This window comes from Lysinibacillus sp. CD3-6 (assembly GCF_006351725.2).
GTDB lineage: Bacteria > Bacillota > Bacilli > Bacillales_A > Planococcaceae > Lysinibacillus.
The window spans coordinates 576,713-634,383 of sequence record NZ_CP085880.1 but is presented as its reverse complement, the minus strand read 5'-3'; the positions used below and the strand labels follow the sequence as shown (position 1 = coordinate 634,383).

Annotated in this window: 53 protein-coding genes and 1 pseudogene (2 of these 54 running past the window's edge); 8 read left to right on the top strand and 46 right to left on the bottom strand. The window is 37.9% G+C overall.

What is annotated here, in order from left to right:
* Positions 1–599, bottom strand: a pseudogene (locus tag FH508_RS02910) (bifunctional UDP-sugar hydrolase/5'-nucleotidase) (its annotated part extends 1,231 nt beyond the left edge of the window); the annotation flags it as partial.
* Between the two features lie 588 nt (positions 600–1,187).
* On the opposite strand from FH508_RS02910, the gene FH508_RS02905 reads away from it, so the two are divergent.
* The 3 genes from FH508_RS02905 (at position 1,188) to FH508_RS02895 (ending at position 6,562) form a co-directional block, all read left to right on the top strand.
* Entirely contained in the window at positions 1,188–4,544 is a 3,357-nt protein-coding gene (locus FH508_RS02905; RefSeq protein WP_228134363.1) for an S-layer homology domain-containing protein, read from the top strand.
* A gap of 272 nt (positions 4,545–4,816) precedes the next feature.
* Positions 4,817–5,656: a helix-turn-helix domain-containing protein gene (locus tag FH508_RS02900; RefSeq protein WP_228134362.1), complete on the top strand. Its 840-nt coding sequence runs from the start codon at positions 4,817–4,819 to the stop codon at positions 5,654–5,656.
* A gap of 15 nt (positions 5,657–5,671) precedes the next feature.
* Positions 5,672–6,562, top strand: a complete 891-nt coding sequence (locus tag FH508_RS02895) for a tyrosine-type recombinase/integrase (protein ID WP_228134361.1) — start codon at positions 5,672–5,674, stop codon at positions 6,560–6,562.
* 178 nt (positions 6,563–6,740) lie between these two features.
* On the opposite strand, the gene tnpA is transcribed toward FH508_RS02895, so the two are convergent.
* The 6 genes from tnpA to FH508_RS02865 form a co-directional block, all read right to left on the bottom strand.
* On the bottom strand, positions 6,741–7,193 hold the full coding sequence (gene tnpA, locus FH508_RS02890) for an IS200/IS605 family transposase (RefSeq protein ID WP_228134360.1): 453 nt from the start codon (positions 7,191–7,193) through the stop codon (positions 6,741–6,743).
* 830 nt (positions 7,194–8,023) lie between these two features.
* Positions 8,024–11,431 carry an S-layer homology domain-containing protein gene (locus FH508_RS02885; protein ID WP_228134359.1) on the bottom strand — a complete coding sequence of 1,136 codons (3,408 nt, stop codon included), beginning with the start codon at positions 11,429–11,431 and terminating at the stop codon, positions 8,024–8,026.
* A gap of 461 nt (positions 11,432–11,892) precedes the next feature.
* Positions 11,893–12,609: a WecB/TagA/CpsF family glycosyltransferase gene (locus FH508_RS02880; protein ID WP_173478584.1), complete on the bottom strand. Its 717-nt coding sequence runs from the start codon at positions 12,607–12,609 to the stop codon at positions 11,893–11,895.
* A complete protein-coding gene (locus tag FH508_RS02875; RefSeq protein WP_173478585.1) occupies positions 12,606–13,877 on the bottom strand; it encodes a nucleotide sugar dehydrogenase in 1,272 nt (423 codons plus the stop codon). Before FH508_RS02875 ends, FH508_RS02880 begins: the two co-directional genes overlap by 4 nt.
* Positions 13,878–14,126: 249 nt before the next feature.
* Entirely contained in the window at positions 14,127–14,975 is an 849-nt protein-coding gene (locus FH508_RS02870; protein WP_173478586.1) for a flagellin N-terminal helical domain-containing protein, read from the bottom strand.
* A 192-nt stretch (positions 14,976–15,167) separates the two neighbouring features.
* Positions 15,168–15,632: a transcriptional regulator gene (locus FH508_RS02865; RefSeq protein ID WP_173478587.1), complete on the bottom strand. Its 465-nt coding sequence runs from the start codon at positions 15,630–15,632 to the stop codon at positions 15,168–15,170.
* 227 nt (positions 15,633–15,859) lie between these two features.
* Between FH508_RS02865 and FH508_RS02860 the strand changes: the two genes are divergently transcribed.
* Both FH508_RS02860 and FH508_RS02855 read left to right on the top strand, forming a co-directional pair.
* Complete coding sequence (locus FH508_RS02860; RefSeq protein ID WP_173478588.1) at positions 15,860–17,434, top strand: hypothetical protein; 1,575 nt, start codon at positions 15,860–15,862, stop codon at positions 17,432–17,434.
* Entirely contained in the window at positions 17,431–20,202 is a 2,772-nt protein-coding gene (locus FH508_RS02855) for a DEAD/DEAH box helicase (protein WP_173478589.1), read from the top strand. Before FH508_RS02860 ends, FH508_RS02855 begins: the two co-directional genes overlap by 4 nt.
* Before the next feature lie 267 nt (positions 20,203–20,469).
* Here FH508_RS02855 and FH508_RS02850 read toward each other — a convergent pair whose 3' ends face one another.
* Positions 20,470–20,892, bottom strand: a complete 423-nt coding sequence (locus FH508_RS02850; RefSeq protein ID WP_139860761.1) for a single-stranded DNA-binding protein — start codon at positions 20,890–20,892, stop codon at positions 20,470–20,472.
* 300 nt (positions 20,893–21,192) lie between these two features.
* Here FH508_RS02850 and FH508_RS02845 point away from each other — a divergent pair, with 300 nt between their 5' ends.
* Positions 21,193–21,618 carry a YwpF family protein gene (locus tag FH508_RS02845; RefSeq protein ID WP_173478590.1) on the top strand — a complete coding sequence of 142 codons (426 nt, stop codon included), beginning with the start codon at positions 21,193–21,195 and terminating at the stop codon, positions 21,616–21,618.
* A gap of 93 nt (positions 21,619–21,711) precedes the next feature.
* Complete coding sequence (locus FH508_RS02840) at positions 21,712–22,683, top strand: nuclease-related domain-containing protein (RefSeq protein ID WP_173478591.1); 972 nt, start codon at positions 21,712–21,714, stop codon at positions 22,681–22,683.
* 1,187 nt (positions 22,684–23,870) lie between these two features.
* Here FH508_RS02840 and FH508_RS02835 read toward each other — a convergent pair.
* The 31 genes from FH508_RS02835 to FH508_RS02685 all read right to left on the bottom strand — a co-directional run bounded on the left by FH508_RS02835 (position 23,871) and on the right by FH508_RS02685 (position 50,921).
* Complete coding sequence (locus FH508_RS02835) at positions 23,871–24,260, bottom strand: hypothetical protein (RefSeq protein ID WP_173478592.1); 390 nt, start codon at positions 24,258–24,260, stop codon at positions 23,871–23,873.
* A gap of 109 nt (positions 24,261–24,369) precedes the next feature.
* The gene (locus FH508_RS02830) at positions 24,370–24,753 is read right to left on the bottom strand and encodes a hypothetical protein (protein ID WP_173478593.1); all 384 of its coding nucleotides are present in this window, start codon (positions 24,751–24,753) and stop codon (positions 24,370–24,372) included.
* Positions 24,754–24,912: 159 nt separating this feature from the next.
* Positions 24,913–25,356, bottom strand: coding sequence for a 3-hydroxyacyl-ACP dehydratase FabZ (gene fabZ, locus FH508_RS02825; RefSeq protein ID WP_173478594.1), 444 nt, complete (start codon positions 25,354–25,356; stop codon positions 24,913–24,915).
* A 225-nt stretch (positions 25,357–25,581) separates the two neighbouring features.
* Complete coding sequence (locus tag FH508_RS02820; RefSeq protein ID WP_173478595.1) at positions 25,582–25,866, bottom strand: DNA-directed RNA polymerase subunit beta; 285 nt, start codon at positions 25,864–25,866, stop codon at positions 25,582–25,584.
* A 38-nt stretch (positions 25,867–25,904) separates the two neighbouring features.
* Complete coding sequence (locus FH508_RS02815; protein WP_173478596.1) at positions 25,905–26,744, bottom strand: flagellar hook-basal body protein; 840 nt, start codon at positions 26,742–26,744, stop codon at positions 25,905–25,907.
* 25 nt (positions 26,745–26,769) lie between these two features.
* Positions 26,770–27,603, bottom strand: coding sequence for a flagellar hook-basal body protein (locus FH508_RS02810; protein ID WP_173478597.1), 834 nt, complete (start codon positions 27,601–27,603; stop codon positions 26,770–26,772).
* A 21-nt stretch (positions 27,604–27,624) separates the two neighbouring features.
* Entirely contained in the window at positions 27,625–28,620 is a 996-nt protein-coding gene (locus FH508_RS02805) for a rod shape-determining protein (RefSeq protein WP_173478598.1), read from the bottom strand.
* Between the two features lie 167 nt (positions 28,621–28,787).
* The gene (locus FH508_RS02800) at positions 28,788–29,048 is read right to left on the bottom strand and encodes a sporulation transcriptional regulator SpoIIID (protein ID WP_004269485.1); all 261 of its coding nucleotides are present in this window, start codon (positions 29,046–29,048) and stop codon (positions 28,788–28,790) included.
* Between the two features lie 134 nt (positions 29,049–29,182).
* Positions 29,183–29,839 (bottom strand): M23 family metallopeptidase, encoded by a 657-nt coding sequence (locus FH508_RS02795; protein ID WP_173478599.1) that lies wholly within the window; start codon positions 29,837–29,839, stop codon positions 29,183–29,185.
* A 37-nt stretch (positions 29,840–29,876) separates the two neighbouring features.
* Positions 29,877–30,818 carry a stage II sporulation protein D gene (gene spoIID, locus FH508_RS02790; protein ID WP_173478600.1) on the bottom strand — a complete coding sequence of 314 codons (942 nt, stop codon included), beginning with the start codon at positions 30,816–30,818 and terminating at the stop codon, positions 29,877–29,879.
* Between the two features lie 141 nt (positions 30,819–30,959).
* The gene (gene murA / locus FH508_RS02785) at positions 30,960–32,273 is read right to left on the bottom strand and encodes a UDP-N-acetylglucosamine 1-carboxyvinyltransferase (protein ID WP_173478601.1); all 1,314 of its coding nucleotides are present in this window, start codon (positions 32,271–32,273) and stop codon (positions 30,960–30,962) included.
* 397 nt (positions 32,274–32,670) lie between these two features.
* Positions 32,671–32,910 carry a DUF1146 family protein gene (locus tag FH508_RS02780; RefSeq protein ID WP_173478602.1) on the bottom strand — a complete coding sequence of 80 codons (240 nt, stop codon included), beginning with the start codon at positions 32,908–32,910 and terminating at the stop codon, positions 32,671–32,673.
* Positions 32,911–32,968: 58 nt separating this feature from the next.
* Positions 32,969–33,376: a F0F1 ATP synthase subunit epsilon gene (locus tag FH508_RS02775; protein WP_173478603.1), complete on the bottom strand. Its 408-nt coding sequence runs from the start codon at positions 33,374–33,376 to the stop codon at positions 32,969–32,971.
* Positions 33,377–33,400: 24 nt separating this feature from the next.
* Complete coding sequence (gene atpD, locus FH508_RS02770; protein WP_173478604.1) at positions 33,401–34,816, bottom strand: F0F1 ATP synthase subunit beta; 1,416 nt, start codon at positions 34,814–34,816, stop codon at positions 33,401–33,403.
* A 49-nt stretch (positions 34,817–34,865) separates the two neighbouring features.
* Complete coding sequence (gene atpG / locus FH508_RS02765) at positions 34,866–35,723, bottom strand: ATP synthase F1 subunit gamma (protein WP_173478605.1); 858 nt, start codon at positions 35,721–35,723, stop codon at positions 34,866–34,868.
* A gap of 49 nt (positions 35,724–35,772) precedes the next feature.
* Positions 35,773–37,281, bottom strand: coding sequence for a F0F1 ATP synthase subunit alpha (gene atpA, locus FH508_RS02760; protein ID WP_173478606.1), 1,509 nt, complete (start codon positions 37,279–37,281; stop codon positions 35,773–35,775).
* A gap of 28 nt (positions 37,282–37,309) precedes the next feature.
* Entirely contained in the window at positions 37,310–37,846 is a 537-nt protein-coding gene (locus FH508_RS02755) for a F0F1 ATP synthase subunit delta (protein WP_173478607.1), read from the bottom strand.
* A complete protein-coding gene (gene atpF / locus FH508_RS02750) occupies positions 37,843–38,361 on the bottom strand; it encodes a F0F1 ATP synthase subunit B (RefSeq protein ID WP_024362902.1) in 519 nt (172 codons plus the stop codon). The genes FH508_RS02755 and atpF overlap by 4 nt, the downstream gene beginning before the upstream one ends.
* Positions 38,362–38,538: 177 nt before the next feature.
* Positions 38,539–38,763 (bottom strand): F0F1 ATP synthase subunit C, encoded by a 225-nt coding sequence (gene atpE / locus FH508_RS02745; RefSeq protein ID WP_004269474.1) that lies wholly within the window; start codon positions 38,761–38,763, stop codon positions 38,539–38,541.
* A gap of 63 nt (positions 38,764–38,826) precedes the next feature.
* The gene (gene atpB, locus FH508_RS02740; RefSeq protein ID WP_139860291.1) at positions 38,827–39,537 is read right to left on the bottom strand and encodes a F0F1 ATP synthase subunit A; all 711 of its coding nucleotides are present in this window, start codon (positions 39,535–39,537) and stop codon (positions 38,827–38,829) included.
* A gap of 35 nt (positions 39,538–39,572) precedes the next feature.
* Positions 39,573–39,944 (bottom strand): ATP synthase subunit I, encoded by a 372-nt coding sequence (locus FH508_RS02735; RefSeq protein ID WP_139860289.1) that lies wholly within the window; start codon positions 39,942–39,944, stop codon positions 39,573–39,575.
* 541 nt (positions 39,945–40,485) lie between these two features.
* A complete protein-coding gene (gene wecB, locus FH508_RS02730) occupies positions 40,486–41,607 on the bottom strand; it encodes a non-hydrolyzing UDP-N-acetylglucosamine 2-epimerase (protein ID WP_173478608.1) in 1,122 nt (373 codons plus the stop codon).
* A gap of 180 nt (positions 41,608–41,787) precedes the next feature.
* Positions 41,788–42,417, bottom strand: a complete 630-nt coding sequence (gene upp / locus FH508_RS02725; protein WP_173478609.1) for a uracil phosphoribosyltransferase — start codon at positions 42,415–42,417, stop codon at positions 41,788–41,790.
* 127 nt (positions 42,418–42,544) lie between these two features.
* Positions 42,545–44,698, bottom strand: a complete 2,154-nt coding sequence (locus FH508_RS02720; protein ID WP_173478610.1) for an EAL domain-containing protein — start codon at positions 44,696–44,698, stop codon at positions 42,545–42,547.
* 304 nt (positions 44,699–45,002) lie between these two features.
* The gene (gene glyA / locus FH508_RS02715) at positions 45,003–46,244 is read right to left on the bottom strand and encodes a serine hydroxymethyltransferase (RefSeq protein ID WP_173478611.1); all 1,242 of its coding nucleotides are present in this window, start codon (positions 46,242–46,244) and stop codon (positions 45,003–45,005) included.
* 62 nt (positions 46,245–46,306) lie between these two features.
* Positions 46,307–46,849, bottom strand: coding sequence for a TIGR01440 family protein (locus tag FH508_RS02710; RefSeq protein WP_173478612.1), 543 nt, complete (start codon positions 46,847–46,849; stop codon positions 46,307–46,309).
* Between the two features lie 123 nt (positions 46,850–46,972).
* Positions 46,973–47,410, bottom strand: a complete 438-nt coding sequence (gene rpiB / locus FH508_RS02705; protein WP_173478613.1) for a ribose 5-phosphate isomerase B — start codon at positions 47,408–47,410, stop codon at positions 46,973–46,975.
* A gap of 411 nt (positions 47,411–47,821) precedes the next feature.
* Complete coding sequence (locus tag FH508_RS02700; protein WP_173478614.1) at positions 47,822–49,105, bottom strand: methyl-accepting chemotaxis protein; 1,284 nt, start codon at positions 49,103–49,105, stop codon at positions 47,822–47,824.
* 8 nt (positions 49,106–49,113) lie between these two features.
* On the bottom strand, positions 49,114–49,554 hold the full coding sequence (locus FH508_RS02695; RefSeq protein ID WP_173478615.1) for a low molecular weight protein arginine phosphatase: 441 nt from the start codon (positions 49,552–49,554) through the stop codon (positions 49,114–49,116).
* 17 nt (positions 49,555–49,571) lie between these two features.
* A complete protein-coding gene (locus FH508_RS02690) occupies positions 49,572–50,069 on the bottom strand; it encodes a manganese efflux pump MntP (RefSeq protein WP_173478616.1) in 498 nt (165 codons plus the stop codon).
* 594 nt (positions 50,070–50,663) lie between these two features.
* Positions 50,664–50,921: a hypothetical protein gene (locus FH508_RS02685; protein ID WP_173478617.1), complete on the bottom strand. Its 258-nt coding sequence runs from the start codon at positions 50,919–50,921 to the stop codon at positions 50,664–50,666.
* A gap of 120 nt (positions 50,922–51,041) precedes the next feature.
* Between FH508_RS02685 and FH508_RS02680 the strand changes: the two genes are divergently transcribed.
* Positions 51,042–51,239 (top strand): hypothetical protein, encoded by a 198-nt coding sequence (locus FH508_RS02680; RefSeq protein ID WP_173478618.1) that lies wholly within the window; start codon positions 51,042–51,044, stop codon positions 51,237–51,239.
* A 466-nt stretch (positions 51,240–51,705) separates the two neighbouring features.
* Here FH508_RS02680 and FH508_RS02675 read toward each other — a convergent pair whose 3' ends face one another.
* From FH508_RS02675 to FH508_RS02645, 7 genes are all read right to left on the bottom strand, one after another.
* Entirely contained in the window at positions 51,706–52,740 is a 1,035-nt protein-coding gene (locus tag FH508_RS02675) for an L-threonylcarbamoyladenylate synthase (protein WP_173478619.1), read from the bottom strand.
* Between the two features lie 100 nt (positions 52,741–52,840).
* Positions 52,841–53,422: a stage II sporulation protein R gene (locus FH508_RS02670; protein ID WP_173478620.1), complete on the bottom strand. Its 582-nt coding sequence runs from the start codon at positions 53,420–53,422 to the stop codon at positions 52,841–52,843.
* Positions 53,423–53,466: 44 nt separating this feature from the next.
* Positions 53,467–54,327, bottom strand: a complete 861-nt coding sequence (gene prmC, locus FH508_RS02665; protein WP_173478621.1) for a peptide chain release factor N(5)-glutamine methyltransferase — start codon at positions 54,325–54,327, stop codon at positions 53,467–53,469.
* Positions 54,314–55,390 carry a peptide chain release factor 1 gene (prfA, locus tag FH508_RS02660; RefSeq protein ID WP_173478622.1) on the bottom strand — a complete coding sequence of 359 codons (1,077 nt, stop codon included), beginning with the start codon at positions 55,388–55,390 and terminating at the stop codon, positions 54,314–54,316. Before prfA ends, prmC begins: the two co-directional genes overlap by 14 nt.
* A 251-nt stretch (positions 55,391–55,641) precedes the next feature.
* Positions 55,642–56,214, bottom strand: coding sequence for a thymidine kinase (locus tag FH508_RS02655; protein ID WP_139860591.1), 573 nt, complete (start codon positions 56,212–56,214; stop codon positions 55,642–55,644).
* Positions 56,215–56,502: 288 nt separating this feature from the next.
* Entirely contained in the window at positions 56,503–56,706 is a 204-nt protein-coding gene (gene rpmE / locus FH508_RS02650; RefSeq protein ID WP_004269457.1) for a 50S ribosomal protein L31, read from the bottom strand.
* Positions 56,707–56,877: 171 nt separating this feature from the next.
* Positions 56,878–57,671, bottom strand: partial view of an NAD(P)/FAD-dependent oxidoreductase gene (locus FH508_RS02645; RefSeq protein WP_173478623.1) — the 3' portion only. 256 nt of this gene lie beyond the right edge of the window; 794 of the gene's 1,050 nt are visible here — the last part of the coding sequence; its start codon lies off the right edge, out of view; it ends in the stop codon at positions 56,878–56,880.

The following is a 57,671-nucleotide window of genomic DNA, read 5'->3' as shown; positions in this document are numbered from 1 at the left end:
GCAGGATTATCGTCGTACCCGATATGCGTTAGGGCAATAATTTTATTAACGCCTTTATCCTCAAAAGCTTTAACTGCTTTTTCAGCTTCTTCAATATAGTTTTCAAATGCGATACTACCAGGAGAAGAAATATCTTTTGTCTCAGCAGTAGTTAAACCAAAAATACCCACTTTTTCTCCGTTAATTTCTTTAATAATCCCATTGTAAATTTTACCGTTTTTCGGATCACTTGAAATTAAATCTGAGAATAGCCCAGTAAATTTATTATCTTTAGAAAAATCAACGTTAGCTGAAACAAATGGGAATTGAGCGCCTTTAATAAAATCTACTAACGCTTGATGCCCTTCAGAACTGGAGCCTAAATCAAACTCATGGTTACCAAATGTCATCACGTCATAACCCATTAAGTTCATAAACGCCAAATCAGCTTGTCCTTTAAATTCATTGAAGTATAAAGATCCAGAGAATACATCTCCCGCATCCACTAGTAATGCATTTGGTTTTTTCGCTCTAACCTCCTTGACTGCTGTCACCTTTCTAGCAATATTAGTTAAATTCGCATGCGTGTCGTTAGAATGCATTAACGACAAATTAAAATTACCTTTGCTATTCCCACCTTATACCATCTCTCTATCTCTCTATCTCGGTTTTCGGTTTGGGCCTACACCGCACAGGCGACTTTCATCGCATACGGCGTGCCATCAATAGTAGTAAAACTTATTTCCCCAGTACATATATATGAAACCATATTAGTGTTAATGCACTATTTAAGAAATATTTATAAGTTGTAAATTTTTACTATTTTTAATAACGCATGAACATGTAAAAATAGTGCAATTGTTAACTGTATCTTCACTTTTCCTAAATAATATGTAGGTAACTTCTTTGCTTTTTCGCTATCTCCAACTAGCACTTATATAATGTTGTCAAACATCCTACATTGAATCATTGCTCCTTAATTTTGTCTTGGAAACAATCGGAAAATTTATTCCTTTTGTTAAATTGAAAATACCTTATTAGATTTCCATCAGAAATCCGCCGCTAGACTTCTCCTATATTCCATACATAAATTAGCTATAGAAAGAATAGTACGATCTTTTAAAGAATCATTTATATGTAGTTGTTTATTTACTACATAACTATGTAGTAGAGACATAATTTTTGAACTTAGAGGAGGAAATTTTTCTATGGCTAACCAACCAAAGAAATACAAAAAATTCGTAGCGACGGCAGCAACGGCTACATTAGTAGCATCTGCTATCGTACCAGTGGCTTCTGCAGCAGGATTTTCAGATGTAGCAGGTAACGACCACGAGGTAGCAATCAATGCACTATCTGACGCAGGTATCATCAATGGATACGCTGACGGCTCATTCAAACCAAACCAAACAATTAACCGCGGTCAAGTGGTTAAATTATTAGGTCGTTATTTAGAAGCACAAGGCCAAGAAATTCCAGCTGACTGGAATACAAAACAACGCTTCAACGATCTACCAACATCAGCTGAAGCTGAATTAGTAAAATATGCTGCACTTGCTAAAGATGCAGGCGTATTCGCTGGTTCAAATGGTAACTTAAACCATACACAAACTATGCAACGTCAACAAATGGCAGTAGTTTTAGTACGTGCTATTAAAGAAATCGCTGGCGTAGACTTAGTTGCTGACTACAAAAAAGCTGGTTTCGTAACTGAAATCTCTGACCTAGAAAAAGCTTACTCTGCTGAACAACGCAATGCGATCGTTGCTTTAGAATACGCTGGTATCACTAACGTATCTAACTTCAACCCAGGTAACAGCGTAACTCGCGGACAATTCGCTTCATTCTTATACCGCACAATCGAAAACGTTATTAACACTCCTGAAGCTGGTGTTGCTGCAGTTAAAGCTATCAACAACACAACTGTTGAAGTGACATTCGACGAAGAAGTGGACAACGTACAAGCTCTTAACTTCTTAATCTCTGATCTTGAAGTTAAAAACGCTGCTGTTAAACAAACAAACAAAAAAGTTGTTGTTTTAACAACTGCTGCTCAAACAGCTGACAAAGAGTACACTGTATCTCTTGGCGAAGACAAAATCGGTACATTCAAAGGTATCGCTGCTGTAATCCCAACTAAAGTTGATTTAGTTGAAAAATCAGTACAAGGTAAACTTGGCCAACAAGTAACTGTTAAAGCACAAGTAACTGTTGCTGAAGGTCAATCTAAAGCTGGTATTCCTGTGACTTTCTTCATCCCTGGTTCTACGAACGGTGTGAAAACTCCAGTAACAGCTGAGGCTGTTACTGATGAAAACGGAGTTGCTTCTTACACTTATACTCGTTACGCAGCAACAAACGACACTGTAACTGTTTATACAAGCGGTGATCGTTCTAAATTCTCAACTGGTTATGTATTCTGGGGTGTTGATACGATTCTAACAATTGAAGAAGTAACGATTGGTTCTTCTATCAACAACGGCGCGAATAAAACTTACAAAGTAACTTACAAACACCCTGAAACTGGTAAACCAGTATCAGGTAAAGTATTAAACGTATCAGTGAAAGAAAATATTGACGTTACGGTTGATAAATTACAAAACGTTACAGTTAATGGTGTAGCTGTAGTTCAAACTAGTGATAACAACACGAGAGCTGCACAAGTTACAACTGATTCTAAAGGTGAAGCTACATTCACTATTTCAGGTTCTAACGCTGAAGTAACGCCAGTCGTATTTGAAGCGACTCCAGTAACAGTGACTAACCCAAATGGTACAGTTACAACAACTGGTTACGCTCAAAAATACACTGCAGATACATTACAAGCATCTGCTGCTAAATTAACATTCGGTGCTATTCAAGCTGCTTACACACTTGAAGTAACTCGTGATGGTGGCGAAGTGGCAGCTACTGGTGTAATGAACGGTCGTAAATATAACATAGTAGTGAAAGATAAAGATGGTAAAGTGGCAGCTAACGAAATTGTTAACGTTGCATTTAACGAAGATATTGACGGGGTAATCTCTACCGTTACTTCTGCACAATTCGTAAAAATCGAAAACGGCAAACAAGTTTACGATGGGAAAAAAATCACTGTTAGAACAAACGCAAAAGGTGAAGCAAGCTTTGTCATCGCAAGTGATACTGTAAACTCTTATGCTACGCCAATCGTTTGGATTGACATTAATAACCAAAGTGGTAAAGATGCAAACTTAGATAAAGGTGAACCTTCAGCAGTTGCACCAATTTCATACTTCCAAGCACCATTTTTAGATGGTTCAAAGTTAGTTTCTTACAAAGGTGCTACTCAAACTGACAAATTTGTTAGTGGGGAAACTGCAACATTTAAAGTACAACTTACAAACCAAAGTGGTAAAGTAGTACCGAATTCTGGTTACACAACGAAAGATGTTACGTACACTGTTTACAACACTGGTGCAAATAACGTAAAAGTTGGCGATGTTGAAATCGCTCCAAATCGCGTGCATACATTAGTTGCTCCAAGCGGTGAAATCAACGTTACTACTGTAGATGGTAAATCTTCTTCTGTAAAAGTTCTTGCTACTGGTGTAGCTAAAGAAACGAACGGTAACAAAGAATTTGCATTCACTTCAAAAGAAGCAACTGCAACATTCACATCTTCAAAAGAAGTAACGAACCTATTTACTGGTGATATTCATTCATTCGATACAGAAAAAGAAACTGTCGTATTTACAGATGGTTCCGTTCTAAAAGATGCTGTGAAATACGCTGGTGAAACGGATAAAAAATATGAATACAGAAATATAAATCGTGCACCACTTTCTAAAGATGAGTTTGTAAACATTCTTAAAGGGGCAATTACAGGGGTAAAAGTAACTTATGAAGTGAAAGATAATACGGTAATATTCAATGTTATTTCTGTAAATGCTGGTGGGTCTAAGCCTATAGATACTGCTGGAGGAAAAGCAAATGACACTACTTCTGTTACAACGGCAAAAGGAAAAATTTCTGTAGCTCCTGCTTTAGCCACAGTTGGTGCTACTGATGCTGCTGAAACAAAACTTGAAGCTGTAAAAGCACATGTAACAAAAGAAGTGAATGATACTTCAGTAAATGTAACTGTAGTAGAATCTTCTACAACAGGAACTTATACGGTTACGTTATCTAAAGGAGCAAGTACAGATACAGTAACTGTGACACCACAATTTGGTCAAAAATTAACTGCTGCTCATATCACTTCATCAATTGCAGTGAACAGCAACGGTAAAGATTTAGATTTTACGATAATGTCTACACTTGCTGGTTTCACAATTGCTAATATAAATCCAGATGCTCAAGATGCTCTTGATATTACTACAGGTTATAACAATAATGTAATTACTATTTCTAAAACTTCTGGTGGTACTACTAAAGGTTCAGAGAGCACAGCTTCTACTGAAGAACCTGCTAATATGAAGAGTAGAATTTTAAAGATTCACTTTGAAGCTCAAGCTACTGATTATATTAAAGAGAAATTCACAGCAACTATTACAATTGATGATAAGGGTAACCGTACTACAAAAGTTGAGGTAGCTACACCTTGATAAAATAAAAAAGAATAGTCACTTCATTGGCTGACTAGTTCAATGTAACAAGTGAGAATGAAAACCCATGTCTTGTGTTTAGCAATACATTGGGTTTTCTTTCTAAATACAAATCCTAAATAAAGTAAAATTTTCAATATAGTAAAATTCTAATATCATATCATTTTATCTTCTGTTCCCTCTCAATATGTTGCATAGCTCCAACATTCATTTTTTATAGAAGTTGTAACAAAGGGAAGATAATTTTAATTCGAAGGGAATGAAGTGAAATAATGGAGACAAAACATGGACAAGCCATTGCGCTAGGAAATCACTTAAAAAGGCTCCGCCAAAAGCATCATTTAACGATCGCAGGATTAGCTGATTTATTAGGAATTTCGCATAGTTATGTAGGTTTTATCGAAAATGGTTCAAGAAATGCCTCTGAAAAAATATTGAAAAAGTATGCGGATTTTTTTCAAGTGTCATATGCAGAATTAGCTGAATTACAATTACAACTAGAATACCCTACCCAAATAGAAAATCCTCTTACATTAACAGATGAAATGATGGAATTAAATAGTTTATTAATGAAATTAAATGAGGATTTCCGGTCTTCCATTATTGAGGACTTTAAGGAGCAAATACAACAGACACTTTATAATCTTCTAACGCCATACAATATTGCAGATATAAAAAAATACATTACGAAAATAAAAAATGCTTGGTTTTCTGAATGTGAGGAACCGCTGATAGAAATAAAAAACTACAAGGGCTATATTGCCTTATCGAGTGAGCAATTATATTTTGAATTATATGTAGAGCACAGTGTATTACATGTTCAGCTACTATATTGCGATAGAAAACAACGAACACTTTTTGAAAATTGGTTAGGTGATTGTTCCATCTCCTATCAGACTGAGGAAAATTTACAGCACATTAGCGAACCTCAGAAAATATTAAATATACTATGGTTAAGTCCCAATATGTCCTATCGACAACAATATCAATATTTAGTAACAAAAGAGCTACTTTCTTTGGAGTTAAACTATTGTGATGCAAAACTAAATTGGTTTGTTCATAATTACGATAAGCATAATGCAATGCAAGACATACAAGAAAACATTAGCTAAGGAGCTGAAATCTCTTTGATTTTCCATTCAGACTTTGATTTACCTAAATACTTAAAAAAGTTTCTTCAACATCTAAAAAGAAAGTACTATTCAGAAGAAACCATTATTGGCTATGAAAATGATATAAAAAAATTCTCATCATTTATTTACCAATTATATGATGGTCAAATCTTAACAGATGAAATATCGAAAGATGACATCTTAGAATATCTAGATTTTTTAGGTAACCAAGATTATAAACCTAACTCTATTAATCGGTATTTTTACGGTTTAAAGGCATTTTTCAAGTATCTTGTTATCGAGTTGGACTTTAAAGTCGACCCAACAATCGGTATCTCTACTCGAAATGTTTACGTCCCTTTACCCGAAATATTAGATATAGATGAAATGGCATTAGTATTGTCTACAGCCAAAGAATACTCTGAGTTTTACCATGTATTAATCAGCTTGCTATATTATACAGGTTCAAGAATAACAGCTGCTCGAACGTTGTTAAAAGAAAATGTAGATATAAAAAATAATAAAATATACTTCCCACGCATTAAAGGAGGAAGAGATCTTCATTTACCATTACATCCTAAATTGCATCAAATATTGATAAATTATTTACACAATACTAAAGACAATGGATCAGACTATTTATTTCCATCTCCCGTAAGTCGGAATATGCCAATAAGCGGCGTAGAAATTCGTATCAAATTGAAAAAAATCGGATCACAATGCAATATTACAAAACGTTTAACTCCACATGTTATCCGTCACTGTACAGCAACACATTTAACACTACTTGGTGTTGACCAACATTATATCGCTACTTTATTAGGTCATACCGATTCCCGTTCAACTGCACGTTATCAACATTTGAAAGTAGATGATTTGAGATCAGCTATGAAAAAGTTGAAATGACAATAAAACCACGAATATTTATTCAAATCTAACAATAAATATAACTGATACCACAGCTTAAAACCCACCAGTAAAACTGGTGGGTTTGACAACGCGTGAAACGCTAACTTACTACATCATGTCTCACGACATTCTGAAAGGTCCGCCAACCGAATGCTTTTTTCTGCTTCCAGTTAATTTATTCACAATTAAAAGGGTCAACGATATCATTCATTGACATTTGATCATAGTGTATATCTTCTTGTAATTGTCTTTTGATATACCGATGAATCATATTTCGATTTCGAGCGACTGTATCCACTAAGTATCCTCGACACCAAAATTGACGATTGCCAAATTGGTATTTTATATTAACATGTCGGTCGAAAATCATGACACTACTTTTCCCTTTTAAATAACCCATGAAAGCGGAAACGCTTAGTTTCGGAGGAATTTTCACAAGCATGTAGATATGATCCGAACATGCTACTGCTTCTACAATTTCTACACCTTTTCTTTCACATAACTGCCGTAGTATCCTTCCTATTTCCGCTTTAATTTGACGATAAATTTCTTGTCTTCTATATTTCGGTACGAAGACAATATGATACTTACAATTCCATGTTGTATGTGCTAAACTTTTACTATTCATTTAAACTCCTTTCGTACAAAGTCGGTTGACTAGACCTGATTTTATTGTACGATTGGGGTTTTTTTGTTGTCTATAGCTAAATGGTTTTCGGAACCACCTGCAAGCAAGTGGTTTTAAAAACATAAAAAAAGGAGTAACCACATATATGTGATTACTCCTATGAAATTACTAATTGTAAGAAACAAATTTTTTGGGGAAATAAGTTTCTTATTGAACTACTACTGACTAGGTTCCTTCGCTCCTGCTAGTTTTACCCTTCTCGTATGTTACCATACAAGTCCAAACGGCTAGCAATCAAAACTACTATGAACCTGCTGCCATCTTATTAGTTTCACTGGTGCTGACACACCTCTCCTAATAAGACTTCAAACGTTCCACAACTGCCATCCCTCTTTTTGATTTCCTTAGGTTTCCACTATCCAGGTGTAAGAACGACTGGTTTAACAGTCAATTTATCAATCGCCACTATAGCATTGCATCTATAGGGATGTACAGTGAACTCCTAGCTTAATTTCGCACCGTACACTAGCTTACCCTGCCTACATGGATTCGTCTGCCTAACCATAGAAATCTTTTAAAGAACCCCGCCTCTGTTCACCGAGTACGACTTCACCTGACTTCATCCCTTTTGTGTATCAGCACAGCATTGGATGCAGGAGGATTAGGTACTTGTATATTGACTGTTTACAAGGAAAGGATTTTCACCTTTCAATTAGTAGTTGTAGTTAGAAAGAAAACCCAGTGAATTGCTATTAACAAGACCTGGGTTTTCATTTCCACTCATTTCACTGAACTAGTCAGCTTATAGAGTAACGTTTCGTTTAGTTTTATTAAGGAGTTTGTAAATCAGTATCAGCTAATACTGCTGATGCGTTGCCAGCAAGATCTGTAACTGTAAAGCTTGCTCCTGGCGTTAAAGCTCCTACCGTAGCACCTAAAGTACCTGTTCCAGCTACTTTTAATGTTAATGTAACATTTAAAGTTTTGTTAAATGTAACATTTAAAGTTTTGTTATCAGCAGCAAATGCAACTGCAACATTTGTATCTGCGTTAGGTGTAACTGCAGCTTTTACTAAATTTTCTACTGCTGTACGGCTAGCTGCGTTTAATGCTTCACTAAATACAATAGAAGTATTTCCAGCAAGTGGTCCAGCTACAGCTAACTTAGCTGTTACCGTTGGAGCTGTTAAATCAAATGCTTTATTCGCATCAGCATTTTTAGCAGCTTTTAAGTTAGTAGTAAATGTTTTTGTGCCAACAGCATCTGTAACTGCTAAGCCTGTAACATTAATTGCAGTAGCAGCAACATCAGTACCTGCTGTTAAAGTTGCCGTAAATACCGCTTTATTTGTGTTTGTAGCACCAGTTGTTGCAAGTGTTTGAGTACCATATGCAACTGTTTGACCATTAGCAATATTAACATTTCCAGAGAATGTTAATGTTACTGAAACAGTATCACCAATTTTGAAAGTATCAGTTGAAGTACCTGTTGAAGCAACAGTTACATCTGTAACATAAATTTCATTAGAAGTTACAGGAGCAGTTCCACTACCAGTACTTACGACTTTAAATGTTTTATTGCCATCAGCATCTTTGATTACTGTAACGTTTACTGATTTAGTACCGTTAGCAGCTAAATTTTGAATTTCATTTACAAAGTTTTGAGCACCGAAGACTTCCGCACCGTTACCACCATAGAATTTAGTAGTTGATGAGAATTTTTCAATTGCTTTGTTTACAAATGTTAAGCCTTCAGTTGTAATAGCTGCTACTTCACCAGTGAATGTATCAGCTACTGCAGTAGTTGAAGTAAATGTTGCAGTTGCTTCTTTAGCAGTAAATGCAAAGTCTTTACCATTGTATCTTGCAACTCCAGTTGCTACAACACGCACTGCAGTTGATTTGTTTTCTTCAGCACGAACTTTTAAGTTTGCGCCAGTGTTATAAGTGATTGTTAAACTACGGTTTGGTGATACAACCACTGGATTAGCACCATTTTCATCATATACTAATACGTTATTAGCACCAGTGTTGAATACAGTATAAGATGCTTTTGTAATTGGAGCAGTTCCACCAAATGTTTGACCACTTTGGTTTACTAAATCTGATTTAAATTCAGCCATTTCTAAGCCATCAAATTTAGTTGCTTTTTTAGTGCCTTTATAAACTGTTAATGATGCACCATCTAAGTACTCATCAGCAAAGTAAGAAATAGTACCAACAGTAGTTGGTTCACCTTTGTCTAATTTGCCATTTACAGCATTTGAAGTATTAATATCAATCCATGCTACTGGCGTTGCATATTGGTTTGAATAAGGACTAGAAATTGCAAATGTTGCTTCACCTTTAGCATTAGTTTTAACTGTAATTTGTTTAGTGTCATATCCAATTTGATCGCCATCTTCATCAAATTTAATGAATTGAGTATCTTTTGAATCAGTAGCAATGATTCCATCTACATCTTCATTTAAAGCAACATTCACCACTTCATTTGCAGCAATTTTACCGTCTTTGTCTTTAACAAGAACTTTGTAAACTCGACCATTTTGCCAACCAGTTGCAGCTACTTCTCCACCATCACGAGTAAGTTCAATAGTGTATGCAGATTGGATTGCTGAGAATGTAACTTTTTTAGCTGCAGATTGTAAAGCTGAAGCTACGTAAGTTTTGCTTGAAGTTCCACCTGTAGTTGAATGTAATTCATAAACTACTGGAGTTGCTTCAGCGTTTGAACCTGAAACTGTAAATGTTGCTTCACCTTTTGAATCTGTAGTAATTTGAGCAGCATCTAATAGAGTACCATTGCTTAATTGTAAAGCTTGAACTCCATTAACAGTAGCATTTGCAACTTTATCTGTAGTTACATTCATATTTTCTAAGAATCCAACGTTAAACGTTTTGTTCGCTTCTGGTTTACCAGTTGTTGGGTTTTTATAAGTCACTTTATAAGTTTTATTTGCACCATTATTGATTGTTGTACCTTCTGTTACTTCATCAACTGTTAAGATTTGCTCTACGCCCCAGAATACATAACCGATTGAGAATTTAGAACGGTCACCTGTAGCATATGCAGTAACAGTATCATCTTTTGCAGAGTAACGAGTGTAAGTGTAAGTAGCGATACCTTCATCGTTAGTTACAGCTTCACCAGTAAGCGTTGGGTTAACTGCGTCGTTATTGTTACCAGGAACATTAAACGTTACTGGAATACCAGCTTTAGTTTGACCTTCAGCAACAGTTACTTGTGCTTTAACAGTTACTTGTTGGCCAAGTTTACCTTGTACTGATTTTTCAACTAAATCAACTTTAGTTGGGATTACAGCAGCGATACCTTTGAATGTACCGATTTTGTCTTCGCCAAGAGATACAGTGTACTCTTTGTCAGCTGTTTGAGCAGCAGTTGTTAAAACAACAACTTTTTTGTTTGTTTGTTTAACAGCAGCGTTTTTAACTTCAAGATCAGAGATTAAGAAGTTAAGAGCTTGTACGTTGTCCACTTCTTCGTCGAATGTCACTTCAACAGTTGTGTTGTTGATAGCTTTAACTGCAGCAACACCAGCTTCAGGAGTGTTAATAACGTTTTCGATTGTGCGGTATAAGAATGAAGCGAATTGTCCGCGAGTTACGCTGTTACCTGGGTTGAAGTTAGATACGTTAGTGATACCAGCGTATTCTAAAGCAACGATCGCATTGCGTTGTTCAGCAGAGTAAGCTTTTTCTAGGTCAGAGATTTCAGTTACGAAACCAGCTTTTTTGTAGTCAGCAACTAAGTCTACGCCAGCGATTTCTTTAATAGCACGTACTAAAACTACTGCCATTTGTTGACGTTGCATAGTTTGTGTATGGTTTAAGTTACCATTTGAACCAGCGAATACGCCTGCATCTTTAGCAAGTGCAGCATATTTTACTAATTCAGCTTCAGCTGATGTTGGTAGATCGTTGAAGCGTTGTTTTGTATTCCAGTCAGCTGGAATTTCTTGGCCTTGTGCTTCTAAATAACGACCTAATAATTTAACCACTTGACCGCGGTTAATTGTTTGGTTTGGTTTGAATGAGCCGTCAGCGTATCCATTGATGATACCTGCGTCAGATAGTGCATTGATTGCTACCTCGTGGTCGTTACCTGCTACATCTGAAAATCCTGCTGCAGAAGCCACTGGTACGATAGCAGATGCTACTAATGTAGCCGTTGCTGCCGTCGCTACGAATTTTTTGTATTTCTTTGGTTGGTTAGCCATAGAAAAATTTCCTCCTCTAAGTTCAAAAATTATGTCTCTACTACATAGTTATGTAGTAAATAAACAACTACACATAAAAGTATAGTTGCATCCCTAAAAGTTGTCAATCATATTTTGGGAAAATTACTAATTGGTTTCCGGAAAATAGTGGACATCGAACTCTCTTTTACCATTGTCGGCTATCTGACGCTTTTTTTCAAGTGAAAATATGCAACTTTTCCAACAAAATCTAATTTTCTACCATTCTATTGTTCATATTTTCTAGAATGATCTAAAATAATGGATAATTAAGTTAAATGATAATACGAAAAAAGCTCAAGCATATAAATGCTTGAGCTTTTTTCGCTTGGGCTACCAACCGTTGTTTCCTTGCAGGGAATTCTATTATTTCATAGAGGAAATTCCTATACACCTACAGTCTAACACTTTCAATTTAAAACGACAATACCAATTTTTAAAAATTATTGACGTTTTTGCCTTGCCACTTCCAATAAGAAAAGTGGTAGTGCGATCTGACGCTTGATGCGCTTAGGTTCTTTCATTAATCGGTAAAACCATTCAAGGCCAAACTTTTGGAAAATTTCCGGAGCACGTTTGACTGTACCTGCCAGCACATCAAACGATCCACCAACACCTTGATAAATCGTTGGGTGCAAACGGTCACGATTGGCGTTAATCCAATTTTCCTGTTTAGGGCTTCCCATTGCAACAAATAGTAAATCCGGTTGGGCTTCATTAATACGATCGATGACCTTTTGTTCGTCCTTTTCATAGCCGTCCTGTACGCCAACTATTTTAATAGAAGGAAATAGTGATTCTAGCTTTGCTTTTGCTGCATCGGCAACACCAGGTTTACCTCCGTAAAGGAAAATTGGCTTGCTTCTTTTTGCAGCTTCCTCACAAAGCTTCATCATCATATCGACGCCTGTAACACGTTCACGAATTTGCCCTTTTTGAATTTTTGAGGCAAGAATAACACCAATACCATCTGGAATTTGAAATTCTGCTTCGTTTAATAGCTTTTTTAGTGCTGGGTCTTCTTTTGCTTTGATAATTTTTTCTGGATTGATGGCAACAACGAGCGCTTTTTGTTTGTGTTCAATGCGCTCAAATGCCATATCCATTAATTCATCGTAGCCTTCCGTATTGACGTTAATGCCAAGTACTGTTTCTTTCATCGGTTTTTCGCATCCCCTAGTAAGTGGAACTGGAAGCCAGCCTCTTGCCATTTTTCACGGTTTAAGCAGTTTTTCGTATCAAAGACGATTTTTGTTTTTACAGTAATGTCCGCTGCATCAAATGCTTTGAACTCATTGTGATCTGTTAACACAACTATGATGTCTGCATCTTTTGTTGCTTCTACTAAGCTTTGTGTTTGTGTAGCATGTTTATTTTCTTTAATGTGTGGATCATACGAAATCACATCTAAGCCTAAATTTTGTAGCTCATCAATAACGATTGTTGATGGGCTTTCACGCATATCATCAACGTTTCCTTTGAAGGCTAGTCCAAGCACAGCTACTTTGCCACCTGCGATTTTGTTTTCATTTAAAATTGCTTGTGTTTTTTGTGCTGTAAATCTTGGCATGCTGTCATTTGTATTACGTGACATATGAATAATTTGTGCTTGCTCCCCACCTAGCTCAACTAGGAACCATGGGTCTACTGCGATACAGTGTCCACCTACACCAGGGCCTGGAAAGTGTACATTTACACGTGGGTGATAGTTGGCAAATTTAATTGCTTCCCAAATGTTTACGTCTAATTTTTCAGCCATTTTTGCAAGCTCATTGGCAAAAGCAATATTGACATCACGGTATGTGTTTTCCATTACTTTTACTAATTCAGCTGTTGTTGCATCTGTTAAGTGGATTGTGCCATTTACAAATGTTTGGTAAAGCTCTTTTGTCATTTGAGATGATTTTTCATCAATCCCACCAACAATACGATCGTTGTTCACTAATTCTTCAAAAATACGACCAGGAATTACGCGTTCCGGTGAATGTGCTACAAATAAATCAACGCCAAACTCTAAGTTTGCTTTGATTAGCTCAGGTAGCATAACGTGTTCTACTGTTTTCGGTGGTACTGTCGATTCAAGAATTACTAAATTTCCTTTTTTCACGTAAGGCACAATCGATGCCGTTGCTTGACGTACATATTCTAAATTCGCTGTATTGTCAGGGTTAATTGGCGATGGTACTGCCACAATGAAAACATCCGCTTCTTGTGGTGTCGTTGACGCTGTTAAGAATCCTTCATCTACTGCTTTATTTAGGCGTTCTTGTAAACCGTTTTCTTCAATATGAAGTTTTTTCTCTTGAATACTTTTTACTGCTGCTGGGTTTACGTCAACCCCATGTACTTTTATGCCGTGGTTGGCAAACATTACAGCCGTTGGTAATCCGATATAGCCAAGTCCAACGACACAAATTGATTTCGTCATTCTCTATTCTTCCTTCCGTTTCAAAAACGAGTAGTAAATTTTTATATGGTCATTAAAATGCATTTTCACATTTTTGTTCTGCATTATAGTATACATCTTTCAAGGGAAAGTGTGAATCAATTTGTTATTTTGCAGTATTTTCTGTGTGTGTTTTACATATTGTTGGGTTTATCGTAGGTTTTTGGGAGTTGATTGATTGGTTGTTATCGGCGATTCCATCAAATTCAAAAAAACAATAAGGAATCGCCATTAGTATCTGGGATTCCTTATTGTTCCGCTTTCTAGCAATTTTAAAATGGATTGTGCCTGTTGCATGTGAAGTGCTAGTACATATTGGCTTGCTTGTAACAAAATTTGTGATTTTACCATATTCATCATTTCCTTCGCGATATCAGCATCGCGAATTCGGGATTCCGCAGCAGTTAAGTTTTCTGCTGTATTCATGTTGGCATTATAGGCATGTTCCAGTCGATTTTGATATGCACCTAGTCGCGACCGCTCAGACGATACTCGCTTTAATGCCTCGTCCATCGTTGAAATCGCCTTGTTTGCATCATCTCGTGTTGCAATAGAAGTAGTGTCGTCTAAACCGAGTGCCCCAGACCCCATATCATTAATGAACAGCTCAATGTTTTGCCCCGCATTTGCACCTGCTTGAATTTTGATGCCATTCGTCGAATAATCACCATTTAGTAAAGTTTTCGTATTAAACTCAGTATCTTTAGAAAGACGTTGAATTTCCTTTTTTAGCTCTTGAAATTCCTTATCGAGTTGCTGACGATCATTATCTGTTAGCGTATCATTAGACGCTTGCACTGCTAGCTCTCTCATTCTTTGAATCATGGCATGCGTTTCATTAAGCGCACCTTCAGCAGTTTGAACAAGTGAAATGCCATCTTGTATATTTTTCGATGCCATATTTAATCCGCGGATTTGGGCGCGCATTTTTTCAGATATGGCAAGACCCGCTGGATCATCGGCTGCACTATTAATACGATAGCCAGTAGAAATTCGCAGCATCGCCTTGCTCATTGCACTATAATGGTTATTCATATTATTTAATATCGACATTCCCGTAGCAGACCACTTTCCCAGCATCTTCCCACCCCCTTGCGAACAGTATTTCTATTTATATCGGTGTCAGCCAATTGCTTTTAAGTGCTATTGGTAATAAATCCAAATAATTGAAAATCGCTGTAATTATATCTTTATTAACTAAACTGTTAAAGCACCCGCTTCTTCTTCCTGAAAAGTGGGTGCTCATTTGCTGTACCTTGTATTCAATTTTTATTAACCTCCGAATTGTGTGCTCTTTTGATGTAATAGCTCATAAAAGAGAGCTTCATTGTAGTCTAATAATGCTTGATCTATTAAATAGTCAATATTTTTTTGCTCAATTTCTGTAATTAGCTGATCTATCTCACCAACAGTTGCGGAAGAGACAAGGGGTAACTGTGGCTTTGGTGTAGCGCTTTCAAGAATTGGCGTTAAATGTTCATGGACATTTGTAATGAGTAATAGTTGATAAAGCGGTAATCGAATAAAACGATTTCCTTTTTGGAAAACAAATACCTCAGATAAATTTTCGATTTGTTGTGTATGCAAGTTAATAATCATTTCTTTCCCTTCGATCGGAATGAAATGAAAAATCTCATTCTCTTTTAATATTGAGAAATATTGATAAGCAAATACGAGACGCAATTTATCTCCAGAAATTTTCGTGTAGAACGGCTTCATATATTGAACCTGCATCATCCTTCATCCCTCCTCATTATCTGATTATTCAGATTTTAACATAAATAAACGTGCTTGTTAACCATCTTATGTTCAAATTTTTTCTTTCTGATCATTCAGCTTATCATGTCCGCATTTTAATCGTATAATGGAAAGACAGTCTTTTTTCCTTAATACTACAGATGACATTTTAGATCATCCAAATAAAGCTAAAGTCATTGGCCAATGCAATTGAGAGGAGTGAGGTTATGGCTTTGTCTATTTCGCAACTAGCTAAGGAACATCAACAATTTATACTTGCTAAATTAAAAGAAGCTGAGCAGGATTTACATCCGTCCTCAAGCGAAGACGAGGAACTTGTGCGCCGTGCAGTTTTTTCTGTACGTAACAAATCTATCGTATTTGATCGTTTTAATGGAGCAAGTTCTATATTATATGCAAGCGTACAGGATGTAAGACCTGCAACTGTAGAAATTGATTTTGCTCACGGGACTTTAAGCTGTAACTGTCCCCAACAAAAATGGTGTCGACATCAGGTTGGCGCACTACTTGCTCTCTATCAGTACTTTGATTCGGTCCAAAACTGGTCAAGTGCTTGGCGTTCCCAAAAATCAGTACAGTTAAAATCATTGGCTGAGGAACGAAGCCCTGAAAGCTGGCAGATGATGGTTGATGAAGTAATGAAACGTCTATTACCGTCTGGTCGCATTTTAGAAGGCTACGGACTTTCAGCAATTCGTTCTGATGCATTGGAGCGACTTCGCAAACATATGCCATTTGAACGCGAGTGGCAACCAATCTATAAGCTATTTATAGAGCTGTCCATCTTGAATGCGATTTGGCGTCATTTAAACAATACACAGGGTCATTCGTTAGATTCACCCTATATGAAATACTTTATCGATCAAAGTGTGCAATCATTCGAAAGTATACTGACTGAATTAACGAATCGCTCTCGACTTTTTGCAACGGATCCATTTTATGATGCACTTCAGCAAATCGTCCGAAACTTTTTACTTGAACGTGAAGGGCTATTTGCCAATCGACTACAAATCTACATGCTGCTTTGGGCAGTGCTTTTTTATGAGAAGCCTCGACGCGAACAAGAGCTAATGCTTATTAGCAAGCTTGAAAATTTGCCACCCGAGATTTCTTTACAATCGTTAAAGCTCATATTTTATGTGCTATTACAAAAAGAACAATTATTACAGGAAAGTATTGCACAGGTTTCATTATCTCAGATGCAAGACTTGTTCGAATTAGCTACTTTTGCAAAGCGTGCTGGCGAGTCACATTCACAAGCATTAATTTTGCGTGCGATGCTCCCATTTGCCGAAGCTTTTTTACAAGAAACTGTGCCAGTCGTACAGCGAGCGCAATATGTGCGACAATTCCAGTTATTATATGAAGATATCCAATTGACCGAGGAGGAAGAAACGACATTGTATAGTGCGTTCGGTGTATACGGTTTACAGCCATATTCATTCTTCCTTATTCGAAAAGAACGCTACCGTGATTGGGCGGCATTACATCAATTAAATGTTTCATCGTTTTCTTATTTAGAAATGTGTGGTCTAAAAGATGTGTTACACATAGCGCCTGCAGCAGTTTTACCGTTGTATCATGTTTATGCAATGGCAGAGATTACTCAAAAATCACGTATGAATTATAAGCAAGCTGTACGTATATGGAAAAGTATGCGAAGTGCAGCAAAACGAGCAGGTAAAGTGGCTTATTTTGAAACATACATGCAAACAATCCGTGCAGAATATAAACGACTTCGTGCACTACAGGAAGAGATTGAGAAAGGAAACTTAGTATGATGACATTAGATGCTCCCTCTCCGTTTACAAAAAGACTACAGTTACGCATTGAATCAGCTCAGAATGGCAATTATACGGTGCAGGGCTTTACTGCAAGTGGTACCGCAATAGAGGTAGAGACACTTATTTCTTCATTATTTTTCAACTATGAGGCAAATACTTATGGCTTAATGACCAATCGTACAGAACTTTCCATCGATATTTCTACTGCAGAACTACTCGATATCTTTTCTGCGCGCTACAGTCATCCATTTATCCATTGGCAAGGGATTAATGAGGAAAGTAGTGCGATGATAGAACAAGCACAAAATTTACAGCAATATTGGCAAGATCCTTTACTTTGGTCGCATGTAGTTATTGCAGATGATTTTTCATCGCTATCATTTTCTATAGAAAGTGAAGATTCTGCGTTACTTGAAGTAGCTGTACAGCAAAAACTTGCTCATGCTGGACTTCTTGTGTCGGATGTACCGAAGCTACTCCCATTTTTCTTACGTGGTGGCTGGCCTTTAGAGCAGGATCGACAAGCTGGCGCTGTTACTGTTTCGCTACGTTTAAGTGAGCCTGAGGAAGATTCCGATGTTTGGCTTTTGGAAACAGTTCTTAGTACCGCTTCAACAAAAAATTATTGGACACCTGCTGTTCGTAAAAAATTACTACCATTAGTCGATGCATTACCAACTAAATGGCAGCCATTTGCGCTGGATATTGAGCAACAACAAACACAAATTGTGGAGCTACTTTCAATTGAGGATATACAACCTAATATTTTTATTCATGTTACATTCGACGATTTAGAGGTACGTAAATTTCTACGAGAAGACTTAGCACGTTTACAGGCCCTTGGTTTTGATGTTGTGCTACCAGCATGGCTAAAAGATTTAAAACAGTCAAAAATTCGTGTGCGAGTTAGCACAGGTAATATCTCAACGAAAAAAGTTGCTGGACTTGATGACATATTGACGTTCAAATGGCAATTTTCAATGAATGGTGAAACGATATCAGCAGAGCAATTTAAAAAGCTAGTCGATGAAAAACGAGAGTTCATACGCATAGGGACAGAATGGTTCCGAGTGGATGCCAACTGGATGCAAGAAATGCGCGCTTTAATGCAACAGGCTGAAGATGAAAGTTGGACTGTTCGTGAGCTTTTATTCCGTGAGCTACCTGAAGACTTATCTCCGCTAGAGGAAGAAGAAGATGCTGATGATGCAATGCGAGACGATCCACTTTTTGCCTTTGAGTTACAGCAATCTTTAAAATCTTATATGGAGCAGCTGCACGAAAAGAAAGGTCTTCCACCAGTGCCTGTTCCCCTTTCATTAAATGCTAGCTTACGTCCCTATCAGCAAGAAGGTTATGAATGGCTTATTTTTATGCGCGAACAAGGTTTTGGTGCCTGTCTAGCTGATGACATGGGACTTGGAAAAACCGTTCAACTTATTTCTTATTTGCTACATGTCTATGAAACAACGGATGCCAAAGAACCAACCATCATTATTTGTCCGACTTCAGTACTTGGTAACTGGCAAAAAGAGCTTGCTCGTTTTGCTCCATCGTTGATTGTGCATACGCATTATCAGGCAAATCGGACGAAAGAAGAGGCATTTGTAAGACTTATCGAACAAGAAAAGCCACATGTTATTTTATCAACTTATGGAACAGTGTCACAGGATGCAGAATTTTTACAAGAAATCGATTGGGCAACTGTTGTTCTAGATGAGGCACAAAATATAAAAAATATGCAGACATTACAATCTCGTTCGATACGAAAATTACATGGTAGGCACCATATTGCTCTAACAGGTACACCTGTTGAAAACCGATTATCGGAGCTTTGGGCTATTTTTGATTTTATTCATAAAGGGTATTTAGGTAGCTTCGGACGCTTTAATGAAGAATTTATATTACCGATTGAACGTGATGAATCAGAATCACATAAGCAAAAGTTACGTGCAAAAATTCAACCGTTTTTACTTCGCCGTACTAAGCGCGATCCGAATTTACAGCTTAATTTGCCTGATAAGCAAGAGTCCCATGCATATTGTGCATTAACTGCAGAACAAGCATCACTGTATGAGGGCTACATTTTAGAAACACTTGATCAGCTAGAGCAATTAACAGGCTTTCAAAAGAAAGGCCGTGTCTTAAAGATGCTTAGTAAGTTGAAGCAATTATGTAATCATCCTGCACTGTATTTAAAGGAACCTTTCGAGGATGCTGCAGCGATGCTTACACGATCCGTCAAGCTTGAGCGTATCGTCAACATGGCAGCGGAAATCGTGGATAATGGTGAACAATGTCTTATTTTTACACAGTACATTGGCATGGGACAATTACTACAGCATTGTTTCAGTGAAGTATATAATGTTGATGCGCCATTTTTAACGGGTGCGATGCCTAAACAGCAACGTGACCGATTAGTGGAGGCTTTCCAGGCAGGTGAATTCCCTATATTTATCCTCTCATTAAAAGCTGGAGGAACGGGATTAAACTTAACAGCTGCAAACCATGTTTTGCACGCCGATCGTTGGTGGAACCCTGCTGTTGAAAATCAAGCAACAGACCGAGCATACCGAATTGGGCAAACTCAATTTGTGCAAGTGCATAAGTTTGTGACTATTGGGACGATTGAGGAAAAAATTGATAAAATGCTTGCGCAGAAATCTGCATTATCAGAAGAACTTATTCAATCGAGCCAGTGGTTAACAGAGCTAGACGATGATGAACTACGCGATTTAATAACACTGGATTATAATATATCTTAAAGATGCGCCAAGAGCTAAACGTTCTTGGCGCTCTTTTAATTAGCAACATAACAGTGAACAATGTTTTTCTTCTTTCCTACTTACTTCTAATATTTAGTTGTGTGAAATGTTTATTGCTGTGCGGTCTTCAGCAATAACAGGTATTTTTGAAAGTCCACAGCTCCCCTTTCTCATAAATATTAATTACGGTGCATGCTTAGCATTTTTATAGGAGAATGGCGAATAAAAAATGTTTTAGCATTGCTCCGTATGTATTGCATTAGTCGGTTATACTACTGGTAATTGCAACTCTTTTTCTGGCAACACAAAATCGTTCAGAATCTCCTGATCGACGGATGACGATGGCGGTACTGCACACGCTTTACTATCTGGTGGCTTCAGCCTATAAAAGCGGACATCCTCAACAACTACCTCAGTTATATAAATTTTTGTGCTTTCTTCATTCATAAATGATCTGGACTGAATTCGCCCATTGATCCCAATTAGTGAGCCTTTTCCGCAAAATCTAACGATATGCTCTGCCAGCTTTCCCCATACTGTACAAAGTATAAAGTCAGTTTCCACTTCCCCACGGCTGTTTTTGTAATTGCGATTAATGGCGAGTGAAAAATGAGATTGCACGCGATTTCTTGATAGTTGTCGTAACACAGGATCCTTTGTTAATCTTCCAACCAGTCCGACTTGATTCATCCATTCACCTCCTTTGCTTTTAATTGCTCTCATCTTACAAGATGGCAATCCCCATTGGCAAAAGTCGATTATAAATTTTTGGAGCAATATTCAAACTGAAAATTTATTTTTCACCATTTTATTTTTTATTTGTTGGAATTTTTTCAGAGTAGAAACTTGGTGGCCGTAGGTGAAAGTGTGTATTCCTTAAAAATTAAATTTTGCATATTTAATGAAGTAGTAACGGAACAGTCTCAACAACAACAAGCTGTAATTGATTATGTTATACTAAAATGAATGACCGACTTAGGAGGATACATAATGAAAACATTTAAAATGCTTTCCTTTGACCTTGTCACTCAAGAGGGCATACAAACATTTCCTTTAGTCGATGGCATTATTATTAACCAGGAAAACAGCCATCAATCTTGGATTCTTGAACTGTTTATCGATCGGCAATATCGACCAATTTTTGATGAGTTATTAGCGAATGCAACAGTATTTAATGTGCGAGCAGTTATTTCATTCCCCGACAATGAACCAGCGCCATTTCGGGTTGTCGTTCATACTGTGCAGGAAATTGGTGAACATATCTCTGTGCTTTTAAAAGGTACTTTAAAAATTAAGCGTTCAAAATACGCGGAACAATTACTAGCCGATCTCCTAACAGAGGGTGTTTCACAAGTAGAGTTACTAGACCGCTTCTCAAAAGGTATGAAAGAACGACCAAAACTAAAAAATGATTAATTTTATGTAGCGATACGTTGTTTAACGTATCGTTTTTTTGCTGGACAAGTTTTCGTTTTTGGATAAAATATGGTGTAAAAAGGGGTGAATTACATGAATACTGTCATCCGAGAAAAGCCGTTAAAATTATTATGGCTCGAAGCTTTATTAAGACGACTTCGGGAGCAAGATCCTGAGGCAGGCTACTTTATGGAACAATTTCGAAGGCTTGATGCTGGTTTTGCTGGTGAACTAAGAGTCGATAAAGAATGGGATGAGATAGTATATCCAAATACTTTTTTCGTATTGCATAATTTATTGCTTGCAAATACAGCCAATCACTTTCATCAACTTGATACACTCTTTATTTGCAAGCATTTCATATTAGTTGTGGAAATTAAGAATATTAACGGAAAGCTAGACTTTGATGGTACTACATATCAATGTACACGAACAAAACCTGATGGAACAGTAGAAGGCTTTCCAAATGCTATTACTCAAATTCAACGTCATATTCGATTTATTAAAATTATTTCTAAAAATTATTCTCTCCCTATTGAAGGTGCTGTTATTTTTTCTAATCCTTCCGCAATCATTGTAAACCATCCGAATACTGTTCCTATTTTCCATGTATCCGGACTCCAGAGTCATATTCAAAGTCTATTAAAAAAATACACCAAACCCATATTAACGGATGAGCAACTAACCCGTTTTGTGCAGCTCATTCGTGCTCAACATCAACCCCAAAAGTTATTGACCCGTATAGATTCTTCGCGCTTCCGTCACGGAGTACTTTGTCCAAAATGCAACTATAAAAATCAAATGTTGTATTATCGAGGCATTTGGAAATGTTCAGTATGTCGACATAATAGCGTAGAGATTTTTGCAGAGGCGCTACAAGATTATCAATTGCTTGTGAGTCGGACTATAACCAATAGTCAATTGCGTACATTCTTTAGGATTGAATCGAGTGATGCAGCAAATCGCTTGTTGCGAAAATTTCATTTCCCTAGCATTGGTACAACTAAAAATCGCGTCTACCATCTCCCAGATAATTTAACAAAATATATGAAGCAATTCTTTTGACCAAATCTTATGCGGAGGTCCGCATAAGATTTTTTTGAGGTGTACTTCATACATAGCGGAATTCTACCTCTGCTCCGCGGAATCCTACCCCTGCTTCGCGGAATCTCTCCTCTGCTCCGCGGAATCCTACCCCTGCTCCGCGGAATCCTACCCCTGCTTCGCGGAATCTCTCCTCTGCTCCGCGGAATCACACCTCTGCTTCGCGGAATCCTACCCCTGTTCCGCGGAATCTCACCTCTGCTTCGCGGAATCCTACCCCTGTTCCGCGGAATCACGGCCCTGCTTCGCGGGAATCCTACCCTCACATCTGCTTCGCGGAATCCTACCCCTGCTCCGCGGAATCCTTCCTCTGCTCCGCGGAATCCTACCTCTGCTTCGCGGAATCTCACCCTTGCTTCGCGGGAATCCTACCCTCACATCTGCTTCGCGGATTCTCACCTCTGCTCCGCGGAATCATACTATTGCTCCGCGGAATCACACCCTCGCCCCTGCTCCGCGGAATCACACCCTTGCTTCGCGGGAATCCTACCCTCACATCTGCTCCGCGGAATCCTACCTCTGCTTCGCGGAATCCTACCTCTGCTCCGCAGAATCACGGCCCTGCTTCGCGGAATCCTACCCCTGCTTCGCGGAATTCTACCTCTGCTCCGCGGAATTCTACCTCTGCTCCGCGGAATCCTACCTCTGCTCCGCGGAATCTCACCCCTGCTCCGCGGAATTATACCTCTGCTCCGCGGAATCTCACCTCTGCTCCGCGGAATCCTACCTCTGCTCCGCGGAATCCTACCTCTGCTCCGCGGAATTCTACCTCTGCTCCGCGGAATTCTACCTCTGCTCCGCGGAATCTCTCCTCTGCTTCGCGGAATCCTACCCCTGCTTCGTGGAATCCTACCTCTGCTCCGCGGAATTCTACCTCTGCTCCGCGGAATTCTACCTTTGCTCCGCGGAATTCTACCTTTGCTCCGTGGAATCATACTATTGCTCCGCGGAATCACACCCTCGCCTCTGCTCCGCGGAATCACACCTCTGCTCCGCGGAATCACACCCCTGCTCCGCGGAATCACACCCTTGCTTCGCGGGAATCCTACCCTCACATCTGCTTCGCGGAATCCTACCTCTGCTCCGCGGAATCACACCCCTGCTTCGATAAAAAAAGTGATTCCGTTTGACGGAATCACTTTTTGTATTTATGGAGTAGTCATAGTATTACGTTCGTTGACAGTATTGTTGTTTCTATCAACACCGTTTGCATTTGGAACGTTATCATAGCCATTTGAGCCATTTACATCCGCATTTGAGCCAGGTGTTGTTGCTTCAGGCATTACAGTGCTTTCATTTACTGTGCCATCATTTACTGTACCGTCGTTCACTGTGCCACGAGTGTTGTTGTTTACATCACGATCATAGACATCATGATTTCGATTTGGATCTACAACATCTTCCACATCGTTAACACCTTCTCGAACGTCGTTCTTCACGTCTTCCATTGGGGTTTCATTCGCTGCATTGTTACCCCAGTTACAACCTCCAAGGAATACTGTAGCAAGAATAATGGTTAAAAAAGACATTTTCCACATATTAAAAAACCTCCTCTCTTGAGTACTATGTCAGCAAATACAACTTGTGCATTTGTGATCCTACATAGATTGCCCGAGAAAGGAGGGAACTATCCGATTTTTGTACAAACTATTTTTGTTTTTCTTTTAGCAACTGCTCAATATAAGCTGCTTCTGCTTTACAGTTATAGGTATAGTTTGTCCCTAGCTCTTTTTGTAAAGCATCGATTGTTTCGATCTGCTTAGCAGTTGGTTCTTCATTTAAAATTTTTGCAATTACTTCATCGATTTTTTGTGCCATTTCTTCATGGAATTCAGTACTCATCAAAACATCGGCTGGGATTTTTTCGATCCAAGCGGCATTTTCCTGAAAATAAGACTGCCAGCTAGCAATGAAGTCTTCCATAGAAAAGCGTTCTTCTTCCCAACCAATACTTGCTAAGTATGATTCAAAAGATGTTGAAATCGAACGCGTAATGCTAATTTTAACACCTGAAGACAATTCCTTATACATCTATATAATCCTCCTACTTTTTAAAAAACCTAAAATCTCATGTATTTCAATACAATTCCATCGTATTATTAAAACTATACTAATTTCTGTCAAAAAAAATTAATAATAAGAACACTATTCGACAAGATTATTTTATAACTTTTAGCCTATAATTGCAAATTAAGGTTGTTTTGGTTGCTCTGGCCCTATTGCAAATAAAATATCTGCCTCACAAACAAGCTCCCCATCAACAGTCGCAATTCCGTGTCCTTTACCCATTGAACCGCGCAATTTAATGAATTCCACTTCTAATTTAAGCTGATCGCCTGGTACTACTTGACGCTTAAAACGTGCATTATCAATGCCCGTTAAAAACACTAAACGTCCTTGATATTGTTCAGACTTTAATAAAGCTACCCCACCAACTTGTGCCAATGCCTCAACAATTAAAACACCTGGCATCACTGGATATCCTGGAAAATGTCCATTAAAGAAATCTTCGTTAATTGAGACATTTTTGAAACCTACCGCACGCTTGCCTTCCTCTAATTCCACAATACGATCTACGAATAAAAAAGGATAACGGTGTGGTAAAATTGCTTGAATTTGTTCTGCTGTTAACATTTCTTTTCCCCCTCTTGAGTATGTAAGTTGGTTTTTTACATAAAATATGTACCGAACGTCCAATCCTGAGTCCACTCGATTTAGCAAGCAACGAGCTAGCTTGGCCAACAGAATGAGCGTCTCAAACACAATTCGCCGTTGTCTTCATCCAATAGCGCGCATTTGAAGTACAGTTACAGTATTAAACCTTTTTATGTGAAACACAAAGTATGGTAAAGAATATTATTATTCTTTACCATTCATTATGTCAAATATATGCCGCCATGTTTCTAAATTAAAGACATCCATTGCTTTTCCTTGACCAATCACACTGTAGCCAACCATCGTACCTAAAATAGCAGCCACAATGATTAAAACAAGAACAAGTACAACACGTAACCAAATCGGAATCAGCCGTATTTGCACCCATCGAACCTCGCGTTGCTCTCCATTTGAGCGACGTCCCTTTTCTTCTGGTGGCGTATCGGTTTCTTGTGTCGGCACAGAACGTCGACGTGAATCGTTTGTCATAGATATTGTACCCCTTCATTACTTACTCAAACATGTACCTATCTAATGCCATTAATTAGCCCTAGCATTTGGTCAGCTAGTGTTACGGCTCTTGCATTAAATTGATAAGCACGTTGCGTTTCAATTAAATCTGTCATTTCCTTCGACAAGTTTACATTCGATAATTCGAGTGTACCATTTTGCATGCCGATTTGCTGACGATTTGCGCCTTGTAAATCTGTTACAACTTCAGCTTGTGCAAATCCTAGCTCCGCTAAGTTATTCGGTAAGCCTAAATATGTGCCAGATACATGCTCCATTAGCTGTGGCTTTTGGAATTCCGTTACAGCGAGATCCGTACGAATAATATCTCCATTCGGATATGTTGCTTCTAACGAGCCTCCATCGCGAACAGCAAATCCTTTTACATTATCAGGTAATGTTATAGGCTGTCCATTTGCATCAGCTACTGGATAGCCATCTGTATTAACAAGCATTACCGTCCCATTATTTAAAGGTGATAAATAAAAGTCACCTTGACGAGTATACACTGTTTTCGTACCATTTTCACCATCTGGCATTAAAATGTTGAAATATTGTTTTGGCTTCGTAAAAGCTAAATCAAGGTCACGGTCTGTTGTTTGAAGGGAACCTTGCTTATGATTTGTTTGAATTTGGCCAAGCATTGCGCCAGAGCCGTAGCGTATACCTACTGGTGATTGGCGCGCTGTAGGATCCTTTGTATCATTATTAAATTGCTGGTACATGAGTTCATTGAACGTAGCTTGTTGTGCTTTATAGCCATGTGTACCACTGTTAGCAATGTTATTACTAATTGTATCTAGTTTATTTTGCAATTGGCCCATTGTATTCGTTGCGGTAATCATTGTTCGTAGCATGAGAATACGCCTCCTGTTCGCCTAATTATAGTTTGCCGATTTCGTTAACAGCCTTTTCCATACTACGATCATAAGCCTGCAACACTTTTTGGTTTGCTTCAAAAGCTCGATACGCTGTCATTAAGTCTGTCATTGTGCGACCAGAATCTACGTTAGAGCGTTCTAAATAATTTTGACCTAATGTAAACGATACGCCATTTGCGCCGTAAGCAGTAGGTAAAGCCGCTCCATTTTCTGTACGAATTAAGCCATTGTCTTGTTTGACTAGCATGTTCGGATTGGCAGCAAATGATACACCTACACGTGCTACTTGCTGGTTGTTTACAAAAATAGTGCCGTCTTGATCCAGACGGAAATCATCATTTGGTAGCTGGATGCGTTGTCCAGTTTCTGATAATACGTAAAGTCCTTGCGCATTTACTAAATAGCCTTGACCATCTAATGTAAAATTCCCGTTACGCGTATAGGCTTCTCCACCGTCTGGATGTGCTAAACGGAAGAAAATTGAGCCAGTAACACCATCTTCATTTTGCGGTAAGTATCCATCAATTAGGGCCATATCTGTTGTTAAATCCGTACTATAGATTTGACCTTGTATGTAATTTGGCAATGTTTCTTGCATATAAATTCCTGTATTTAACGCACCAACTTGGCTCATATACTGCGAGCCTGCTTGCTGATTGGCAGGTGCATTTGTTTTACCTACGCTCGACATTAGCATATCTGGAAATGAACGAATTGTGGATTGATCAGCTTTATATCCAGGCGTATTTGCGTTTGATAGGTTGTTTGTCAGTAATTCTGTTCGTCTTTGTTGTGCTATCATACCTGTTGCTACTGTATAAAACCCTTTGAACAAAGGAATCACCTCATTGTATTTTTATAGGGATGCTGGAACACGGTCAATATTTTCTAGCATAATACCAGTGCCAATTGCCACACAGTCCATAGGGTATTCAGCAATAAAGACTGGTACTTTTAATTCTTCGATTAATAGTTGGTCCATACCGTGTAGCAATGCGCCACCACCAGTAATAATTACACCGCGATCAATAATATCCGCTGACAGCTCAGGCGGTGTTTTTTCCAACACGTTTTTAGCTGATTGTACGATCATTGCTACCGATTCATGTAATGCACGCTCGATTTCTTCAGAATGAATCGTAATAGTACGAGGTAAGCCTGTTACCATATCTCGACCACGAATATCCATTGAATCGTTACGTCCACCTTTAAATACAGTACCGATTGTTATTTTGATTGCTTCTGCTGTACGCTCACCGATTAGCAATTTATATTCCTTTTTAATATATTGCAAAATATCATTATCAAAAACGTCGCCCGCTACCTTAATAGACTCACTTGTTACAATGTCACCCATTGAAAGTACTGCAATATCTGTAGTTCCACCACCGATATCAACTACCATATTGCCACTTGGTTGGAAAATATCCATTCCTGCACCGATTGCCGCAACTTTTGGTTCTTCCTCTAAATATACTTTTTTACCACCAGATTTTTCGGCGGCTTCGCGAATAGCTTTTTGCTCTACACTAGTAATATTTGTTGGGCAGCAAATTAAAATACGTGGTTTAGATAAAAATCCTTTTAAATTTAATTTATTGATGAAATGTCTAAGCATCGCTTCAGTAACATCAAAATCTGCAATTACTCCATCACGTAATGGTCGAATTGCAGTTATATTACCAGGCGTACGCCCCACCATTTGACGAGCTTCTTCTCCTACAGCTAAAACTTTGTTTGTCTTTTTATCTATTGCTACCACTGAAGGTTCATTAAGGACGATTCCTTTACCTTTTACGTGAATCAATACGTTCGCAGTTCCTAAGTCAATGCCTATATCCTTCGAAAACATTTTTAAAATTCTCCTTCCCGCCAGTTCAAACTACATAACGTTCCTATTGTCTATTTATCTAGAATATTTTATCACACCCCATTGGTAATTTCACCTAAATTTAGTTAATCCGCTTGTTTTCCTACAATTATATGTACACAAGTAGCAAAGTACAAAAAAAGAACGAATCATTCTTGACTCGCTCTTTCTTTCCACTTGTTTTTCGTTGCCTCTCCTCCACGAATATGACGTACGGCTTTATGGTAGGCGAGAATCTCTTTCACTTGATCAGCTAATCCTTCATGAATTGTTGGTAATCGCTCTGTTAAATCTTTATGCACCGTACTTTTTGAGTAACCTGTCATTTTCGCGAGGACACGCACAGTTTCACGCGTCTCAATCAGTAGTTCACCGAGGCGTATGCAGCGCTTCCGAATGTGCTCGTGCACGTTCTTCGTCCTTTCCACACAATTTCACAAAATGGCTTTGGCATCAGATGCACGTCTGCGCATTTCTTCACCTTATGTGGGGACAAAGCTATTCAGAACACGTTTTGCACTTTCTCGTTAAAATGCTGATTTTTTTAAAATGCTAGTAATTTTTTAGGATTGATATATTTCCCGTTTTCTAGAACTTCAAAATGCATGTGAACGCCAGCTGCTTGATTCCACTCATTGTCAGTCGCTTTACCAAGTGCCTGACCTTGTGCAACTTCATCGCCTTCTTTAACGACAATGTCCTTCACAGAGCTGTAATTTGTTTGCAAACCATTTGCATGTTCAATAACGATTTTATTGCCTGTGAACGCATCTAGTTTTACTTCTAGTACTTTACCACTCAACGCAGCAACTACTTCGAATTCCTCTCCATTCATAGAAAGAGAAATGCCTGATGAAGTTGTAAAAGTTTGATTGAATACCATTAGTGCATTTTCACGCGACTCTTCATTGGCTTCTACTTCATAAAATTCCTGTGAAACTTGTACTTTACTAAAGTCTGCTTCTTTGAATGGATACTTCATTGTTTCTGTTCGTGCATTTGTTTCAACTACTGGACCTGGGTCAACTTGTGCTAGATCTGGTAATGGCGCCTCTTCTTTTGATACGAGACTATTGTAACCAAATAACAAACCTGCTAACACTAACGCACCTCCACCGTATACTACCGGCCAAAACCAAGGTTTTTTCTGCAATTGTCCTTTTTCATTTTGAGAAGTTTTACTATTTTTATCCTCTCTCATTTTCATCACCTCTAGTTGCAGTGTGAACAACTAAAAGCTATTTTAAACATGCATCTATTTTTTTTATCTCAACTTGTTGATAATAATAGTGTAAAATTTCTGAGGCGGTCTTTCCTTCGGTCGCCATCGCATTTGCACCATATTGACTCATACCGACTCCGTGACCATATCCTTTCGTTGCTACTTGAACTTTTCCTGTGTCCTTACTATAGGTAATCTTAAAATCAGTCGACGGTAATTGTAAGAGTGTTCGAACCTCTCTCCCAGACCACACGTTGTTCCCCATTTGTAGCCGCTCTACACGTCCTGAATCATTAAGGAACACTTGAATACGATTAAAATCTGCCGCCTGCCATTTAATCGACCATAAGGCATTCCATTCGGCTAATGTCCATTCTTCTATTGTTGCAAACTTTGGAGAAGTTTGATCGGATATACTTGCGACGCTTTGTAAATATGGCAAGTCGTTACCACTGTAGCCATAAGCACTCTCTGTTTTTCCATTGCTCGTTGAGTGAAACATTGCCGTGATTAATTCATTATCATATAGAAGAACTTGTCCTTGAGTTTCTGTAATAGCTTCGACAATTTTCTTTTCATTTCCCGGGAAATTGCTAGTCCAATTTGCTTTTCTTTGTTCCTTATTATAGAAAACTTGCCTTGCAACAGTAGGTGCAATGGCATTCTTGCCGTAATTTGTCGTTTTCAGAGCATATGTCCTTGCAGCAATTGCTTGTGCTTTTAAAGCTTCCTTATGGAAAGAAACAGGCATTTCAGCTGCAACTACACCCACTATATACGTTTCTAAAGGAATTCTTTCTTGTTGTCCCTCCACTTCTATGAATATTTCACAGGCTTTTTCCGTCGTTTGTGGAGCTTTAACATTGTCTTCTGTTCGTCTCTCACTGAATGCTAAAGGCAGCATATATAATGTGCCAATTAAACAAATAACAGCAATACTCATTATCCATTTTTTCATAAGGAATAATATGCGAGATTTCTTTAATATATGAGTGTTCTACTAAACGTAAAAGTCTCATTATCTTGTTTTAAAGAGTAGATTTCGATTTAACAACAAAAAATCTCTTTGCTTATCATAAGCAAAGAGATTTCATTAGCGTTAGTTTGTTGGTAATTCCAAAGATGCCTTTTCTTTTTGTACAACTTCCATCGTTGTTACACGTTCAATATTAGCGCCAAGTGACGCTAATTTCCCATGGAAATCTACATAACCACGATCTAAGTGATGAAGCTTTGTAACTCTCGTAATACCTTCTGATACAAGACCAGCTAAAATTAATGCAGCGGCAGCTCGTAAATCTGTAGCCATTACCTCAGCTCCCTGTAAGTCTACAGGTCCTTCGATAAAGACAGAGCGGCCTTCTATTTTTGCGCCTGCATTCATGCGACGAAACTCTTCTACGTGCATAAAACGGTTTTCAAAAACAGTTTCGGTAATAATACTCGTACCTTCTGCAGTTAACATTAATGCCATCATTTGTGATTGCATATCCGTTGGGAATCCTGGATGTGGCATTGTTTTAATGTCTACAGCTTTTAATGTACTTGGTACATGTACGCGTATACCTTCATCTAGCTCTGTAATTTCTACGCCCATTTCACGCATTTTGGCTATTAGAGCCGTCATATGCTCAGGCACAGCATTTTCTATCGTTACATCACCTTTTGTTATCGCAGCAGCTACCATAAATGTACCTGCCTCTATACGGTCTGGTATAATGTGATGTTCAATTCCATATAATGTGTCGACACCTTCTATACGAATCGTATTCGTACCTGCACCAATAACACGGCCTCCCATACTATTAATGAAGTTAGCAAGATCTACGATTTCAGGTTCTTTTGCTGCATTTTCAATAACAGTCGTTCCTTTTGCTAGAGATGCTGCTGTCATAATATTTTCTGTAGCTCCAACACTTGGGAAATCTAAATACACATTCGCACCTTGTAAACGACCCTCTACCTTCGCTTCCACATACCCGTGCCCAAATGAAATTTTTGCACCCATTGCCTCAAAGCCTTTTAAATGTAATTCTATTGGACGTGAACCGATTGCACAACCACCCGGTAAAGCTACACGTGCAAAGCCATTACGAGCAAGTAAAGAGCCCATTACTAAAATTGATGCACGCATTTTACTAACAAATTCAAATTGAGCTTCACTTGAAAGATCCTTTGTTGCGTCTATATATACAATATTGTCTTCTGGTATATATGTAACATCAGCGTTTAGACTTTTTAGTACTTCATTTATGGTATAAACATCTGCTAAATTAGGGACTTCTTTAATTACATTTTCTCCTTTTGAAGCAAGTAAAGCTGCTGCCAGGATTGGTAACACTGCATTTTTTGCGCCCTCTACACGAACTTTTCCCTGTAGCTTTTGGCCGCCAGTCACTATAATTTTATCCACCCTACGTCCCTCCGAATTCAATCTCTTAACCTATCGAAAATTTATTTTAAAAAAAGATGTATAATGTCATAATCAGTAAACAAACAACTTTATAGTACAACTTTTCACACGCTCGTTCAAGCGTCCAAATCACTATTTTAATGCATTTATTGATATTTTGCTATTTATTTATTGTACGCATTATTTTTTTTTTTGTGAATGACCAATAACACGGTAAAAAATGTAATTCTCTTATACATAATGAAAGTTCGTGACTAAAATATATCCGTTTATATGGATTGCTAAACCTCTTTTGTACATATTTCAAAGGACCACATAAGTTATCTTATGGAGCCCTTCGAAATATGTACCTATAAAGTTATGCTTCCGTCTACGTATTATGTTTATCTCGCTAAATTTAAAATAAGTACGGAAGTTTTCCAGACCAGCTTGAAATTTGAAGAAAGAAATTAGAAACTGCTGTGCCTATCGCAATGCTTAACAAAATATAGATCAACTGTATTTGAAATACTTTATTTTTCTTAAATAGTTTTTCTAACATGAAGGCTTGCAAAGCGTAAAATGTGATAGCAATAAAAAATAGATGCGATAGAATTCCCATTAAAGCTTCTTGCCCTACTGCTTCATAAATTTCCACATCGTGTTCCTCCATTTAAAAAACGGGCAGATATTGAATCTGCCCGTTAAAAATTGAATTAGATATTACCCTCATGAACGTTGATACGATTCAACGCACGTTTTAATGCTAGGTCAGCACGTTTGAAATCAATGTTATCTTGTTTGCTTTGAATTCGTCCTTCAGCACGTTTAACGGCTTCTTTAGCACGTTGAACATCGATATCTTCAGCAATTTCAGCAGAAGGTGCTAAAATTGAGATCTTTTCTGGACGAACTTCAATGAAACCACCGCTTACAGCTACAACTTCAGTAGAACCGTCTTCTTTTTTCAGCTTCACTGCACCAATTGCAAGTGGAGCAACCATTGGAATATGGCCAGCAAGAACACCAATCTCACCAGAAGTTGTTTTCGCGATTACCATTGATACTTCAGAATCGTATACTGGGCCGTCGGGAGTGACAATATTGACTGTAACTGTCTTCATATTTTTTCCTCCTCGTCCCTAGTATTAAACCTCTACGCCCATGCTTTTCGCTTTTTCAACTACTTCTTCAATAGAACCAACTAAACGGAAAGCATCTTCTGGTAGGTGATCGTGTTTACCATCAAGGATTTCCTTGAATGAACGAACCGTTTCTTTAACAGGAACGTAAGAACCTTTTTGACCAGTGAATTGTTCCGCAACGTGGAAGTTTTGAGATAAGAAGAATTGAATACGACGAGCACGTTCAACTGTTTGTTTATCTTCATCAGATAACTCATCCATACCTAAGATAGCAATGATATCTTGTAATTCACGGTAACGTTGGATTGTACGTTGTACGCCAGTTGCTACTGCGTAGTGCTCAGCGCCTACGATTTCTGGTGATAATGCACGAGAAGTCGAAGCTAATGGGTCAACCGCAGGGTAGATACCCATTTCAGATAATTTACGCTCAAGGTTAGTAGTTGCATCTAAGTGGGCGAAAGTTGTAGCTGGAGCCGGGTCAGTATAGTCATCGGCTGGTACATAGATCGCTTGAATAGAAGTTACAGATCCTTTGTTAGTAGATGTGATACGTTCTTGTAATTTACCCATTTCAGTAGCAAGTGTTGGTTGGTAACCTACCGCAGAAGGCATACGACCTAATAGGGCAGAAACCTCTGAACCTGCTTGTGTGAAACGGAAGATATTGTCGATGAATAAAAGTACGTCTGCACCTTGCTCATCACGGAAGTATTCTGCCATTGTAAGACCAGTTAAAGCTACACGCATACGTGCGCCTGGTGGCTCGTTCATTTGACCGAATACCATCGCTGTTTGCTTGATAACGCCTGAATCGCTCATCTCGAAGAATAAGTCGTTCCCTTCACGAGTACGCTCACCTACACCAGCGAATACAGAGATACCTGAGTGCTCTTGTGCGATGTTGTTGATTAATTCTTGGATTAATACAGTTTTACCTACACCTGCACCACCGAATAGACCGATTTTACCACCTTTAATATATGGTGCTAATAAGTCTACTACTTTGATACCTGTTTCAAGGATTTCAACTGAAGTTGAAAGCTCATCGAAAGTTGGTGCTTCGCGGTGAATTGAATCACGACGAGCATCAGCTGGAATTTCTTCACCTAAGTCGATTACTTCTCCTAATACGTTGAATACACGACCAAGAGTCACTTCACCAACTGGTACTGAGATAGCTTTTCCTGAGTCTGTTACTTCTGCTCCACGTTGTAAGCCATCAGTAGATGACATTGCAATTGTACGAACAGAATCATCACCTAAATGAAGTGCAACTTCTAATGCAAGAGTTGTTGGTTCTTCATTAGGACGTTCAATCTTAACTGTTAATGAGTTATAGATTGCTGGTAATTGGCCATTGTCGAATTTTACGTCAACAACTGGACCCATTACTTGAATAACATGTCCTTTATTCATTACTGTGTACCCTCCTATCGTATTCTTATACGACATTGGTGAGCTGAGCCTATTCTAAGGCTGCAGCCCCACCAACGATTTCTGTAATTTCTTGTGTAATTGCTGCTTGACGTGCACGGTTATATTGCAATGAAAGATCTCCGATAAGATCAGATGCGTTATCAGTTGCATTTTTCATAGCAGTCATACGAGAAGCATGTTCACTTGCTTTTCCATCTAATAATGCGCCGTAAACTAGGCTTTCCGCATATTGTGGAAGTAATACTTCAAGAATTGCTTCACCAGATGGCTCGAATTCATAAGAAGCTTTACTGCTTACAGTTGCAATATCAGTTAATGGAAGAAGTTTTTTCTCTGTCACTTCGTTAGCGATAGCGCTAACAAAGTGATTGTAGTACATATAAAGTTCATCATACGTACCGTCAATGAACATACCAACAGCATTACGAGCGATTTCTTTAATATCAGCAAATGACGGTTGGTCAGGAAGAGCAACTACACTGCTAATAACATTATGATCACGTTTCACAAAGTAATCACGAACAACACGACCTACTGCTAACACAACGTATTCGTCTTTTGATTTATGACGCTCGTTGATTGTACGTTGCACTTGACGAAGGATACTTGAGTTGTAAGCACCTGCAAGACCACGGTCAGAACCAATGACTAAGTAAGCTGTTTTCTTAACAGGACGTGCAGTTAACATTGGATGTCCACTGTCTTTTGTACCTGAAGCGATAGCGCCTACTACGTCCTGAATTTTTTCCATGTAAGGAACGTAAGCTTTAGCGTTTTGCTCTGCACGACGTAACTTTGAAGAAGAAACCATCTGCATCGCTTTCGTAATTTGTTTCGTACTCTTTGTTGAATTAATACGACCTTTTATTTCGCGTAAGTTTACCACTGGTATTTCACCACCTTTTGTTTTTTAATCAAGCGACTATTTTTCTTACTTATTCTGATTTAGCGAAAGTTTTTTTGAATGCAGTTAAAGCTGCTACGTATTCCGCGTCAGGAGCAAGTTCTTTAGTAGTACGAACATGATCTAAAACGTTTGTGTGGTTTGTATCTAACCAGCTTAAGAATTCAGATTCAAAACGAACGATATCTTGAACTGGAATATCATCTAAGTGACCTTTAGTTAATGCATAAAGGATTGCAACTTGTTTTTCAACTTTAAGTGGTTTGTTTAGGTCTTGTTTAAGAACTTCAACCGTACGTTTACCACGCTCAAGTTTAGCAAGTGTGATTTTATCTAAATCTGAACCGAATTGAGCGAAAGATTCAAGCTCACGGAATGCAGCTAAGTCAAGACGTAGTGTACCCGCAACTTTTTTCATCGCTTTAATTTGAGCAGATCCACCTACACGTGATACAGAAAGACCGGCGTTAATCGCTGGACGTACACCTGAGTTGAATAAGTCAGATTGTAAGAAAATTTGTCCATCAGTGATTGAGATAACGTTAGTTGGGATGTATGCAGAGATATCCCCAGCTTGTGTCTCAACGAATGGAAGAGCTGTGATTGAACCATTTTGATATGTTTCATTTAACTTCGCAGCACGTTCTAATAAGCGGCTGTGTAAGTAGAAAACGTCACCAGGGTAAGCTTCACGGCCTGGAGGACGGCGTAGAAGAAGTGAAAGTTCACGGTAAGCTGATGCTTGTTTAGAAAGATCATCATACACGATTAATACGTGTTTACCTTGTAACATGAATTCCTCTGCCATAGATACACCAGCGAATGGTGCTAAGAATAATAATGGAGCTGGTTGAGAAGCTGATGCTGTCACAACGATTGTGTAATCTAAAGCGCCATGTTTACGGAAAGTTTCTACTACACCACGTACAGTAGATTCTTTTTGACCAATTGCAACATAGATACAGATCATGTTTTGGTCATTTTGGTTAAGGATTGTATCGATTGCTACAGATGTTTTACCAACTTGGCGGTCACCAATGATTAACTCACGTTGACCACGACCGATTGGTACAAGTGCGTCAATCGCTTTGATACCAGTTTGTAGTGGTTCGTGTACTGATTTACGAGCCATTACACCGAAAGCTGGGCTTTCGATTGGACGAGATTTAGTTGTGTTGATTGGACCTTGTCCATCCACTGGTTGACCTAGTGGGTTTACAACACGGCCAATTAGTTCTTCACCAACTGGTACTTCCATAATACGACCTGTACGACGAACTTCATCGCCTTCTTTGATGTCTGTGTATGGACCTAAGATAACGATACCAACGTTACCTTCTTCTAGGTTTTGAGCCATACCCATAACACCGTTAGAGAACTCTAGAAGCTCTCCAGCCATGGCGTTGTCGAGGCCATGAGCAAGAGCGATACCGTCACCAATACGGATAACTGTACCAACTTCGCTTACTTTAAGTTCAGATTCATAATTCTCAATCTGTTGTTTAATCAGACTGCTGATTTCTTCAGCCTTGATGCCCATGTATGTCACCTCTCACATTTCTAAATTATTAACCGATTAATTCACGTTTTAGACGCTCAAGTTTATTCACTACTGAGCTATCATAAATATGGTTACCGATTTGAACACGAATACCACCTATTAATGAAGGATCGATTTCGTTTGTAATGTTTAATGATTGTTTCCCAACAAGTTTAGAGAATGCCGCAGAAATTTTAGCGCTTTCTTCAGCAGAAAGTTCACGAGTTGAGAATACAGTTGCATCTGCAGAACCTTGTGCCTGTGCAGCAAGCTCAGCATATGCGTTTGCAATTAGCTTCACTTCGTTTACACGTTTTTTCTCTACAAGTAGTTGAACTGTGTGTAAAACTTCTGGCGTTGCACTTGCAAAGATTTCAGCTACCATTTGTTTCTTGCGTTCGATAGAGAACTTAGGCGCGTTTAAAAGTGTTAAAAAATCTGGAGATTGTGTAACAACTTTTGTTAACTCGTTTAAGTCTGCCCCAACTTCTGCAAGAATATTTTTTTGTTGCGCAATTTCAAATAGAGCTTGAGCGTAACGCTTTGCTACAGTTGAATTACTCATTGAGCTTCCCCTGCCTTCGCAATCGTCTCTTCAATTAGAGCACGGTTGTCTGCCTCAGAAATCTCTTTGCTAAGGACTTTAGATGCTGCAAGTACAGATAATGAAACGACTTCATCACGTACAGCTGCGATAGCCTTTTCTTTTTCAGACTCGATTTCACGTAAAGCCGATTCTTTTAAGCGGTTAGCTTCATTGCGAGCTGCTGTAAGAATTTCTTCTTTTTGCATTTCGCCTTGCTTCTTAGCACCCTCAACAATCGATTGTGCTTCCGTACGAGCTTCTTTAAGAAGACTTTTTTGTTCTTCTAAAAATTTGTGCGAATCTTTACGAGCTTTTTCAGCTGCTTCGATCTCACTAGCTACTAATTCTTCACGTTGTTGCATAATGCCCATTAATGGGCCCCAAGCGAACTTTTTAAGTAGAAGCATTAATACTAAGAAGATGACTAATGTTGAGACGATATCTCCACCATTAAATCCTCCACCTGCACCTAGTACAAGATTGTCTAAAAACACGATTGTTTCACTCCCTTCAAGAGCTTTAACTTCAACATATTAGTTTGTAATACTTAAAAACTTACCTATTTTAAAAAGCTATATTTGCACATAGCTTTTATCAGTTCCAAAATGAAGGGCGAAGTTTCATCTGGAGAATCCTGCTTCGCCACTAGTAAAATTCAGTATACAACTGAATTATTTGTTCATTACGATGAATGCTACTACTACTGCGATGATCGGTAATGCTTCAACTAATGCAACCCCGATGAACATAGTAGTTTGAAGAACGCCACGAGCTTCTGGTTGGCGAGCGATACCTTCAACTGTTTTTGATACGATAAGACCGTTACCAATACCTGCACCAAGTGCACCTAAACCGATTGCGATTGCTGCTGCTAATAAACCTAATGAACCTGTCATTTTAAAATTTCCTCCTTGGAATTGTTTGTTTTTTTGGTTCAAGCATAAATTTTATGCTTTATATTAATGGTCATCGCTCACTTTATGAGCCATGTAAACCATTGTTAACATTGTGAAGATAAAGGCTTGGATAAAGCCGATGAAAATAGAGAAACCTTGCCATGCCATCATAGGAACAATTGCACCTACGAACCCTAAAGGACCTGATACGGCTAAACCTGCGATTAATGCAAGTAAAATTTCACCTGCATAAATGTTACCGTAAAGACGCAGACCTAATGTTAAAGTGTTCGCAAACTCTTCAATAATTTTTAGTGGGAACATAAATGACATTGGTTTGAAGAACGTACCAACATAATGGCCTGTACCCTTCATTTTGATACCATAGTATTGAGATAATACTAAAATCATTGTTGCAAGAGTCATTGTAACCGTTGGGTCAGCTGTTGGCGATTTCCACCAAAGTTCATGGTCATAGACGATAGAGAATGGAAGACCTAATAAGTTAGATACTGCGATAAACATAATAAGTGTGATACCTAGAATGTGGAATCGTCCACCAGTTTTCCAGTCCATGTTGCTTTTGATGATATTCTTTACGAAATCCATAATCCATTCCATAAAGTTTTGCATACCAGTCGGTTTTAACTTTAAGTTTCTAGTTGAGATAACAGCGATTAAAAATACGACTATTGCTGCAACTAGTAACATCATCACTGTAGATAAGTTAAATGTTAAAAAACCTATGGTTACTAACGGAGCTTCATGATTCATTGTTATTTTTCACCTCTCTTTCTAATAAAGCACAATTAGTGGTTCCTTACATGAGATACAATTCTCTCGACAAAGAGAACTACGTACGGAATCATTAGCCCTATGACCGTGCTAATCAAGTGAAAATAGTTTGGCAACGAAATGGCTATAGCGACTGCCGCTACACCTGATCCAAAACGCAGTGCTGTACCAAGTGAACCTATTTTCTTCCCTTCACTAATGGAACGATCAAACTTCTCCATACGGCGAACCAAAATCCAAAAATTATACGTACCAAAAAATGCACCGATTGCGATGCCCGCAAAAACTGTTTGAAAGGACGTAAAGCCCCAGCCTAATGCGCAAAGTGCGAGCAAAAAAAATAACGCTCTCTTCTGCACAGCAAAAATGTGATGCAAATCTAGCATTGGTTTGTAGTCTCCTGAATCATTTTTTCGAGTAAAGAAAACGTTTGCTGACCACTTTGTGAAATCAGAAAAGAGCAGTGAAAAACACTACTCACAGCGGAATAGTAATGGGAGAGTCATTTGAATGAAATTACAGGTGTAAATTCCTAATAATGCCTTACACCCCTTACTGATTCGGTGATTTACCGAAACGCACAAAACGTTGCAAATCGACAGCGATGGTTTGAACTGTCAATTTAGTAGAAACTTGATATAACAAGTGTTTCAACGTCTATCAACGAATTGAAACCCTTATCATTCTTACCCTTTGTAAGCATACAATAGGAGATATTTGAAGTCAATTAGTAAAGGAGAAAAACTTCACAGCTACTATACTCTTGTCAAATTGTTGACAAATTTGTGTATGAACTTTCATAGATTATAAAAACTTTTTTAGAATAATGCAAAAAAAAGCTAATTTACGACATAGATATGCTCGTAAATTAGCTCAGCAAAGAATTTTAGTTCTTTTTGCTTATTTTTTAGAAGTCAAAATGATATATTACTTGCCTTTTTGCAAAAAATTCAAGAGCGCTTCCACGATTCGCTGTGAAGCATGTCCATCGCCATAAGGATTAGAGGCTTTTGCCATAGCTTCGTATGCATCTTTATTCTCTAGTAATTCTTTTGCAAGAGAATAAATTGTTTCCTCTTCTGTTCCTGCTAGTTTCAAAGTTCCAGCAGCGATTCCTTCTGGACGTTCTGTTGTATCACGAAGAACTAGAACTGGTTTCCCTAATGACGGCGCCTCTTCTTGCACACCACCAGAGTCTGTTAAGATCATATAAGAATTCGCAGCGAAGTTATGGAAATCAAACACTTCAAGAGGTTCAATTAAATGCACTCGGTCATTATCACCTAATATTTCATTGGCAATTTCTCGAACAGCAGGGTTCATATGCACTGGGTAGACAACTTGAACATCATCATGTTCAGCTAATATCCGTGTAATCGCTCGGAACATATGGCGCATTGGCTCACCAAGATTTTCTCGGCGATGTGCTGTTAATAATATCATGCGATCGTTTGCTATTTTTTCTAACACGGGATGTGTATAATGCTCACTCACTGTTGTAGCTAATGCATCAATAGCCGTATTACCAGTGACAAAAATAGTATCCGCATTTTTATTTTCATCCAGAAGATTTTTCTTCGATACTTCTGTTGGTGCAAAGTGCAAATCAGCCATGACACCTGTTAACTGACGATTCATTTCCTCTGGGTAAGGTGAATACTTATTCCAAGTTCGAAGACCTGCTTCAACATGTCCAATCGCAATTTGATTATAAAATGCTGCTAAGCTTGCGATAAATGTTGTCGCCGTATCACCATGCACTAAAACGATATCAGGTTGCGCTTCTTTCATGACTTTATCTAAACCTTGTAATGCATTTGTTGTCACGTCAATTAGCGTTTGACGATCCTTCATTATATTTAAATCGTAGTCGGGTGTGATTTTAAATGTTTCTAATACTTGGTCAAGCATTTGGCGATGTTGTGCTGTTACAGTCACGATTGATTCCACTTGCTCGGGATGTTTTTGTAATTCCAATACAAGCGGGGCCATTTTTATCGCCTCTGGTCTCGTACCGAAAATCGTCATCACTTTCCATTTTTTCGTCAAAACGATTTGCACCGTCCTTTGGTTATATTGTACATCAAGCGTTATGGTCTACATCCAAAATAAGTGAGACCTAATTGCCTAAACATACTATGAAACGTCCTTCAATAATGAAGGACGCTTTCAAATGCTATAAAGTTGCTGTAGGAAAACGATATTGCTTTTCGGGCAATTTCCTACTTATTATTTCGTACCGAATAAACGGTCACCAGCATCACCTAGACCTGGAACGATATATCCATGATCATTTAACTTTTCGTCAAGTGCTGCAATATAGATGTCCACATCTGGATGCTCATCTTGAATTACTTTTACACCCTCTGGCGCAGCAATTAAACACATAAATTTAATGCTTTTCGCACCGCGTTTTTTCAGTGAGTTGATAGCTTCCACTGCTGAACCACCCGTAGCAAGCATTGGGTCTACAATAATGAAATCGCGTTCTTCCACATCTGCTGGAAGTTTTGCATAGTACTCAACAGGTTTTAATGTTTCTGGGTCACGGTAAAGACCAATATGACCAACTTTCGCAGCTGGAATTAGTTTTAATACGCCATCTACCATACCAATACCTGCGCGTAAGATTGGGACAATTGCAAGTTTTTTCCCTGAAAGAACTTTTGTTTTTGCGATTGTTACTGGTGTTTCAATTTCAATTTCTTCTACAGGCATTTCTCGCGTAATTTCGAATGCCATTAATGTTGCGACCTCATCAACTAGCTCACGAAATTCTTTTGTTCCTGTATTTTTATCACGAATATAAGTTAACTTGTGTTGGATTAGTGGATGATCAAATACGTATACTTTGCTCAAAGGGGTTCTCTCCTAACCGTTCGGATTTCATTTTTATCTCAACTAGTATAACAGAAAACATGAGCTGTCTCAAAAATAAATTCGAGATATTCCCTTTTCCAGAGTGTTTGCTACAAATAGAAGCAAATTATACATCAAGTATAGAATCAACTTGCTCAATCGCCATCGGTTTATAATAGAAGTAACCTTGTCCGACCTTACAACCAAGCGCACGTAATATCTCAACCTGTTCCTCATTTTCGATTCCCTCTGCAACAGATGTCATGCCTAAATTTAAGGCAAGCTGAATGATTGAACGGACAATTGCCAATGTCGCTGCATCATTTATATCATTAATAAAGCTACGATCTATTTTTAACTCCGTGAACGGCAATCTTTGTAAATAACTAAGTGAGGAAAAACCCGTCCCAAAATCATCCACTGATGTTTTAAAGCCATAGCTCTTTAATTCTTGAATAATGGCAAATGCGGTTTGAAAATCTACTAAGCCGATATTTTCAGTTACTTCTAAAATAATATTGCTTGGGCTAATCCTATATTTTTCAACTAAAAGTCGGATATCCCTTACAAAATGAGGATAGTAAAAATGATCAGGCGATATATTGACCGCGACTTTCACTAACTTTTTCCCCGATTGTTGACGCTCCGCTAGCCAAGCAAGAACAATTTCTAAAATTTGTATGTCAATTTCACGAACCTTCCCTGCATTTTCAGCAACAGGTATAAACATTGCTGGTGATACAAAGCCGAGCACTGGAGAATGCCAACGAGCTAGCGCTTCAATACTTTGAATTTCCCCCGTTCGTAAATCTACTTTTGGTTGTAGATTTACTGAAATCTCTTTATTTTTAAGTGCTTGGGATAAATGATTTAATACCGTCATTTGTTGTTCTAGTAAATCATTGCGTTCCTTCGTAAAAATCTCCATATGTGTCCCTGGCTTGTTGGCCGCATAAGATAATGCATTATCTGCAAATCTTATTGCATCTGCAATTTTAATATCTTTATCAAAAGAAGAAATTCCTGTCTTTAATGTAATATACATATGTTTACCATTTATAATAAAAGGCTGGCGCGTTAATTCTTTTATGCGAAGCTCATAATCATTGAGCTCTTCATCAGGTGTCAATTGTGAAATAATAAGACTAGAACTTGTGAATCTAGCAATATACTCTTTCAAATCATGGTTATGTTCTTGAAGACGTCTGGCCATTTGCCTTAATAATTCATCCCCTGCTTCTCGCCCATATAATTCAACAACTTGATGAAATTCACTTGGTTTTACTATTTTAATAAAGCCTATTCGCCCTCGCTGCTCTTCCTTTTCCATCTTATTTAAGAAGCTATGTCGATTTGGTAAGCCCGTCGTAATATCTTTATATGCTAAATCCCATATTTTTTTCTGTGTTTTCGCATACGAATATGCTAATGCAACGAGTGCTCCTATTTTTTGAAACACATTGTTAAAAAATACACTTTCCCCTGGGTATTGAGAAAATATTGCAAAAAGTCCGATTGCTTGTTGTTTTTGATTGCGAATAGGTACAAACCATCCCGAGTGATTATTTGTTAGGTTAGCAAAATTTTTAAATTCTATTGGAATAGCAACCTCATCTAGTTTATAAGCGATTATCGGTGTTTCCTGTTGCATTACCTTTCGATAGAAGTCACTCATTTCGAAAAGCTGAGGCACATGTTGGCGAACACTACTAGACGTAAAAACTTGTAATTGATTTGACTCTGTTTTAATAAGAACTGAGCTAAACACATATGGCGTGAAAAAATGATTTATTTTGCTACAAATAGTGTCCATTTTTTTATAAAATGGCTGGTCTTTTTCTATTGCCTCATAAACGGTTTTCTCTAATTCCGCTATAAAATCTTCAGTATGATAATACGTAATATCCTTCACAATTATTAACACGAATAATGTAACATTATCATCATTTTGAAAAGGAAGGGTTTGCATTTCTGCCCAAAATGGTGGCTGTTCGAAGCGATGATGGTGCAACTTTTCTGTCGCCATTGCTCCACTATGTATTTTCTCTTTTATTTTTTCAAGCATTGTCGTCTGTAACTCACTTGAAAACATCGCAAAATAATCTGTTTCTAGAATCTGTGAACGTATTGCATTTGTAAGCATGCAAAAAGAATTATTACACTCTACTATGAAATTAGTATTAGCGTCCAAAATAACGTAGCTTTCTTTAGATTGTTCACCTAAGTTACGAATTGTCGTTAATAAAATATTTTTTTGTACGTCCATAGATTTAGTAACCATCCAACCCCTCCCGTCTATATCCATCAATTCTACTCCTTTATATTGTACATAAAAAATTCGATAAATTGTCACTTTTGCAAAAAAACAATTCTTCTTCGGGACATTAATTGTCCTCATCCAATATAATATAACCTTTTATCCTATATTTATGTAAAAAAATCCAAAAATAAGATGAATTTATTTTTATATAAGCAAAAAATATAGTTTTGCAGTTTCATCTAGTCGGCTTCATTCCATAAAAACTAAAGGCTGTGCCTAAAGTGAACAACACCTTAAGGCACAGCCTATAATTAAACAATACTAATTATGCGTATAATGGATGCTTATCAGTTAAAACTTTAACACGATCTTTTGCATCAGCTTTTACAGCTTCATCTTCTGGGTTTTTCAGTACAGCTGCAATAATTGCGCCTACTTCTTTCATATCTTCTTCTTTAAAGCCGCGTGATGTAACTGCAGGTGTACCAATACGAACACCAGAAGTAACAAATGGAGATTCTGTATCGTATGGAATTGTGTTTTTGTTTGTTGTAATACCTACTTCATCTAATGCATGCTCTGCAACTTTACCAGTTAAGCCAAGAGATTTTACGTTTAGTAGTAATAAGTGATTATCAGTACCATTAGATACGATTTCAACACCTTCTTCGATTAACACTTCTGCTAAAGCGCGTGCATTTGCTTTAATTTGTTTAGCGTAGTCTTTGAATTCAGGTTGTAAAGCTTCTCCAAATGCGACTGCTTTTGCAGCGATAACATGCATTAATGGTCCACCTTGAATACCAGGGAATACAGATTTATTTAATTTTTGCTCCCATTCTTTTGAAGCAAGAATTAAACCACCACGTGGTCCACGTAATGTTTTATGTGTTGTAGATGTAACAAAATCAGCGTAAGGAACTGGTGATTGGTGCTCTCCTGCCGCTACTAATCCAGCGATGTGCGCCATATCCACCATGAAGTAAGCGCCTACTTCGTCTGCAATTTCACGGAATTTAGAGAAATCGATTTCACGTGGGTATGCAGATGCACCAGCTACAATTAGTTTTGGTTTGTGTGCTAATGCTTTTTGACGAACATCTTCATAATCGATAACATGTGTATCTTCTGTTACTCCGTACTCTACGAAATTATAAAGGATACCTGAGAAGTTTACAGGCGAACCATGTGTTAAGTGACCACCATGTGATAGGTTCATTCCTAGCACTGTGTCACCTGGTTGTAAAATTGTATGGTATACAGCCATGTTTGCTTGTGCACCAGAGTGCGGTTGTACGTTGGCATACTCTGCCCCAAAAAGTTCTTTCACACGATCACGTGCAATATCTTCTACTACGTCTACGTGTTCACAGCCACCATAGTAACGTTTTCCAGGATAACCTTCAGCATATTTGTTAGTAAGAACTGAACCTTGTGCTTCCATTACTGCTTCAGATACAAAGTTTTCAGATGCAATTAACTCGATATTCGCTTGTTGACGTTTTTTCTCAGCTAAAATCCCATCTAATACTGCTTTGTCTTGTACTGCTAATTTTTCGTATGCCATGTTTGAAAAAGCCTCCTAAGTATAATCGTTATTTACATGTACCTCTGACAACAGAAGTAGAGTTATTTATATACAGCACGTTCGCCACCAATTAGTTTTGGACGTGTTGTTGCTACTGTGACAACCGCTTCTCCTACTGTTCGCACTGATGTACGAACTGGAACAGCTACTTCCTTTAAATGCATACCAATTAAAGTTTGGCCTATATCAATACCTGCATGTGCACGTATCGCTTCTACAACTATTGGGCTTTCCAATTTTGTATAGGCATAAGCTGACATCGACCCGCCTGCAGTGCGAACAGGAATAACGGACACTGGTTCATAGCCCAACTGTTCTGCAACTGAAGCTTCCATCGTAATCGCTCGATTGATATGCTCACAGCCTTGGAACGCTAAATATAGCTGATGTTTCTTGGCAAATGCCTGTAATGGCTCAAAAATTGCTTCTGCTGTTTCAAGTGCACCTGCTGTGCCAATTTTCTGACCAATCACTTCAGACGTAGAGCAGCCTACGACAAAAATAGTCTTTGGTCGTAATACTACTTGCTCTTCGAATTCACTGAGTAACTGAGTCAATTGCGTTTGGATTTGTTGCACAACCATTAAGCTCAGCCCCTTATTTTAATGTCTTTTATTTACGCTAGGCGTCAAGCTAAGGTAAGAGTGACAGTGCGAGACTGTCACTACCTATTTGTTTTTGTGTGAACGGCTGAAAACGATCTTGTATTACTGTTCTAATTCAGCGATTTTTTCCACACGGCGTGTATGACGACCACCTTCAAAATCTGTTTCAAGCCATGTTTGAGCAATTTCACGTGCAAGGCCAGGGCCAATTACGCGCTCACCCATCGCTAAAATATTTGAATCATTATGGCAACGTGTTGCTTTAGCACTAAATACATCATGCACTAATGCACAACGAATGCCTTTTACTTTGTTCGCAGCGATGGACATGCCAATCCCTGTGCCACAAATTAAAATGCCTTTATCAAATTCCCCGTTAGCAACACCTTCAGAAACTGGCTTTGCATAATCAGGATAGTCTACTGAATCCGCAGATTGTGGACCAAAATCTTCGTAGCTAATATTAAGCTCATCTAACAGTTGCATAATCTCACGACGTAAGTTATTGCCTCCGTGATCAGAAGAAATTGCTATTCTCACTGGGTTCCCTCATTTCGAATTATAGTCAACATTAGTTTACCACTTCTCTTTCAAGAATAACATGATTTTTGTTGCAATTTTATGCTGATTTCTCCTAAAAGACGAACATTTCTTGTAATTAGACTTAAAAACGTTCATTTTTAAGTCAATTTCCTGTGGATAATGTGAATATCCTGTTAATAAATTCGGGTAATGGTCTTTTGTTGTAATATTCCCTCTTCTGAAGTTTTTCTACCTTTTCAACTACAGTGGACATACTATTTCAATATTTTTTCAATTGTACCTGTTAATAACGGTCATATCCCCTCACAACGCGTAATTGGTTTATCAATAGAAAAGACTGTGGATAAGCTCGTTTTTTTGAGCCTGTCCACAGTCTTTCATTTGCCTATACTATTGAATGCTTTTTTGCTACGCTTCTCTATCGAATTGTAGAATCATTTTATGCAATGCTTCGGATTGTTTTTTCAAATCTTGCGCAAGTTGTTCTACTTGTTCAATTGCATGTGCTTGCTCTTCAGTTGCACTGCTTACTTCCTGTGCACCTGCTGATGTTTCTTGAGCAATTGCTGCTACTTCCTGAGATTGTCGAGCAGTTGTTTCAATATTGTGCATCTGTTTTTCAATTAATGAAGAAATCTCTACGATTGCTGTTGCCATTTCATGGACGCTTGATGACATCCCTTCAACCGCAGTCGTTGTTTCGGAGACACGTGCGGCCTCTTTCGTTGCAAATGCTACCTGTTGATTCATTTGTTTCACAACCACTTCAACATTATGTTGCATTGATTGAATAAGTGTCGTAATTCCTTGAACAGCTTTTGCACTTTCATCGGCCAAACCACGAACTTCTTCTGCCACAACAGCAAAGCCTTTGCCATGTTCCCCTGCACGTGCTGCTTCAATAGATGCATTTAATGCGAGTAAATTTGTTTGTGCTGCAATGTCGCCTACTAAACTAATGATACGTTCAACTTGTCCAGCATTATCTTCTAATGTACGAATACTTTCTAGTGCTTCATTGTTGCCAGCCGCAATTTGTTGAATGCTGTTAACTAACGTTTCAATCGCTTTTGTTGTATTAGTTAAATTATGTAAGATCTCTTTCGATTGCGTTGCAGACTGTTCTGCTCTCGTATTTACTTCTGTTGCTAATGTGCGCACATCCTCAATCGCTTCTGCTGTATCTTGCACTGCTGTAGCTGACGCTTCTGCTCCTGCGGAAATATGTTTTACTGTCACCGCAATACCATCAGCTTTCTTTGTTGCTACAGCGGTTTCATCGGATAACTTAATAATTGATTGATTTGTTTGTTGAAAGTTTTGATCGATACTTTCCACCATATGGCGTAAATTTAACACCATTTGTTGGAATGCTATTGCCACTGAACGAATCTCATCGTTCGTTTTTGGCATCACTACATCCTGTCCAATTTTTCCTTCTGCAACGCGTGTAGCAGAATATTCAAGACGCTGTAAAGGCTTGATTAAAATAACACTGAAAATTGCAGCTAAAATACCTGACCATATAATCCCTAATAAATAAGTAATCACTTCAAATAGCTTACGATTAATCTCTGGGAAAAAAGTAGGTTGTATAAATTCAATGAATACAAAGCTGATACTATAAGTGATCAGTGCTAGAATACTTACAAATAATACTAATTTAAGTCGTAAGCCAAACTGTTTTTTCATAGTGCCCCTCAATTCTTCTCAAGTATTTTAACTAACTGTTCTACTAATTTCTCTAGTTCTGCAAATGTTTCTTCATATATGGCTTTATTACCGCCGTAAGGGTCAACAACATTTTCTAAACTTCCTTCATGCACATATTCTTTCAATGTAAAAACTTTTTCTTCTTTGTTTGGATAGTTTGCAATAATCGTATCTCTGTGTGCTGTTGTCATTGTTAAAATCAAATCGGCCCACTCTATTTCAGCCATCGATAATTGTGTAGCTGCATGTTGATGTGCCATATTCGCTTCATTTAAAACTTGCTGCGCATGTGCTGACATTTCAGCGTTCGGCATTGCATAAATCCCAGCAGAACGAACCTGAACATTGTCGATTTGCTTCTGCTTTAAAATAGCCTCTGCCATCGGACTGCGACAAGTATTTCCGGTACAAACAAATAATATATTCACACTTATCACCTTCCTTATTATTTTCGGAGTGCTAAAATACTCATAATGATAAAAACAATCCCTGCAATAATTTGAATTTTGTTCCCCAAAATAACCTGACTTCTGCGAGCTATAACTAAAGCCCCATATGCACAAAGAAAAGCACTCAATCCAGCACTAATAATAAAAATTGTTTTTTCTAAGTTAAGCATACCAAAAGAAACACTTACTGAAAAGGTATCTAGGCTAGCAGTCACAGCTAATAAAACTGGTGAAATGGTTATTTTCTCATTTTTACTGGAAAACAAAAGCAAATGTAATCCAATGCTAAATAATAAAATACACGAAATCCATTGGCCCCACTCTAATAAAAACCGCACTAAGTAATTTCCTAATTCAAAGCCAAGTAGTGGAAAAAGCATATGTAACGTTGCTGTCCACATGGCCAAAAAAAATCGATATTTTACATTTGGAATTAATACAAATAAACCGACGACATCGACAGACGTTAAAATACCTGCAAGAATACCCTGCAAGAATGCACTCCTTCGCTTCCTAATATTTTATCATTTTATGCTCGGAAATACATTATTATCAATAATGTTCATATTAAAAAAAGGGCTATCTAATAAGCCCCTTAGAGATATCTGGCGGATACTGGTTACTTGTATGAGCCAGTAATAATAATTGAAAAGGTCGTTTAGAAAGTTCTAAAACAATAGCGTTTAAAATAGTCGCTAATAAATAAACTGACTTTGTCTACAGCCTGAGAAGTGATATTTGCGTTATTGGTATATTGAATCAATATAAATATTTTGAACATTCACTTCTGTTTTGTAATAACCGCTATGTAAGTTAGGCAAACTTACATAGTATCTTTCAATTTTTAAATCTGCGTAACCTGCTAATCTACTATATTTTGTTGAATCTGCTGGTATGTTTGTAGAAACACCATACGATTTAGAAAATGAGAAATTAATGCTTCCCCAATCAGTATTAGTTGTTGCAGCAAAGCTTTCTGATTGATTATTTGTTAATGTATAAAGTGAAGCTTTTGTCCAAAAAGGTGTGAACTTTGAATAACCCGAGAATACTCTGTTTTTATATTGAGTTCCTATTAGTCTATGTCCTTATCTTGCTAAGGTAGTAAATTCTGGAGCATAGCCGTTTGAATTGATATAATTTAAATGCAGTCGCATCTCTTTAATATTATCAAAAGCAGTTATCGATCCATCTGATTTCTTGATGTATAAGTTTTCAAAATCTACTTTTGATGAACTTACTAGCTCAAGATTAAATGCATTAGCTGATACGTCTTGTGAACTAAAAATAAATAAGACTAGAGTGAAGCTAAGTAAGAGAGATACTTTAAAAAATACTTTTTTCATTACAAAACCCCTTTTCCTATTTTATTTTTTTACTTCATGTACTATTTTATCGCACAAAAAAATAATAAAAAAATCAATTTTTTCTTTAAATAAGTCAAAATTTGATAAGGAGGGTTTATATTGAAACAAAGAAAAAATATAAATGTTTCAGAAGCCATTCTATTGGTGAGTTCTTTTTTTATGTTTATGTATATTTCAAAAAACATGATTTTTGTGAATGAATTTTCCGATTTCTTTGAAAGGAGTTCATTATGGCTCATATTACCTTGTATTACACTAATAATTGGAATAATTTCTTTTGTAGCTAGAAAGGAATAGTGGTTGATGTGTAAGTCGGGGTTGAATGATGAAAGTTGATAATTAGAGGTGGCAAACATATAGAAAAAATCTCTCTGATTTCGGAAAGACACTTGTTTAGTAGACACAAAGCATTTATCAAAAAATGACTACTGGACACAAGCTAATGAGCATTTAATATCAATACTGGAACTCTACTATGTAAAATTATTGGGAGTAGCAAAATCCGCTATGGCTTGAATACATTCAGATGATGTTACTTCTTAAATATACTTTTTGTTGTTTTTTTAATATGAAAAGTGGGCTGCCACCAAAAGTCATTTCAATGACTTTTGGGACAGCCCTTTTTATAGGTTGTCTTATAGAATCGCTAATAGAGAGAACATCTAATCGCCAATAAAATTGGGAGAATCGCCAGGAAAAACGCGTGTTGCGCCACGAAACCTTAACGAATCGCTAATAGTATGCCGATGCACGCCTCACAATCTTATAGTGAAAACCACTTGCCCCCAGCAGCTTTTTCAAGTCTGTTCATAATAGCCGCGCCTACACCTTCAGTAGATGTCGTCGTCACTAAAATAACAGTCGCTTCTGTTTTATCACAAGCTCGCAACGCATGATAGAGTGCTGCGCCCATCTCTTCTTTACTTCCCGCTTGGCCAATTGAAAAGTAATAATTTGCTTGAAGATCTTTAAAGCTCCCTGGTGCTAGAAGTGCTACTTTATGATGCTGCGCGTGAAGTTGTTGTATAGCTTGCTGTACTTTTTCTTCATCACAATCGATTAAGTATACGGGTGCATTCGGCGCATAATGTGTATACTTCATGCCTGGCGCTTTTGGTGTCTCTTCCATTGTCTGCTCTATTTTAGTCGGTTGAATAACTGGACCTATTACGGCCTCTAACATTTCTTTTGTAATACCACCAGGACGTAATATAACTGGTGGTTCATGTGTAACATCTAACACAGTCGATTCAAAGCCAATTCCTGTAGGACCTCCATCTAAAATATACGGTATGTACCCATCTAAATCATCTTTTACATGAATCGCTTCTGTCGGGCTAGGTTTCCCGCTACGATTCGCACTTGGAGCAGCAAGTGGTTTTTGAATTTGCTGTAATAATGCTAGTGCGACTGGATGATTCGGCATACGAATGCCGACTGTCTTTAATCCAGCTGTCACACTTTCTGCCAAAACATTTTGCTTAACTGGCATAACAAGTGTAAGCGGTCCTGGCCAAAATGCATCCATACATTTTTTTGCTAGCTCAGAAATATGTTCGATATAAAGAGAAACTTCCTCTTTCGTTCCTATGTGGACAATAAGTGGATTATCTGAAGGACGCCCTTTTGCCTTAAATATCTTTCTAACTGCATCATCATTTGTAGCGACTGCACCTAAACCATAAACCGTTTCTGTTGGAAATGCCACGACCTCCCCAGCATTCAAGATATCCACAGCTTGTGCATAAGTTATTTGACTATTCACATTACTATCCACAATCTTACACACGGTTTCCATATGAAAAACCTTCTTTCAATCGTTGTTTTTTTCTGAATTATCCACATTTTGTTTATAACTTATCAATGATTGTGTATAAGTTATCTGAATTTGTGCACAATTATTCGAAAAATCCTTTTATCCATTCCCAAATAAAGAATGTTACTTGTTCTTTTTCCTCTGCCTTTTCTTCCTCTTTTTCTGGTTCACAAATAGACGGGAAAATGCTACACCACCAGTTATCACCACGTGCATCGCCTATTTTTACGACGATTGAATGGTACATATTTTGTGGATAAAACATTGCATCTTGTCTCTTCGGTGGAAATAAGTTATCCCCAAGTAACACTTGTGTACGCAATTGTGGATAATTTTCTTTTAATTCTGCCTCAATACTCTCTTTTAATGTAACAAAATTATCATTATCCACATTTGTAGTTGATCCTACTTGCATTAAATAAGGTTTTAAATCTTTCACAAGTTGCTCTTTTTCTAGCTGATCATCAGTTGTATTGCTATTTGCTATCACTCTTATACGAAAATCGTTTTCTTGTTCACTATTCGTAGCTTCCTTTGCAGAACCTATTAATGATGGAATATATAAAATACATAGTTGTAAAGCTATCGCCATAATTACTAGTCTAGCAAAAGCTAGCAAAATATTTAATTTTGAAAATCTAACAATCTTGTATTCGTTTAACATAAAAATCCCTCCTTGCTCAACATTGTTGTCAAGAAGGAGAAACTTTATACATCAATTTCACAAAAAATCATGCGCGGTTTTCCATTAATATCTTTTTCAACGGTAACAGTGGCTTGTGGAAAACTTTCTTTAAAAAATTTCGCTACCTGCTCTCCTTGTGTATAACCAATTTCAAGACCGATTAAAGCAGGCTTATTCATTAGAGCTGGGAGTTGTTGCGCTAATTTTCGATATAAAATAAGTCCATCCTCTTCTGCAAAAAGGGCGCTATGGGGCTCATGCTCCAGTACGATGCTAGACATGTCCTTCGCTTCTTCAAATGCTATATACGGAGGATTAGATAAAACAATATCAAACGTCTCTCCGATAAGAGGTGCCGTTAAATCGCCTAGACGAAAATCAATATCTGCCTCAAGTATTTGTGCATTTTTTTGTGCAGTAGCTAATGCTGCTGTTGATAAATCAGTTGCCACTACTGTTAGCTCTGGACATTCTAGCTTCATAGAAATGGCTATAGCGCCACTACCTGTCCCGATATCTGCTAGCTTTAATGATTTCTTTTGAAATAATTGATCGATACGATTGTTTGTTGCTAATACTAATTCCTCTGTTTCTGGTCTCGGAATCAGCACCGATTCATCCACAAGAAATGTCCGTCCATAAAATTCTTCACTACCGATACAATATTGTACAGGTCGCCCACTAACATGCTCTTCAATCAGCTTTTGAAACTGTTCACTTTGTTCAGCCGTTAACGAATCTTGTAAATGGAGCATAACACCCGAATATGTTGTACCCAATATATGTTGCATTACAATACGCCCCGCGGTTTCTTCACGTCCATTATCCACTAAAAAAGAAGAAGCCCAATCAAGGGCCTCCATCACATTTTTATAGGTCATCATTTAGTCGCTCTAGCTTGGATGCTTGCTCTTCTAAGATAAGCGTATCAATGATTTCGTCCAGTCTTCCTTCGACGATTTGATCAAGCTTTTGAATCGTTAAGCCAATACGATGGTCTGTAACGCGGTTTTGTGGATAATTGTATGTGCGAATACGCTCTGAACGATCGCCTGAGCCTACTGCGGATTTACGTGTTGCGTCGATTTCTTTTTGAGCTTCCTGCAAATACTTATCAGCTACACGTGCACGAAGAATTTTCATCGCTTTTTCACGGTTTTTAATTTGTGAACGTTCATCCTGCATCGATACAACAACACCTGTTGGTAAGTGGGTCATACGTACAGCAGACATCGTTGTATTTACCGATTGCCCACCTGCACCAGATGAAGCAAACGTATCTACGCGGATATCCTTTTCATGGATTTCAACATCAACCTCTTCAACTTCAGGTAAGCATGCAACTGTCGCTGTCGAAGTATGAATACGGCCTTGTGATTCTGTTGCTGGTACACGTTGTACACGGTGTGCACCATTTTCAAATTTGAATTTCGAATATGCGCCTTGCCCATTGATCATAAAAATGACTTCTTTATAGCCGCCCATTGGGTTTGGCGTTGCTTCCATAATGTCAATTTTCCAGCCTTGCGTCTCAGCATAACGTGAATACATGCGGAATAAATCTCCTGCGAAAATATTCGCCTCATCACCGCCAGCTGCTCCACGAATTTCCATAATTACGTTTTTATTGTCATTCGGGTCTTTTGGAATTAACAATACGCGTAGACGTTCTTCTAGCTCTTCTTGCTGTTCTTTTAACGAGTTGAATTCTTCCTTTACCATCTCATGCATATCAGGATCTTTTTCGTTATCTAACATTTCACGAGTATCAACTAGTTGCTCTTTCACGCTTTTATATTCACGATAAGCATCAACTGTTTCCTGAATATCCGATTGTTCCTTTGAATATTCACGTAATTTTTTACTGTCGTTTACAATATCTGGATCACTTAAAAGCTCATTTAGCCTTTCATAACGATCTTCTACTGCTTGTAGTCTATCAAACATGGGCTTCACCTCTATTTAGTTCATTTATCTATATCCAGTAGGAATCCGCCTCCATTAAAGATAGTGAGACGTATTTTTTACTCTATTCGTTTTAAACATTCCGCCTACAATAGAGTGTGACGAAAATTTGTTTAGGCGTAGTAGTCATGCATTATTTCCACTACTTAGTATAAGGAAAATTCAGCATGTATGCTACATTTTCTTCGGTCAACTGCTTAAAATCATTAAGCTTTCTTCCGATTAAAGGTATTTCAAAGCGGTGGATGTGCGTGGCATTTACGGCAAACAGGATAGTAAGCATCGTTACCACCAATTTTTATTTGGTCACCTGTATAAACAGGTTTGCCATTTTCATCGACACGCAAGTTCATTGTTGCTTTTTTATGACAGAACCAGCAAATCGTTTTCATTTCTTCAATTTTATCTGCATATGTAAGCATGTACTGACTACCTTCAAATAATTCATTTTGAAAATCATTCTTCAGGCCAAAGCCCATAACAGGGATGTCTAGTTCGTCGACAATATTAGCTAATTGTAGCACATGAGCCTTTTTTAAAAACTGCACTTCATCTACAAGAACACAGTATGGTTTTACAACATTGTTTTTTACAAGTTCAAAAATATTCGTATCCTCATAAATTGGAATAGCTTCTTGTCGTAAACCTACTCGACTTGAAACAAAACCTACCTCATCTCGCGTATCGAGCCCAGATGTAAACATCATGACAGGCTTTTGCTGTTCTTCATAGTTATGTGCAACTTTTAAAATTTCAATTGATTTACCACTATTCATCGCACCATGTTTATAGTATAGCTGTGCCATAGTATTTTCTCCCTCTCTATTTTCAATGATGGATTTTGAAAGGAATTATTTTAGCAATTAGCTTAAATGCTTGCACCATAGTGTTAATTTTTTATACCGAACCTACTGTCAGTATCGAATGGATTTGCGCTAGCTTAAGCACATTTCAAAATCCGGTCTTTGTTTTATTGGACGTACGTGCAACGCTGTGGAAAATCCAAATACGTCAAGACGCAAATGAACGTATGCACATTTTTATACTGAAAAAAATACCTGCCAAGCACATGCTTGGCAGGTATTAAACTAACATTAGTTTTTAAGACCGTATTTTTTGTTGAAACGATCCACGCGACCATCAGCAGACGCGAATTTTTGACGGCCAGTGTAGAATGGGTGACATTCGTTGCAGAACTCGACAACGATGTTTTCTTTCACTGAACCAGTTTTGAAAGTGTTACCACAAGAGCAAGTTACTGTTGCTTCTTTGTAGTCTGGATGAATTCCTTGTTTCATATTCGTTTTCTCCTCTCGCCCTGAACCATCTGGAACAGAGTATTATCGAACTGCACCTTACATAGCCCGAATATGTCGGCTACATATGTACACGTTGCATACTTTTGAAGTATAGCATAGTTATTTTATTTTTTTCAAGCAAAAGATATTAAAAAACGATTATTACAATATTTAACCACGCACTTCGCGATAATCATTATCTACTAATCCTATTTGTTTATTGCGCTCTTTAAATCGAATATTATGCGAAGATACATACGCCACTTTTGGGGCATCTGGCTCTAAAAATAATTTTGCACTATTTAACGCTAAAATACCATCCGTAAACGCGCCAGCAATTAATCGTACTTTACTAGGATGATCAATAAAATCACCTGCACCATAGATGCCTTCTATATTCGTTTCACGTTTCTCATTGACGATCGCCACACCATCTTGAATTTCTAATCCCCATTCCTCAAGTGCACCATAATCACATTTTAAGCCATGATTCACCACAACCGCATCTACTTGCACGCGTTCCATTTCATCTGTTTCTTTATTGACAATGGACACATACTGTATAACATCACCATCACTATGTAATTGCACCACTTCATATGGTGTTTTTACATTGATAGAGGATTCTCGCATACGTAAAACATTTTTTTCATGACCACCAAATTCATCACGACGATGGACTATTGTTACACTAGCAGCAATAGATTCTAGTTCATTCGCCCAATCGACAGCGGAATTGCCGCCACCTGAAATCAGGATATGTTTATTGCGGAAAATCTCTAATTCTTGCACAGTATAATGTAAATTCGTTACTTCATAGCGGTCTGCACCTTCAATTTCAAGCTTTTGCATTGACAGTACACCATAACCGACCGCTAAAATGATTGCTTTGGAATAATGCTTTTCGCCTGTTGCGGATGTTAAAATAAATGTCCCATCACTGAGCTTTTCTAATTTTTCTATCT

Excerpts from the sequence above, each read along its gene's own strand:
- FH508_RS02905 (WP_228134363.1), top strand. The coding sequence starts at position 1,188 with ATGGCTAACCAACCAAAGAAATACAAAAAATTCGTAGCGACGGCAGCA.
- FH508_RS02900 (WP_228134362.1), top strand. The coding sequence starts at position 4,817 with ATGGAGACAAAACATGGACAAGCCATTGCGCTAGGAAATCACTTAAAA.
- tnpA (WP_228134360.1), bottom strand. The coding sequence starts at position 7,193 with ATGAATAGTAAAAGTTTAGCACATACAACATGGAATTGTAAGTATCAT.
- FH508_RS02885 (WP_228134359.1), bottom strand. The coding sequence starts at position 11,431 with ATGGCTAACCAACCAAAGAAATACAAAAAATTCGTAGCGACGGCAGCA.
- FH508_RS02880 (WP_173478584.1), bottom strand. The coding sequence starts at position 12,609 with ATGAAAGAAACAGTACTTGGCATTAACGTCAATACGGAAGGCTACGAT.
- FH508_RS02875 (WP_173478585.1), bottom strand. The coding sequence starts at position 13,877 with ATGACGAAATCAATTTGTGTCGTTGGACTTGGCTATATCGGATTACCA.
- FH508_RS02870 (WP_173478586.1), bottom strand. The coding sequence starts at position 14,975 with ATGCTGGGAAAGTGGTCTGCTACGGGAATGTCGATATTAAATAATATG.
- FH508_RS02865 (WP_173478587.1), bottom strand. The coding sequence starts at position 15,632 with ATGATGCAGGTTCAATATATGAAGCCGTTCTACACGAAAATTTCTGGA.
- FH508_RS02860 (WP_173478588.1), top strand. The coding sequence starts at position 15,860 with ATGGCTTTGTCTATTTCGCAACTAGCTAAGGAACATCAACAATTTATA.
- FH508_RS02855 (WP_173478589.1), top strand. The coding sequence starts at position 17,431 with ATGATGACATTAGATGCTCCCTCTCCGTTTACAAAAAGACTACAGTTA.
- FH508_RS02850 (WP_139860761.1), bottom strand. The coding sequence starts at position 20,892 with ATGAATCAAGTCGGACTGGTTGGAAGATTAACAAAGGATCCTGTGTTA.
- FH508_RS02845 (WP_173478590.1), top strand. The coding sequence starts at position 21,193 with ATGAAAACATTTAAAATGCTTTCCTTTGACCTTGTCACTCAAGAGGGC.
- FH508_RS02840 (WP_173478591.1), top strand. The coding sequence starts at position 21,712 with ATGAATACTGTCATCCGAGAAAAGCCGTTAAAATTATTATGGCTCGAA.
- FH508_RS02835 (WP_173478592.1), bottom strand. The coding sequence starts at position 24,260 with ATGTGGAAAATGTCTTTTTTAACCATTATTCTTGCTACAGTATTCCTT.
- FH508_RS02830 (WP_173478593.1), bottom strand. The coding sequence starts at position 24,753 with ATGTATAAGGAATTGTCTTCAGGTGTTAAAATTAGCATTACGCGTTCG.
- fabZ (WP_173478594.1), bottom strand. The coding sequence starts at position 25,356 with ATGTTAACAGCAGAACAAATTCAAGCAATTTTACCACACCGTTATCCT.
- FH508_RS02820 (WP_173478595.1), bottom strand. The coding sequence starts at position 25,866 with ATGACAAACGATTCACGTCGACGTTCTGTGCCGACACAAGAAACCGAT.
- FH508_RS02815 (WP_173478596.1), bottom strand. The coding sequence starts at position 26,744 with ATGCTACGAACAATGATTACCGCAACGAATACAATGGGCCAATTGCAA.
- FH508_RS02805 (WP_173478598.1), bottom strand. The coding sequence starts at position 28,620 with ATGTTTTCGAAGGATATAGGCATTGACTTAGGAACTGCGAACGTATTG.
- FH508_RS02795 (WP_173478599.1), bottom strand. The coding sequence starts at position 29,839 with ATGAGAGAGGATAAAAATAGTAAAACTTCTCAAAATGAAAAAGGACAA.
- spoIID (WP_173478600.1), bottom strand. The coding sequence starts at position 30,818 with ATGAAAAAATGGATAATGAGTATTGCTGTTATTTGTTTAATTGGCACA.
- FH508_RS02775 (WP_173478603.1), bottom strand. The coding sequence starts at position 33,376 with ATGAAGACAGTTACAGTCAATATTGTCACTCCCGACGGCCCAGTATAC.
- atpD (WP_173478604.1), bottom strand. The coding sequence starts at position 34,816 with ATGAATAAAGGACATGTTATTCAAGTAATGGGTCCAGTTGTTGACGTA.
- atpA (WP_173478606.1), bottom strand. The coding sequence starts at position 37,281 with ATGGGCATCAAGGCTGAAGAAATCAGCAGTCTGATTAAACAACAGATT.
- FH508_RS02755 (WP_173478607.1), bottom strand. The coding sequence starts at position 37,846 with ATGAGTAATTCAACTGTAGCAAAGCGTTACGCTCAAGCTCTATTTGAA.
- atpE (WP_004269474.1), bottom strand. The coding sequence starts at position 38,763 with ATGACAGGTTCATTAGGTTTATTAGCAGCAGCAATCGCAATCGGTTTA.
- atpB (WP_139860291.1), bottom strand. The coding sequence starts at position 39,537 with ATGAATCATGAAGCTCCGTTAGTAACCATAGGTTTTTTAACATTTAAC.
- FH508_RS02735 (WP_139860289.1), bottom strand. The coding sequence starts at position 39,944 with ATGCTAGATTTGCATCACATTTTTGCTGTGCAGAAGAGAGCGTTATTT.
- FH508_RS02720 (WP_173478610.1), bottom strand. The coding sequence starts at position 44,698 with ATGGTTACTAAATCTATGGACGTACAAAAAAATATTTTATTAACGACA.
- glyA (WP_173478611.1), bottom strand. The coding sequence starts at position 46,244 with ATGGCATACGAAAAATTAGCAGTACAAGACAAAGCAGTATTAGATGGG.
- FH508_RS02710 (WP_173478612.1), bottom strand. The coding sequence starts at position 46,849 with ATGGTTGTGCAACAAATCCAAACGCAATTGACTCAGTTACTCAGTGAA.
- FH508_RS02700 (WP_173478614.1), bottom strand. The coding sequence starts at position 49,105 with ATGAAAAAACAGTTTGGCTTACGACTTAAATTAGTATTATTTGTAAGT.
- FH508_RS02685 (WP_173478617.1), bottom strand. The coding sequence starts at position 50,921 with ATGAAAAAAGTATTTTTTAAAGTATCTCTCTTACTTAGCTTCACTCTA.
- FH508_RS02675 (WP_173478619.1), bottom strand. The coding sequence starts at position 52,740 with ATGGAAACCGTGTGTAAGATTGTGGATAGTAATGTGAATAGTCAAATA.
- FH508_RS02670 (WP_173478620.1), bottom strand. The coding sequence starts at position 53,422 with ATGTTAAACGAATACAAGATTGTTAGATTTTCAAAATTAAATATTTTG.
- prmC (WP_173478621.1), bottom strand. The coding sequence starts at position 54,327 with ATGATGACCTATAAAAATGTGATGGAGGCCCTTGATTGGGCTTCTTCT.
- prfA (WP_173478622.1), bottom strand. The coding sequence starts at position 55,390 with ATGTTTGATAGACTACAAGCAGTAGAAGATCGTTATGAAAGGCTAAAT.
- FH508_RS02655 (WP_139860591.1), bottom strand. The coding sequence starts at position 56,214 with ATGGCACAGCTATACTATAAACATGGTGCGATGAATAGTGGTAAATCA.
- rpmE (WP_004269457.1), bottom strand. The coding sequence starts at position 56,706 with ATGAAACAAGGAATTCATCCAGACTACAAAGAAGCAACAGTAACTTGC.